This is a genomic window from Metabacillus malikii, from assembly GCF_030813355.1.
In the GTDB taxonomy this organism is placed as follows: domain Bacteria; phylum Bacillota; class Bacilli; order Bacillales; family Bacillaceae; genus Metabacillus; species Metabacillus malikii.
Map to the genome: position 1 here is coordinate 57,672 of NZ_JAUSUD010000010.1, position 57,671 is coordinate 115,342.

At 36.7% G+C, this 57,671-nt stretch carries 43 protein-coding genes and 1 other annotated feature (2 of these 44 cut by a window edge); of the genes, 29 read left to right on the plus strand and 14 right to left on the minus strand.

Annotated features, from left to right (window positions below):
- Nucleotides 1-1,249 carry the 3' portion of a methyl-accepting chemotaxis protein gene (locus J2S19_RS11390; RefSeq protein ID WP_307341597.1) on the plus strand. Its footprint begins 53 nt before the window's first position, so only the last 1,249 of its 1,302 coding nucleotides appear in the window; its start codon lies beyond the left edge, outside the window; the stop codon is at nucleotides 1,247-1,249.
- Nucleotides 1,250-1,293: 44 nt separating this feature from the next.
- Here the strand turns inward: J2S19_RS11390 and J2S19_RS11395 are convergent, their stop codons facing one another.
- The 3 genes from J2S19_RS11395 to J2S19_RS11405 form a co-directional block, all read right to left on the minus strand.
- Nucleotides 1,294-2,436, minus strand: coding sequence for a glycosyltransferase family 4 protein (locus J2S19_RS11395; RefSeq protein ID WP_307341600.1), 1,143 nt, complete (start codon nucleotides 2,434-2,436; stop codon nucleotides 1,294-1,296).
- Nucleotides 2,437-2,517: 81 nt separating this feature from the next.
- Nucleotides 2,518-3,072, minus strand: coding sequence for a phosphatase PAP2 family protein (locus J2S19_RS11400; protein ID WP_307341603.1), 555 nt, complete (start codon nucleotides 3,070-3,072; stop codon nucleotides 2,518-2,520).
- Between the two features lie 699 nt (nucleotides 3,073-3,771).
- Nucleotides 3,772-4,284, minus strand: a complete 513-nt coding sequence (locus tag J2S19_RS11405) for a gamma carbonic anhydrase (RefSeq protein WP_307341606.1) — start codon at nucleotides 4,282-4,284, stop codon at nucleotides 3,772-3,774.
- Between the two features lie 140 nt (nucleotides 4,285-4,424).
- On the opposite strand from J2S19_RS11405, the gene J2S19_RS11410 reads away from it, so the two are divergent.
- Together J2S19_RS11410 and tbcS are read left to right on the plus strand one after the other, a co-directional pair.
- The gene (locus J2S19_RS11410; protein WP_307341608.1) at nucleotides 4,425-5,216 is read left to right on the plus strand and encodes an alpha/beta hydrolase; all 792 of its coding nucleotides are present in this window, start codon (nucleotides 4,425-4,427) and stop codon (nucleotides 5,214-5,216) included.
- A gap of 65 nt (nucleotides 5,217-5,281) precedes the next feature.
- Nucleotides 5,282-6,361, plus strand: coding sequence for a tetraprenyl-beta-curcumene synthase (gene tbcS / locus J2S19_RS11415; protein ID WP_307341611.1), 1,080 nt, complete (start codon nucleotides 5,282-5,284; stop codon nucleotides 6,359-6,361).
- 344 nt (nucleotides 6,362-6,705) lie between these two features.
- Here the strand turns inward: tbcS and mnmM are convergent, their stop codons facing one another.
- Both mnmM and mnmL read right to left on the minus strand, forming a co-directional pair.
- Entirely contained in the window at nucleotides 6,706-7,278 is a 573-nt protein-coding gene (gene mnmM / locus J2S19_RS11420; RefSeq protein ID WP_307341614.1) for a tRNA 5-(aminomethyl)-2-thiouridylate-methyltransferase MnmM, read from the minus strand.
- A complete protein-coding gene (mnmL, locus tag J2S19_RS11425; protein WP_307341617.1) occupies nucleotides 7,275-8,240 on the minus strand; it encodes a tRNA modification radical SAM protein MnmL/YtqA in 966 nt (321 codons plus the stop codon). Before mnmL ends, mnmM begins: the two co-directional genes overlap by 4 nt.
- 179 nt (nucleotides 8,241-8,419) lie before the next feature.
- On the opposite strand from mnmL, the gene J2S19_RS11430 reads away from it, so the two are divergent.
- Together J2S19_RS11430 and J2S19_RS11435 are read left to right on the plus strand one after the other, a co-directional pair.
- The gene (locus J2S19_RS11430) at nucleotides 8,420-8,683 is read left to right on the plus strand and encodes a YtzC family protein (protein WP_307341619.1); all 264 of its coding nucleotides are present in this window, start codon (nucleotides 8,420-8,422) and stop codon (nucleotides 8,681-8,683) included.
- Between the two features lie 11 nt (nucleotides 8,684-8,694).
- A complete protein-coding gene (locus tag J2S19_RS11435; RefSeq protein WP_307341623.1) occupies nucleotides 8,695-8,871 on the plus strand; it encodes a glycogen biosynthesis protein GlgD in 177 nt (58 codons plus the stop codon).
- 122 nt (nucleotides 8,872-8,993) lie between these two features.
- Here J2S19_RS11435 and J2S19_RS11440 read toward each other — a convergent pair whose 3' ends face one another.
- Nucleotides 8,994-10,004, minus strand: coding sequence for a TDT family transporter (locus J2S19_RS11440; RefSeq protein ID WP_307341626.1), 1,011 nt, complete (start codon nucleotides 10,002-10,004; stop codon nucleotides 8,994-8,996).
- 402 nt (nucleotides 10,005-10,406) lie between these two features.
- Between J2S19_RS11440 and J2S19_RS11445 the strand changes: the two genes are divergently transcribed.
- On the plus strand, nucleotides 10,407-12,272 hold the full coding sequence (locus tag J2S19_RS11445) for a dihydroorotate dehydrogenase (protein ID WP_307341629.1): 1,866 nt from the start codon (nucleotides 10,407-10,409) through the stop codon (nucleotides 12,270-12,272).
- Nucleotides 12,273-12,489: 217 nt separating this feature from the next.
- On the opposite strand, the gene J2S19_RS11450 is transcribed toward J2S19_RS11445, so the two are convergent.
- Complete coding sequence (locus J2S19_RS11450) at nucleotides 12,490-12,666, minus strand: DUF4083 family protein (protein WP_307341632.1); 177 nt, start codon at nucleotides 12,664-12,666, stop codon at nucleotides 12,490-12,492.
- 270 nt (nucleotides 12,667-12,936) lie between these two features.
- Between J2S19_RS11450 and J2S19_RS11455 the strand changes: the two genes are divergently transcribed.
- The 8 genes from J2S19_RS11455 to J2S19_RS11490 all read left to right on the plus strand — a co-directional run bounded on the left by J2S19_RS11455 (nucleotide 12,937) and on the right by J2S19_RS11490 (nucleotide 22,369).
- A complete protein-coding gene (locus tag J2S19_RS11455; RefSeq protein WP_307341634.1) occupies nucleotides 12,937-13,356 on the plus strand; it encodes a GntR family transcriptional regulator in 420 nt (139 codons plus the stop codon).
- On the plus strand, nucleotides 13,349-14,047 hold the full coding sequence (locus J2S19_RS11460; RefSeq protein WP_307341637.1) for an ABC transporter ATP-binding protein: 699 nt from the start codon (nucleotides 13,349-13,351) through the stop codon (nucleotides 14,045-14,047). Before J2S19_RS11455 ends, J2S19_RS11460 begins: the two co-directional genes overlap by 8 nt.
- Nucleotides 14,037-15,356: an ABC transporter permease gene (locus J2S19_RS11465; RefSeq protein ID WP_307341640.1), complete on the plus strand. Its 1,320-nt coding sequence runs from the start codon at nucleotides 14,037-14,039 to the stop codon at nucleotides 15,354-15,356. The genes J2S19_RS11460 and J2S19_RS11465 overlap by 11 nt, the downstream gene beginning before the upstream one ends.
- Before the next feature lie 659 nt (nucleotides 15,357-16,015).
- Nucleotides 16,016-16,519, plus strand: a complete 504-nt coding sequence (locus tag J2S19_RS11470; protein WP_307341642.1) for a CarD family transcriptional regulator — start codon at nucleotides 16,016-16,018, stop codon at nucleotides 16,517-16,519.
- Between the two features lie 895 nt (nucleotides 16,520-17,414).
- Nucleotides 17,415-18,611 (plus strand): MDR family MFS transporter, encoded by a 1,197-nt coding sequence (locus tag J2S19_RS11475; RefSeq protein WP_307341645.1) that lies wholly within the window; start codon nucleotides 17,415-17,417, stop codon nucleotides 18,609-18,611.
- A gap of 66 nt (nucleotides 18,612-18,677) precedes the next feature.
- Nucleotides 18,678-18,906, plus strand: a binding site (T-box leader).
- A gap of 140 nt (nucleotides 18,907-19,046) precedes the next feature.
- Entirely contained in the window at nucleotides 19,047-21,461 is a 2,415-nt protein-coding gene (gene leuS, locus J2S19_RS11480; protein ID WP_307341648.1) for a leucine--tRNA ligase, read from the plus strand.
- 232 nt (nucleotides 21,462-21,693) lie between these two features.
- A complete protein-coding gene (locus J2S19_RS11485) occupies nucleotides 21,694-22,008 on the plus strand; it encodes a rhodanese-like domain-containing protein (protein WP_307341651.1) in 315 nt (104 codons plus the stop codon).
- A 175-nt stretch (nucleotides 22,009-22,183) separates the two neighbouring features.
- Nucleotides 22,184-22,369 (plus strand): sporulation protein Cse60, encoded by a 186-nt coding sequence (locus J2S19_RS11490; protein WP_307341655.1) that lies wholly within the window; start codon nucleotides 22,184-22,186, stop codon nucleotides 22,367-22,369.
- A gap of 647 nt (nucleotides 22,370-23,016) precedes the next feature.
- Here J2S19_RS11490 and J2S19_RS11495 read toward each other — a convergent pair.
- Together J2S19_RS11495 and J2S19_RS11500 are read right to left on the minus strand one after the other, a co-directional pair.
- A complete protein-coding gene (locus J2S19_RS11495) occupies nucleotides 23,017-24,570 on the minus strand; it encodes a response regulator (protein ID WP_307341657.1) in 1,554 nt (517 codons plus the stop codon).
- Nucleotides 24,571-24,575: 5 nt separating this feature from the next.
- A complete protein-coding gene (locus J2S19_RS11500) occupies nucleotides 24,576-24,857 on the minus strand; it encodes a hypothetical protein (protein WP_307341659.1) in 282 nt (93 codons plus the stop codon).
- Between the two features lie 488 nt (nucleotides 24,858-25,345).
- Here J2S19_RS11500 and J2S19_RS11505 point away from each other — a divergent pair, with 488 nt between their 5' ends.
- The 9 genes from J2S19_RS11505 to J2S19_RS11545 all read left to right on the plus strand — a co-directional run bounded on the left by J2S19_RS11505 (nucleotide 25,346) and on the right by J2S19_RS11545 (nucleotide 40,439).
- Entirely contained in the window at nucleotides 25,346-28,327 is a 2,982-nt protein-coding gene (locus tag J2S19_RS11505) for a carbohydrate binding domain-containing protein (protein ID WP_307341662.1), read from the plus strand.
- A gap of 389 nt (nucleotides 28,328-28,716) precedes the next feature.
- A complete protein-coding gene (locus tag J2S19_RS11510) occupies nucleotides 28,717-29,355 on the plus strand; it encodes a YesL family protein (RefSeq protein ID WP_307341665.1) in 639 nt (212 codons plus the stop codon).
- A gap of 249 nt (nucleotides 29,356-29,604) precedes the next feature.
- On the plus strand, nucleotides 29,605-31,182 hold the full coding sequence (locus J2S19_RS11515; RefSeq protein WP_307341668.1) for a response regulator transcription factor: 1,578 nt from the start codon (nucleotides 29,605-29,607) through the stop codon (nucleotides 31,180-31,182).
- Nucleotides 31,179-32,942 (plus strand): sensor histidine kinase, encoded by a 1,764-nt coding sequence (locus J2S19_RS11520; RefSeq protein WP_307341670.1) that lies wholly within the window; start codon nucleotides 31,179-31,181, stop codon nucleotides 32,940-32,942. The genes J2S19_RS11515 and J2S19_RS11520 overlap by 4 nt, the downstream gene beginning before the upstream one ends.
- A gap of 1,018 nt (nucleotides 32,943-33,960) precedes the next feature.
- Entirely contained in the window at nucleotides 33,961-35,607 is a 1,647-nt protein-coding gene (locus J2S19_RS11525; protein ID WP_307341673.1) for an extracellular solute-binding protein, read from the plus strand.
- Between the two features lie 230 nt (nucleotides 35,608-35,837).
- Nucleotides 35,838-36,698, plus strand: coding sequence for an ABC transporter permease (locus tag J2S19_RS11530; protein ID WP_307341811.1), 861 nt, complete (start codon nucleotides 35,838-35,840; stop codon nucleotides 36,696-36,698).
- A gap of 10 nt (nucleotides 36,699-36,708) precedes the next feature.
- Nucleotides 36,709-37,623, plus strand: coding sequence for a carbohydrate ABC transporter permease (locus tag J2S19_RS11535; protein ID WP_307341675.1), 915 nt, complete (start codon nucleotides 36,709-36,711; stop codon nucleotides 37,621-37,623).
- A gap of 71 nt (nucleotides 37,624-37,694) precedes the next feature.
- Nucleotides 37,695-38,687 (plus strand): endo-1,4-beta-xylanase, encoded by a 993-nt coding sequence (locus J2S19_RS11540; RefSeq protein ID WP_307341678.1) that lies wholly within the window; start codon nucleotides 37,695-37,697, stop codon nucleotides 38,685-38,687.
- Between the two features lie 168 nt (nucleotides 38,688-38,855).
- Nucleotides 38,856-40,439, plus strand: a complete 1,584-nt coding sequence (locus J2S19_RS11545) for a glycoside hydrolase family 43 protein (protein ID WP_307341681.1) — start codon at nucleotides 38,856-38,858, stop codon at nucleotides 40,437-40,439.
- 516 nt (nucleotides 40,440-40,955) lie between these two features.
- On the opposite strand, the gene J2S19_RS11550 is transcribed toward J2S19_RS11545, so the two are convergent.
- The 5 genes from J2S19_RS11550 to J2S19_RS11570 all read right to left on the minus strand — a co-directional run bounded on the left by J2S19_RS11550 (nucleotide 40,956) and on the right by J2S19_RS11570 (nucleotide 45,817).
- Nucleotides 40,956-41,165 (minus strand): hypothetical protein, encoded by a 210-nt coding sequence (locus tag J2S19_RS11550; protein ID WP_307341684.1) that lies wholly within the window; start codon nucleotides 41,163-41,165, stop codon nucleotides 40,956-40,958.
- 48 nt (nucleotides 41,166-41,213) lie between these two features.
- Nucleotides 41,214-41,393, minus strand: a complete 180-nt coding sequence (locus J2S19_RS11555) for a hypothetical protein (protein WP_307341685.1) — start codon at nucleotides 41,391-41,393, stop codon at nucleotides 41,214-41,216.
- Between the two features lie 93 nt (nucleotides 41,394-41,486).
- Nucleotides 41,487-42,497: a sugar ABC transporter substrate-binding protein gene (locus J2S19_RS11560; protein WP_307341688.1), complete on the minus strand. Its 1,011-nt coding sequence runs from the start codon at nucleotides 42,495-42,497 to the stop codon at nucleotides 41,487-41,489.
- A gap of 25 nt (nucleotides 42,498-42,522) precedes the next feature.
- Nucleotides 42,523-44,073 (minus strand): response regulator, encoded by a 1,551-nt coding sequence (locus J2S19_RS11565; RefSeq protein WP_307341691.1) that lies wholly within the window; start codon nucleotides 44,071-44,073, stop codon nucleotides 42,523-42,525.
- A gap of 4 nt (nucleotides 44,074-44,077) precedes the next feature.
- Nucleotides 44,078-45,817, minus strand: coding sequence for a cache domain-containing sensor histidine kinase (locus J2S19_RS11570; protein ID WP_307341694.1), 1,740 nt, complete (start codon nucleotides 45,815-45,817; stop codon nucleotides 44,078-44,080).
- A 442-nt stretch (nucleotides 45,818-46,259) separates the two neighbouring features.
- Between J2S19_RS11570 and J2S19_RS11575 the strand changes: the two genes are divergently transcribed.
- The 6 genes from J2S19_RS11575 to J2S19_RS11600 form a co-directional block, all read left to right on the plus strand.
- Nucleotides 46,260-47,288, plus strand: coding sequence for an ABC transporter substrate-binding protein (locus J2S19_RS11575; protein WP_307341697.1), 1,029 nt, complete (start codon nucleotides 46,260-46,262; stop codon nucleotides 47,286-47,288).
- A 97-nt stretch (nucleotides 47,289-47,385) separates the two neighbouring features.
- Complete coding sequence (locus tag J2S19_RS11580; RefSeq protein WP_307341700.1) at nucleotides 47,386-48,906, plus strand: sugar ABC transporter ATP-binding protein; 1,521 nt, start codon at nucleotides 47,386-47,388, stop codon at nucleotides 48,904-48,906.
- Nucleotide 48,907: 1 nt separating this feature from the next.
- Nucleotides 48,908-49,945, plus strand: coding sequence for an ABC transporter permease (locus tag J2S19_RS11585; protein WP_307341703.1), 1,038 nt, complete (start codon nucleotides 48,908-48,910; stop codon nucleotides 49,943-49,945).
- On the plus strand, nucleotides 49,942-50,931 hold the full coding sequence (yjfF, locus tag J2S19_RS11590) for a galactofuranose ABC transporter, permease protein YjfF (RefSeq protein WP_307341706.1): 990 nt from the start codon (nucleotides 49,942-49,944) through the stop codon (nucleotides 50,929-50,931). Before J2S19_RS11585 ends, yjfF begins: the two co-directional genes overlap by 4 nt.
- Before the next feature lie 155 nt (nucleotides 50,932-51,086).
- Entirely contained in the window at nucleotides 51,087-57,176 is a 6,090-nt protein-coding gene (locus tag J2S19_RS11595) for an immunoglobulin-like domain-containing protein (protein WP_307341708.1), read from the plus strand.
- Nucleotides 57,177-57,259: 83 nt separating this feature from the next.
- Nucleotides 57,260-57,671, plus strand: partial view of a family 43 glycosylhydrolase gene (locus J2S19_RS11600; RefSeq protein ID WP_307341710.1) — the 5' end (the start) only. Its footprint extends 1,829 nt past the window's final position; only the first 412 of its 2,241 coding nucleotides appear in the window; the start codon lies at nucleotides 57,260-57,262; the stop codon falls past the right edge of the window.

A 57,671-nucleotide genomic window follows, 5' to 3' on the forward strand; every position in this document is an offset into this window, starting at 1 on the left:
CATCATAGTGTTAGTCATCGTCATGATAAGCTCAATAAGCTTATTAAGCTTTATGTTTGCAAATCATGCAATTGAAAGTGGGAATACAAGCTCATTGCTATGGAGTTTACTTGGAACAACGGCATTTATTACGATTGTATGTTTCACAATATTATATTTTTTCATTATGAAAAAACTAAAGGGAATCAAAACGATTGTTTCAACTACAGCGATGTTAGCTGCAGGGAAATTGTATGAAACGCCAATAAAAGAGGGATCTGATGAATTTGGACAAATTGCACACTCCTTAAATAAAATAAATGAAGGTCTACGTGTATTTTTCCGCAACTTGCTCGCATCTGGTAAAACGTTAGAAAGCTCATCTAAAGAGTTATCGTCGTTATCAGAAATAACAAATGCGACTAGTCAGGAAATAGGAACAGCATTAAATGAAATTTCTAGAGGGTCGGTATCACAAGCAGCTGATATTGAATCAACTAGCCAAATGGCAAGTGACTTACAAGATAGCATTGATAATATGTCTAAAGAGAGTCATGTCATCATTCAATTAACAAAAGACTGTGCACAAGCTGTTCAAACAGGTAAAGAAAGTGTAACTGGACTACAGGCATCTAATAAAGAAAATGCAAATATGCTAGACCAAATTAGTATGGGAATTACAACATTATTCCAAAGTGTTGATCAAATCTCAGGAATTGTTACGACAATTGATAATATCTCAAAACAAACAAATTTACTTGCGCTAAATGCAAGTATTGAAGCAGCTAGAGCTGGTGAACATGGTAAAGGATTCGCGGTTGTTGCCGAAGAAGTTCGGAAGCTTGCTGAAGAAACAAATCAAGCAACATCACAAATTCAAACGATGATTCAAGACATTGAAAAGGAAACAGAAAATACAGTACTTGTTATGGCGCAAACTGCAGAGATTTCTAATGGTTTAAATAGTAGTGTGCTTGAGACAGAATCAGAATTTAACGAAATTTCTACATCGATAAACAGAATTATCGAGGGAATTACAACGTTAAACGGTGAAATTGAAAAGGTATCTGCAAACGGAGTGAGAATTGTTGATTCGATACAAAATGTATCTGCAGTAGCAGAGCAAACCGCTGCTTCAACGGAGCAAATTACAGCATCTGTTGATGAGCAAATACATTCAATCCATGCTATTACGAAATCATCTGCGACAGTAAAAGAGATTAGCGCAACAATAAATGATATCGTGATAAATATTGCGGAAAAGTCTTAAATAAAAGGATGTGTTCATCATGAACACATCCTTTTATATAAAATTTATGCATAACGAATATGTTCCATCTCCCGTACGGTATCAACATATTCCTTTAATAGCCCTTCCAAAATATGGTCCCATGATTGAGTGAGGGCATAACTTCGTGCTTCTTTCCCCATATTGACTCGTTGCTCTTCATTAGATAATAATTGAATAATTGCTTGTTTAAATTGGTCAACATTTTTTGGTTCGCATAATATGCCTGTTACATCATGCTTAATAATATTTTTTACACCGCCAGAGTTTGCACAAACGACTGGTGTACCTGCTGCTAGAGCCTCTAATACGACATTGCCAAACGTTTCAGTTGGCGAAGGGAAAATGAATAAATCTGAGTAAGAATACATCTCTGCAAGCTGCTTCCCATTTAGATAACCAGCAAATGTCATGTTTGCAGGAGCGTTTTTCATCATTTCCTCTTTCGAAGGACCATCACCGACAATTACCCATTCAATTTGACTGTTATAAGGTTCGGGTAGCTGACGAGCAAGCTTCATTAATGTCTCAATGTCCTTTTCCGGAGCTAATCTCCCAACATAAGTGAGCGTGAATTTTCGCTGAAGCTGAAACTTCTCACGTGTTGTATGTTTATCGTAATTCGGATGGAATAAAGAACAATCAACACCTCTGCCCCAAATCCTAAGATTGGAAAAGCCTTTTCTTTTTAATTGTTCCATTGTTTCATAAGATGGCACGAAGATTTTTCGTAATGGCCGATGGAACCAATGCATGTACTTCCATAAAAACTTAGATAAAAATTGCAAATCATAATAATCTAAGTATTGGTCGAAATCAGTATGGTAAGAGCCAACGATTGGAATATTTAATTTTTTTGCGTAGTGCAGCCCGCATAATCCAATATTAAAAGGTGTTGCGACATGAATTAAATCAGGTTTAAAACGCAAGAGCTCAGCCTTGACATGGAGCATATTCGGCAGGGCTAAACGACATTCAGGATATAAAAAGAACGGCAGACTAGTAAATCGATGAATGTGACTGGAAAATCGACTTTCACTTGTACTTTCTGGTGCAAAAACTCTATACTCGTAGCCCCTTTTTTCAAAATAATCTGTTAACCGTTTTAATGTGCGTGCTACTCCATTTACATCAGGTGCAAAAGTGTCGGTAAAGATAGCAATTCTCATCGAATTCCCCCAGTAATGAAAATAAGGTACTAGAAAGAGCCTCTCTTCAAAAGGAAACGTCACACTAAATAATAACGAAAGCTAAATGATAGCCTGTAACATATAATTTTCTAACATAAAGGAACTGAAGATTCCAGATGTACAGCCTAACAAACAGCCTACTAGCACATCGGAAGGGTAATGTAATCCTAAGTACATTCTTGATACCGCAACACTAAATGCCAACGGTAAAAGAACTAAAGAAAGCTCTGGTATAAATAAAATGAACGGAATAATAACCGAAAAAATAGCTGTCGTATGACCGGATGGAAAAGAATGGTCCTGTAAAGGATTATCCGTGACCTTTGTTTCCATTAAAGCTATATATGGACGTTTCCGTGGATAAAGCTTTTTCACTAATGCTACAGGCAGGTGACTTATTAAAAGTGATGCAGCGCTTGCGATACTAATAAATTGTACAAGTCCTCTTGTGAAAAAGATGAGCAGCAAACTTATTGAGATTGTTGCAATCGCACCTCCTAAATGGGTAATATGCCGAAAATAAAAGTTAAGCAGCTTTTGATCGTAATGGCGATTTACACTTCTAAACAACCTGCATTCAAAATCATACATGTTTGTAAAAAGTTTAGTTCTCATATTTGAAACGCTCCTTTTAGCTCCTTTACTATTATTGTAAGTGACGAATATAAAGTTAATAATAAGAAATTGTAAATAATTTCAGCAGATAATTTTCAAAAAATTAATGATCTTTAAACAAGGAAATGGATAATGAATGGATAGTAGTAGCGTATGAGGAGTTAATCAAATCGATGAATATTCATGACAAATTTTGAAACATTTAATAAGTCCCCTAGATATATGGTATAGGAATGGTAACATGGATATAAGTACTAAAGTAATTTACAAGCGTGGTATAAATTTAACATATGAATGTCGCCAAGGGAATGTGAGGGGAGAGCTGTCAAAATTATTGTGAGACGAAGTTTGTGTTTATTGCTTCATCACATGCTGTAAAAATAACATGAATGTTTAAAAGGCCAGCCCCCCAGAAACACAGTATAGAAATGACAATGTTTGTTGGAGAAATCAGACCTTTATCATGCATCATTTATTTTGGCTCTATTCTAAAAGATTGGTGCTTTTTGCACTAACCTTTTTAAGGGTTTGTTGGAGCGGAAGTGCGAGACTCCTGCGGGATGCGTGGGAGAGGTGAGACCCCGCAAGCGTTAACGCTGAGGAGGCTCACCACCCACCCCGCGGAAAGCGAGTACTGTAGCGGAGACAAACCCTAAACGACAACTCAGTTAAAAGCAACAATGTTTACGAAAACAGCCTTTATTTTTGAAGCGATTTATAATATTGCCCTTTTTCTACATATTCACGTCTAATCCGTTCCATATCATGCACATCTGCTTCTGTTAATGGACGAATAACTTTTGCAGGTCGGCCGAAAGCAAGTGTATGAGGAGGAATGACTTTACCTTGCGGGACAAGACTACCTGCACCGATAAAAGCACCTTCACCTATTTCGGCACCATCTAATATGATCGAACCCATGCCGATTAATGCCTGTTTACGAATAATTGAACTATGTAAGGTCACTTGATGTCCAACGGTTACATCATCTTCTATTATCAATGGTCGGTTTGGACTTTGATGTAAACAGCATAAATCTTGAATATTTACACGATTACCGATTATTGTTGGGGCGACATCGCCACGGATAACCGTTTGAAACCAAATGCTTGACTCATCACCTATTTTGACATCACCTGTAATTGTAACGTAATCTGCAATGAAAGCAGAATCAGCTATTTCTGGATGGTTTTCTTTATATGGATACATCATGCCTGTTTCTCCTTTCTTATAACAAGAGTGTTTCTAGTTTAGCTATTTAGAATGGGAATAAACAATTTACCATATATTATAACAAAACAAAGACTGTTGGTCGTTTCCTTTTTAGTTTGTACGAAGGGAGTCACATAATAATGTGGAAATGGAAAACAGACGCTGATGACCCAAAAGGTGTAATCATTATCGTCCATGGAGCTGCAGAATATCATGGCAGGTATAAATGGCTCGTTGAAATGTGGAAACTAGCTGGTTATCATGTTGTGATGGGGGATTTACCTGGGCAAGGTACTACAACAAGAAGAAGAGGACATATTCAATCATTCGACGAATATATAATCGAATTAAATGAATGGATAGATGAAGCAGCAAGCTATCATCTTCCAATATTTTTACTCGGTCATAGCATGGGCGGATTAGTTGTTATCCGTGCTTTACAAGAAGAAAAGCACAAAAACATTCAAGCTGTTTTATTATCATCACCGTGTTTAGGTACTTTATATAAACCGAATAAAGCCTTAAATTTAGCCTCTATAGGTTTAAATAAACTCGCACCGTCCTTTAAAGTTGAATCGAATTTATCGATTGAAATGGCGACAAGGAATAAAGAAGTACAGGATGCCGATCAAAATGATTCGTTATATGTGACGAAGGTATCTGTACGCTGGTATCGTGAGCTCCTAAAAGCAATAGAAGAAGCACATAAAAAAGTTGATTCATTTCAAGAGGTTCCGCTGCTTGTGATGCAAGGCGGAGATGATAAAATCGTTGATAAGGCATCAGTAAAGGAGTGGTTTAACAAAGTAGATTTATTAGAAAAGTCGTATAAAGAATGGGTTGGACTTTACCATGAAATTTTTAGTGAACCCGAACGTGAAGACGTATTTGATGTTGCGAAACGCTTTTTCGATGCCCACGTGAGTAATTAATGATAAACTGACATTAGCATAACCTTTATATAATGAAGTTTCATGAAAGTAAGGTGACTTTTCCTTTGACAGTACCAGAGCATCCAATAAAATTAATGACAAAAGTATATAAAGATATTTTCCCGATCGTTCATCATTATGTTAAATATTGGCGCGAGCAAGCTGAGAACATTCCAAATGTCGAGCTTAAAACGCAAGCGCTCGATAGTATAAACCGTAAAGAATTCCACTGTGAAGGTGGTGGGATTTTAGCAATGCTTTCAGGAAAATACAAGCAAAGATGTGTTGAATTTATAGTGGCGTATCAGACAATTAGTGACTATTTGGATAATTTATGTGACAGAAGTACTTCACTTGATCCTGAAGATTTCCGGATGCTTCATCAATCAATGCTCGATGCATTAACTTGTGGAGAGCCTTGTAAAAATTATTATCAATTCCGTGAAGACCAAGACGATGGTGGCTATCTACATAATCTTGTTAAGACTTGCCAAAGTGTCCTTGCTGACTTAAACCATTATCCGATGATTTCACAATATCTCCTTGAGTTATCAAGCTATTATTGTGATCTTCAAGTGCATAAGCACGTGAAAAAAGACGAACGTGTTCCACGTCTAGAAAATTGGTTTAACAATCATAAGCCAAATGTGCCTGAAATGGAATGGTACGAATTTTCGGCATGTACTGGATCAACATTGGGGATTTTTTGTTTAGTTGCATATGCGTTCCACGAAACGTTTGAAGAAAAGCAAGCTAAGCAAATTAGAGACAGTTATTTTCCATATGTACAAGGCTTACATATCCTCCTTGATTATTTAATTGACCAGGAAGAGGATAAGCTTGGTGGAGATTTAAATTTCTGTAGCTATTATGAGTCGGAAGCTGTAATGATGAAGAGGCTAGAACATTTTGTACAAAAGGCTGATTATCATCTATCAGGCATCCCACATGAAAATTTCCATAAGTTAATTAATAGAGGCTTACTAGGTGTTTACTTATCAGATGATAAAGTAGCGACACATAAAGAACTTAATAAAATGGCGAAACGATTAATTAAGCTAGGCGGTAAGACATCGTACTTCTTTTATGTAAATGGAAGAGCCTATCGGACAATACAAAAAATCTCCTGGAGAAAAAGCTCATAAGGAAGCACGGGGACGGTTCTTCCTATTAAGGAAGCAAGAGAACCGTCCGAGACCATTGAAAAAGTATTCTTATTAGAAAAATAGAATTTATCGCACAAAGTTGACGTTCAGTTTGATTTCCGCTGCAGTACTCGCTTTCCGCGGGGTGGGTGCTGAGCCTCCTCAGCGCAAACGCCTGCGGGGTCTCAGCTCTCCCACTCATCCCGCAGGAGTCTCGCACTTCCGCTCCAACCAAACTATACGGAGGATAAGCACATTAAATGTACAATAAATTGTTTAAGAGTTAATACTTATCTGAAATCAGTATACTTTTTCAGTGGCTTCGAACCGTCCCCTTGCGTCTTTTAACATTTTTCAATTGCTACAATGTATGGTGGATTATTATTTTTATTTATAAATTGGTATTGCAGAACGTGTGCTTCACTTGGGTCGATTGATGTTACATAATCCATCACGTGATTTCTCTCGATTTGGCCTTCCTCATGGCCGTGATAAATAACAACAACAATTATTCCTTCAGGCTTCATCATGCTTAGCAGCTGCTTAATCGCTGAAATCGTTGATTCATGGTGTGTGACAATCGCCTTGTCTCCACCAGGCAGATAACCAAGATTAAACATAGCCCCCGAAATCGCACCATGATGATGTTGAGGGATTGTCTCATTTATATACTGATGACCTTTCGTATAAAGGGTAACGCGATTGTCTAACCCGTTTGCAGAGAGTTTGTCCTTCGTTTTAGCCACTGCATCAGACTGTATATCAAACCCATATACATGCCCATCCGCACCGACAAGCTCAGCTAAAAAAACGGTATCATGTCCGTTGCCGATTGTCGCATCAACAGTGATGTCACCTTTTGATACAGCAGTTTCAAGTAATGCTTTCGCAAATGGTAAAATTCGTTGCAGCTTCATTGTAAACTTGCTCCTTTTTGTTCATAAAACTTTCCTTGGTAACTATTCCTTCTCAATAACTCAGCATCTATTGCATTTAACACATTCCACTTATTTACACTCCACATTGGGCCAATCATTAAATCGATAGGTCCATCACCGGTAATACGGTGGACAATCATTTCTGAAGGAATTATTTCTAATTGGTCGCAGACAAGATTGACATAATCATCCTGAGTTAAAAATTCGAGCTGTCCTTTTTCGTATTGTTTCACCATAGGCGTTCCTTTTAATAAATGTAACAAGTGGATTTTAATCCCTTGAACATCTAAGTTCGCAACTGCTTGTGCCGTTTCAAGCATCATTTCACTGCTTTCTTGAGGTAACCCATTAATAATATGTGAACAAACATTTATCCCGTGCTTCCGTAATTTTTCAACACCTGTTACATAGCATTGAAAGTCATGGGCACGATTAATTAATGAAGCAGTCCGCTCATGAACCGTTTGTAAGCCGAGTTCGACCCAAAGGTAGGTACGTTCATTTAACTCAGCCAAATATTCAACAACATCATCAGGTAGACAATCAGGTCTTGTCGCAATCGATAATCCTACGACACCATCTAGTCCAAGCACAGCTTCATATTTTTCCTTTAAAACGTCGAGTGGTGCATGTGTATTCGTATACGCTTGGAAATACGCAATATATTTGCCGTCTTTCCATTTTTCATGCATTTTGGATTTTATATCATAAAATTGTGTGACTAAATCATCGGCTCGATTTCCGGCAAAGTCTCCAGAACCAGCCACACTGCAAAAAGTACAGCCTCCATGTGCGACAGTACCATCACGATTGGGACAGTCAAAGCCGCCATCTAAAGCAACCTTAAATACTTTATGACCGAACGTTTTGCGGAGATGATAGTTCCATGTATGATAACGTTTATTGTCTGATGCGAATAAAAACGGATTCGATTCTTTCATTTATAATTCCTCACTTAATATAAATTACTTATCAAAAAATTTTAACATGATTTATACGATGTTGACAGTAGTCAACCTGCAGTTACCAATAATTTAAGCTCAAGTTTTTCAATTTTTTGCGAACAATAGATCGTGATGAAGCTACAATTGACTTCATACCGTTTGGAGGAGAGACACAGATGGCAACAAGACAATCCGTTGACGAATACATGCAGCGCTGTAACCAAGTTCTGGAATATGCAAGAGAGCAACAAAAACTAGGTGCAGAACAAGGACACCACAATGAAGTAGAATATACGGAAGCATTACAAGGTCTCGAGAATGCTGTAAATGAAATTAATCATCTGTCTCTAAGTGCAAATGATGAACAACAAGACAGAATATATCGCATGAGACTGCAATTACAGCAAATCCAAAATGAAATGATATTAAGAAGACATTAGGAGGGATTACTTTGAAAAAACGTTCAAAGCAAAATAATCCTGAGCAGAAAACAAAAAATGGTGTAAATAGCAATGACCTTGAGCTTGGCCGTGATTATGACCCAGTAAAATTAGTGAAAGCAAAAAATGCTAAAAAGGGTCAGCCAATTAAATCAAAGCAAAGAGATGAATCTCATAAGTATAAATAATATATTAGAGTAATTAGATTAACTTCCGTTTCATGGTTGAGGGTCACAACATTTGGTGTGTTACCCTCTTCCTTTTTGCAAAGTGAAACGTCAGCAGTACCTTGCTTTTTTGTGTGCAAATATCAGCCAGTTATCCCACTTACCTTTGTATGGTTTATTCGATAATTTGTAATCGTTGCTTTTATCCCTAATATAAATTCGACAAGTAGTAATAACAAGATAACCCAAATCCCTGCATCTATAATGATCGATTGTGCGTGTGATAAAAAGCCCTCTTTTGTAGAAAAGCCTTTAAAAGTAAAGGCATAAAACATAGCAAACGTAAATATACGACTCCATTGTGTCACATCATAAACAAATATTCCACTAGTCACTCCGAATCGCTTTACACGTCTAATAAGCCTATAAATTTCAACTAATTCCACAAGGAAAAATACACTAGCTGCAATTATCCAAATAGATGTAATCGTAATTTGAGTGGTGACATTTGAAAGAATGCAAGCAAGTCCTGTAATAGAAACCGCACCATGCAAAATACAATTCGTGTTTTTCCATTCAATCTCAAGCTGTATATTCGAGAAGCCTCTTACATAGCGACTTATAATTAATGAGGCGCAAATGAAATAAAAACAAATGCCTAAAGTAATAAGGGTAATCGTTATGATTAGCGGTACTTCCCCTTTAAAAACCGTATTTAGTAGTAATACGAGAGACTGTGTACTAACAGTAGTTAAAAGGAGGATCCCATGAACATTTTCTCGGAGTTTTAACTTAAATATATCTATGAATGAAACGATGCAAATATAAATGTAGATTAGCCACAAAACGACGTTTAAGCAAGTTGTGAATTTGACAAATAGGAGCCATTCGGGGAAGTTATTGCAAATTAAGATGCTACAAATCGACGTTCCAGCAACCCAAGTACCCATCCCAAATCGATTAATTGTCTGTTCATAATGAATTTTTTTAAACTGTTTATCCCGAAATGCTAAAAGTAATGACACGAAAAAAGCAACCCATAATGAAATATTGAAGATGCTTAAAAGTTTACTATAGTCTTGCATGTTCTCTGTACCAAAATAATTAGATAACACACCATGGACAATAATTCCAATTGCCATCACTACGGCCATTGTAGATGTTCTAATATAAATGTTATTCCATGCCAGAAACGCAATGAAAAGAAAACTCAAGATTAATAATAACAAAAAGTAAAACAAAGTAATTCACCTTAACATAATAGATTTAATTTTATTGTACCATTTGTATGCATTCCTTCATAATTAATTGCAAAATATAGAGCTTCTGTAGGAAAAACTAACTGTATTGTACGTCAATAGACAGGTAGACACTGGTGCTGTAGCACTCACACCTACCCTTCGAAAAGCAAGTTCTGTAGCTGCAACCAACCCAAAGACAACTAAGAAAAAAGCAACAATCTTTTCTTTTTCAAGACAGCTAAATAAAAGGTTAATGAAGGATTGTTAAATATACTATAATAGTTTGTATATTACTCATTATAGAAGGTGTTGCTTATGCCGGATTGGTCCTATCATCCACTTAAGAAAGTTTTACTTAATAAAATCCCCCCAAAAACTAGTAGAGAATTCATACATAAATCTATGAGCATGATTGCAGCAATCCCTGGTGGACGAAGTCTCATTGGGTTTTTAGGACATATGAAACCATCACAAAAAATTCAAAAAACAGTCAACTATACGAACTTTTCATCTCCAATTGGGGTTAGTGGCGATATTGATCCACTATCGTCAGGGACTAATGCTTTCCAACAATTAGGTTTTGGCTTTATAGAGATTGGACCGATCGTCCTAAACGAACCGATAACTCAAATTGAACCTAAAGAGGACAAAAACCATATTCTTTTTTCTACTCAGCAAGAGAAAGTTCCTCTCAAACTAGCCATTCAAAAACTTACTACACTTAATATCCGAGTCCCGATAATGGTTAAAATCGATTCTTATGTAACAAAAAGTGAATTGAGCCTCATTGTGCACCATTTAACGCCATTTGTGGATGCATTCATTGTGACAAGTGAACAATTTACCTCTTACTTAGATAAAAATACGATATTAATGGAGCGTCCCTTTTATGCATCATGCTTCACAAATAAAATGAATAACGAAGTATTAGAAACGTTAACAAATATGCCAAACTTGGCTGGGATTGTGATACATGCACCTCGTCATACGTCGGAAGAATTTTGGCATGAAGCAGGTAATGCAAATGAACATTTGATAGAGAATGTGAAAACAATTAAAGAGCAGTATCCGGAGTTGACCGTCATCACCTCTGGCGGAGTAGAGACGCCAGATGAAGGGTATGCGTTAATCCATGCTGGTGTGGACTTACTTCTTTTAACAGAAGGTTATGTAAATACGGGACCAGGGTTGCCAAAACGAATTCATGAGCGAATATTATATGAAAAAACTCCAAGAGAACACAAAGCAAATTGGTACTTTTCTTTCCTATTTGGGCTTGCGATTCTTATTGGCGGATTCATCGCCTTATATTTTGCAATTACCAGCATTATCCTCCCTTATGATGAATCGTTTATCGGCCTGACAAGGGATGAGTTATTACTAGTGAATCCGCTCATTTTATCGTTTATGTCCCATGACCGGATGGCTCTCGCAGGAACAATGATATCAGCAGGTATTCTTTACATTCAGCTGGCACGACACGGAATAAGAGCAAACTTGCATTGGTCAAAGGTTGCTTTCCACAGTGCAGCTATCATAGGCTTTATTGGGATTTTGCTTTTCATCGGCTACGGTTACTTTGATTATCTTCATGGATTGTTTTGGTTGATCCTGCTCCCAATCTATTATTTTAGTTTCAAGGAAGGGAAAAAAGTTGTAGGGTTCCCGTCTTCGAGTCATGGACAAAATGATAAAGCGTGGCAATATGGAATATATGGTCAGCTCATGTTCGTCATGCTTGGTTTTTTACTCGTCATTGGGGGATTTGTCATTAGTACAATCGGTATCTCTAAAGTTTTTGTGTCAACAGACATAAGTTTTATATGTATGCCACCGCAAATGATAGAGAATATTAGCCAAAATTTAATCCCTGTTATTGCTCATGACCGCGCCGGGTTTGGAAGTGCCCTAGTAAGTGTTGGATTACTAGTCCTGATGATTTCATTATGGGGGTTCCGACAAGGTGAAGGATGGATTTGGAATACGCTTGCGATAGGAGCACTACCTGCATTTATAGCGGGAATCGGAACGCATATTTATATCGGCTACACATCGTTTATCCATTTGCTCCCTGTATACTTATTAGTCATTTTATACTTAATCGGATTAGTGTTATCATATCCTTTTTTAAAAGGGAAGACGAAAGGTAGTTACTCTTCAATAAATGAATTGTCTTTATAAAAAAAGTATATAGTCCGAGAGAGGAACTCAGTATTGGAGCTGAGTTCCTCTCTATATGTTTTTGTTGCCTTTCAAATTACTTTGGTGCTTAATAAGCGTCGCATAATTAGAAGTATGAAGTTTATATAATATATTCAGCTACCCTCTTAAATAAACACATAATTATCCCAAACTTAACACTCTGAGGTTCTCCCACATAAAAGTCCATTTTTGAAGCTCATTCTTTTCGGTCCTTTTCTAACAGCTCTATAATTCTATCAAGCTTTTCCTCGACTCGGCTAGAGTTAACCGGATCTTTTATAACAAGAGAACGAACGAGGAAAAAAACTGCTGCAAATAGACCAAATATTATAATGTACATTAGAAATTGGACAATAAAATCACCAAAGTTCATGAAAAAACCTCACTTTACCATTTATAGAATAATTTTACCAAATATTCTCTCTCTGAGAAGATCTTTTTCGAGACTAATTGCTAGATTGATCATAAAAATAGACACTATGAGAATCTTCCACCAGAATAAGTAGCAATACAATCAATTAAAGTTTGCTATGTTCTAGCAACTCAACCTTTAAGTATACGCATATACGTTAAATATGTATTGTACTAGGTGTATTATGTGATATAATACACCTGGTACAATATCCAGAAAGAGGGAGACACGATGATTCAAATTGATCCAAGAAGTACAACTCCCATTTATGAACAAATCATCCAGCAGATGAAGGAGCTTTGCTATAAAGGTTTGTTAACCTCCGGAGAGAAACTCCCGTCTGTTCGGGAATTGTCAGCGATGATTCACGCAAATCCAAATACAATCAGCAAGGCTTATAAAGAATTAGAGCGGCAAGGGATGATTGAGACACTACGAGGCAGAGGCACATATGTAGCTGAATTATCACGTGAGACATTAGATGAAGGGAAAATCCAAATGATTAAAGAACAATTGAAACCATTAATTATTGATGCATTTTATGCCGGAATTGATTTTAGTCATCTGCATGAATGGATCGACGAAATAAAAAGGGAAGTTGGAGAATCGAAACATGACAAAACGAAACAAGGAGGGGAAATGAATGATTAATGTTAAACAATTAAGTCATTCTTTTAAAGTAGGGAAAAAGGGTGTAGAAAATGAAATCTCTGTATTAAAAAATGTCTCACTTACGATTAATAAAGGTGAGATTGCCTCCATTGTAGGCCGCAGCGGATCAGGTAAATCTACGTTACTTCATTTACTTTCAGGATACATAACGCCGACAGCTGGGGAAATCGAAATTAACGGGACGAGAGTTTCTGCTTTCTCAGAAAAGGAATGGGCCAAGTTTCGTCTAGAGCACTTTGGTTTTATCTTTCAAAACTTTCAACTAATCCCTAGCTTGACGACATTTGAAAATGTAGAGCTTCCATTAACGTTAAAAGGGATTGAACCATCGGAACGGAAAAAACAAGTAATGGAATTGCTGACAAGTGTTGGCTTAAATCAGCATGTTGACCATTATCCGAATGAGCTATCAGGTGGACAACAACAGCGTGTCAGTATTGCAAGAGCATTAATTACGAAACCGGAGATTATCTTAGCGGACGAGCCAACTGGAAGCTTAGATTCCGAAACTGAAAAAGATATATTATCACTTATTAAACAGCTTAATAATGAACAAGGCATTACATTTGTCATTATTACGCATGATGAAGAAGTAGCAAAAATAAGCGATCAAAGATATGAGCTACAAGATGGAGTGTTAACAAAAGGCGGTGATTCTATTGCTGTTTAATGATCAGTGGAAATTCATGCGCAAAAATATGAAGAAAAATCGACTCAGAGTCTTTATGACGATTTTAGCCACAACAATGGCCTGTGCATTTTTAATTGTACTTGCATCTGTAGGTTTCGGTCTCCAAAAAAGCATGGTCGATGGAATAAAGGAACATCAAATTATTACAGAAGTGAGTGTTCACGGTCGAGAAGAAGATGGAAATGTTGTGCAAATAAAGGAAGAGCACTTACAAGATTTCGCAGAGACTGACAATGTGACCGCAGTTGTGCGAAGAAACTTCGTACAAGCATCAGTTGATGTGAATTTTCAAGATCGTAACGGCTATGCATTTCCAATCATTACAAAAATGGAAGAGGAATTAAAAGCAAATCTTTCCTTAGCAAAAGGAGATATTCCAAGTTCAGAAAATGAAGTAATCGTCGGTTACCACTTTGCTAAAAATTTGTGGACGAATGCTGAAAGAGAGAAATATGATAGAGACATGGAAGCCTCAAAAGAGATTATTGAGGAACCAAAAGGGTTTGAAGGTGAATTAGTCGGTCAAGAAATTACAATGACGATAACAAAAGATGTAGATGGTAAACAAGTTGAAAAAGCATACACCTTTAAAATTTCTGGTGTAGCGAAACAACCGTCACGTGATTGGCTATTTGACGAAAACATTTATATTGATGAAAAGTTAAAAACAGAAATTTTAACATTTACTGCTGATGTAGAGGAGTTTGACCCAACAAATATCCCGTATGATGAGGTATTAGTATATACAAAAGACTTACAGACAGTTGCACAAGTCACAGAAGACCTAAAAGAAAAAGACTATCACGTATATTCGGTTACAGAAGATATTGATAATATGAATCTCTATTTTAACTTATTTAAAGCAGGATTAATTTTCGTCGGAACAGTTGCCGTTCTCATTGCATCGATTGGGATATTTAACACGATGACGATGGCCGTAACGGAACGTACACAAGAAATTGGCATTATGAAGGCACTCGGTGCACAGCCAGGGATAATTAGACGTGTATTCCTAATGGAAAGTGCATATATCGGGATTGTTGGATCGGTTATTGGAGTTGCGATTTCGTATGCAATTAGTCTTGCAGCAAACAAATTAATACCGTTGATTTTAAGCACAGCTTCAGATGATATGGGTGAAGTGAATGTTACATTCTCTTATATTCCAATAAGTTTAGTAGTCATTGCTGTTGCGATAAGTTTAGGTGTAGCGATTATATCAGGGGTACGTCCTGCCGTGAAAGCAACGAATATTAATGTGCTATCAGCATTGCGTAGGGAATTATAATTAATAGTTTTAAAGTTTATTAGTACATAATCATGTATAGATAACCTCCTAGATGAAAAGAGGCTGGGACATAACAAAAATAACCTAGTTAAATAGGAACATTGTTTTTAGGGGTTCAATGTTCAAATTCTGTAAAGGTTGATTGGAGCTGATTGCGAGACTCCTGCGGGATGCGTGGGAGAGGTGAGACCCCACAGGAGTTTACTCCGAGGAGAACGAAAAGCGTAGGCGGCTTGCCCATCGACGTACAAACTGGAGGGGCATCGACTGAGATAAAGGAATCACGATGAGTCCTTGGACGAATCGATGATGACTTATCGTAGGGAGGTGACCTGAAGTTTGTTAGTCGATAGCCGCCGAAGCTAGACAGGCTCACCACCCACCCCGCGGAAAGCGAGTACTCGTGCTGCAATCAACCAGAACGTCAACCCTGTAAAACAACACGAAGGTTGTATTGAAATCTCAACTAATAGTTCGTATTTTTCTTGTCTTTAAAACCTTTTGTCTTAGCCTCTTTTAGCTATCGTTAAGAAGCATCAAATCCAATTATCTTAATTTCCGAGGTTTATTAGAGTGTGACGGGTAAAAAAAGAGATAAATATATTGACAGTAAAAATAAAATTATGTTATTATTAAAAATTTGATAAAAAATACAATCTGTGTTATGGTTAAGGAGGTTACCATATGCGGAGGTGGATTATTTGTTTCAAATTGGCGATAACATTGTGTATTCCATGCACGGAGCAGGTATTATTAAAGCTATAGAAGAAAAGGAAATCTTAGGAAAAAAACAACAGTATTACGTCATAAAGATGCTTATCGGTAATATGCAAGTTATGATACCAACAAGCAAAATAATAAATTCAAGTATACGACCTGTTACAGACATAATAGCTCTGAAACATCTCTTATACATTTTTCTACATGGAGAATCAGATAGTATACAGCCTTGGAAACAAAGGTATAAAGTGAACTCGGATAAAATAAAAACAGGAAAGATACAAGAATGTGCTGAAGTTGTTCGTGATTTATTGCGCTTGAAAAAAGAAAAGGCACTTAATACAAGCGAAAAAAAAATGCTAGATAACGCACATGGATTTTTGATTAGTGAACTAGAATTAATAAAAGGTATCACAGAAAATCAAATAAAAAGTTTCAGTTAAAAACTTTCCTTAGAATACTCTCCCTTTTTGTGGAATTGTGTTTATTTTCTAAAAAAAGGTATTCAACTATTTCTACTCACCTTTAGATTATTAACCTCTTTAGTTTTCTCTACAATATAATCAAATCTTATAAATTTCTTTTTCGAACGTCGATTAAACTTTTTACAGTTACTTGATTTTTGCAATCCTGATTCACACTGGCACGGACAAGGAGCCGTAAGGATGAAAGAGAGGTAGGGCTTTCATTGTTTTAGGTATACACTATATATCAATTAAGTTTGGTTTTGAAGAATAAACAACTAAATTCACCTTGTTTATAGATATTTGTTGTATCTATTAGAAGAGTGAATTGTAATTGTTTCACTTCATGAGGTAAAAGAGAAACGAATTAAGAACGCCGTATGGTCAACGACAAAAAGTGGTACTCAAAAGATTCTTACTCCTTCAATAATGACTGGTAAATAGAATGTTGTTCTATTTATTGTGTTTTTAGGATTAATCTTTTTAGTTACCGCTTTTTTATTTACATAAGAGAAAATTTTAGTGATTTATAGAGTAAAGGGTAAAAATATATTAAGTACTTCTATGTTCTTATGTATGAGTTTTTATTACCGGTATAGTTTTAATAAGGATTACCGGTAAGGAAAGAAATATGAAAAAGTCTGGTATTTACAACCAGGCTCTTTTTGTATTTTAATAAAAGATTTTGCATCATTTTTCTGACAACAATAACACACAGAAAAGTCGGTAAATTCCCATTATTACAACATTCTTAGCTACGGCTAATTTTGATTGCAAACCAGGAAAAAAGGGTCTAAAATTCACTGAGGAATATACGAGAAAAAGAAAAAAATCGTTTGTTATTTTTATACTTTTTATAAAGGGGGATGAGAACATGCCACGTTCTCTTTGGTTACTTGTAATAGGAATGCTTATCAACGTCATGGGCTCATCGTTTTTATGGCCTTTAAATACGATTTATATACATGACCATTTAGGGAAATCATTAACGGTAGCGGGTGTTGTCTTAATGGTCAATGCTGCAGCAACGGTGATTGGTAACTTAATAGGTGGTGTTTTATTCGATAAAATCGGTGGTTACAAAACGATTCTAATAGGGATTAGCATTACACTCGTTTCGGTAACGTTGCTAATGTTTTTCCATGGCTGGCCGACCTACACATATTTATTAATTTTTATTGGCTTTGGTTCGGGAATTGTGTTCCCAGCGACATATGCATTAGCAGGAACAGTTTGGCCTGAAGGGGGAAGGAAACCTTTTAACGCCATTTACGTTGCGCAAAACGTCGGTGTTGCAGCAGGTGCATCTTTGGGAGGAATTGTCGCTTCCTTATCATTTACCTATATATTTGTTGCGAATGCCCTATTATATGCAGTCTTTTTCGTCATTGCAGTTGTCGGTTATCGGAATATTGATGATACAAATGTGAGTCAGACATCTTTTATTGAGGAAAAACGTAAAGGAAACAACGGTCCTAAGTTTCAAGCACTTGTTATTTTATGTATTGGATATTTATTATGTTGGGTTGGGTATGTACAATGGTCAACGACGATTTCATCCCATACGCAAAATTTAGATATCTCATTGAGCAAGTATAGTCTTTTATGGACAATTAATGGAGTATTAATCGTTTGTGCTCAGCCGCTTATTTCACAGTTCGTTAAATATGTTGCAAAAACATTAAAACAGCAAATGGTTGTCGGATTTGGTGTTTTCATTGTTTCATATATTGTTGCGATGAATGCTGAACAGTTTACAGGCTTCCTTGTAGCGATGGTGATACTTACATTTGGGGAAATGCTCATCTGGCCTGCGGTTCCTACGATTGCTGATAGCCTTGCACCAAAAGGTAGACAAGGATTTTATCAAGGTTTTGTTAACAGTACGGCTACAGGTGGGAGAATGATCGGGCCACTTCTAGGCGGTGTCATTGTTGACAATTATAATATGAGTCTACTCTTCCTCGTTATAATTGGATTACTCATCTTTGGCGCGATTACAACAGCCATTTATGACAAAAAACTTGTTAGAGACAACCTTTGTTTAATCGGGGGACAGTCCCCGTACTAAAGTCCCTATACTAAGCACTTGCATAACACGACAAATTTATATAAAATAGGCTTAATAATGGATATGAGATGAACGGAGAGAAGGAATAGTAGTTTGCAAAATGTCGTTGTAGAGAGTTAACGGGTGGTGCAAGTTAACCGATGTTTGCGAATGAACTCACCTTTGAGTTACAAATGTGAAAGCCAATAGGTCATGTAATATTTGTCGTTAATCCACGTTACGGATATCAAAGTGGGCATTGTTTGTGATGCCAAAGTTGGGTGGTACCACGGGAACTAAACCTCTCGTCCCTGTTTGGGATGGGGGGTTTTTGCATTTTTTTCGTCACATAGATTCATTAAGTTCCTAAATACTTTGATCCGTTCGAATGGTTCATACTATAAAAAGCGATTGTACATATCTCAACATAATCAATCATTAAAAGGAGGAATTCACATGAGTTTTGATCACCAACAGATTGAAAAGAAGTGGCAAGATTTTTGGCTTCAAAATAAAACGTTTAAAACAACAGAGGATCCGAATAAACCGAAATTTTATGCACTTGATATGTTCCCATACCCATCTGGAGCGGGTCTACATGTCGGTCACCCTGAAGGGTATACGGCAACAGACATTTTATCAAGAATGAAACGAATGCAAGGTTTTAATGTGCTCCATCCAATGGGCTGGGATGCATTCGGTCTTCCTGCTGAGCAATATGCACTTGATACAGGTAATGACCCTGCTGAATTTACAAAACATAATATCGATAACTTTAGAAGACAAATTCAAGCGCTAGGGTTTTCTTATGACTGGGATCGTGAAGTAAACACAACAGACCCTGAATACTACAAATGGACACAATGGATTTTCCTTCAACTATATAAAAAAGGACTCGCATATGTTGACGAGGTTCCTGTAAACTGGTGTCCTGCACTTGGGACAGTTTTAGCAAACGAAGAAGTGATTGACGGGAAAAGTGAACGTGGTGGACATCCAGTTGAACGCCGTCCAATGAAACAATGGATGCTGCGAATTACAGCATACGCTGACCGTCTATTAGAAGATTTAGAAGAAGTAGATTGGCCTGAAAGCATTAAAGATATGCAACGCAATTGGATCGGTCGTTCGGAGGGAGCACATGTTCATTTCCAAATTGATGGTCATGATGAAACATTCACAGTGTTTACAACACGTCCTGATACGTTATTCGGTGCAACTTATGCCGTATTAGCGCCTGAGCATGCGTTTGTAGAAAAAATTACGACAGCAGAACAAAAGGCAGCAGTTGAAGCGTATATAAATGAAATTAAGCATAAAAGTGATTTAGAACGTACTGAGCTTTCAAAAGAAAAAACAGGTGTATTTACAGGTGCTTATGCAATTAACCCTGTTAACAATGAAAAAATGCCGATATGGATTGCTGACTATGTTCTTGCTACATACGGAACTGGGGCAATTATGGCAGTACCAGCACACGATGAGCGTGACTATGAATTCGCACAAAAATTCGACCTGTCTATAAAAGAGGTAGTGAGTGGCGGAGATGTTTCAAAAGAAGCATACACAGGTGACGGAGAGCATGTAAATTCAGAGTTTCTAAATGGTCTTGGCAAACAAGAAGCAATTGAAAAAATGATTATCTGGCTCGAAGAAAATCAAAAAGGTGAAAAGAAAGTAACGTATCGTTTACGTGATTGGCTATTTAGCCGTCAACGCTATTGGGGTGAACCAATCCCGATTATTCATTGGGAAGATGGCACAATGTCAGCTGTACCAGAAGAGGAACTGCCACTAGTATTACCGAAAACAACTGAAATTCGCCCTTCAGGAACAGGTGAATCACCACTTGCGATTATTGAAGATTTTGTAAACGTTGTTGACCCTGAAACAGGCAAAAAAGGTCGTCGTGAAACAAATACGATGCCACAATGGGCAGGTAGCTGCTGGTATTACTTACGTTACATCGATCCGACTAACAGTGATGCATTAGCAGACGATGAAAAATTAAAGCAATGGTTGCCAGTTGATATTTATATCGGCGGTGCAGAGCATGCGGTACTTCATTTGTTATATGCCCGTTTCTGGCATAAGTTTTTATATGATATTGGAGTTGTTCCAACGAAAGAGCCATTCCAAAAATTATTTAACCAAGGCATGATACTTGGGGAAAATAATGAAAAAATGAGTAAATCAAAAGGAAATGTCGTGAATCCTGATGAAATTGTTGAATCACATGGTGCGGATACACTTCGTCTCTATGAAATGTTCATGGGACCATTAGATGCATCAATTGCATGGTCAACAACAGGTTTAGATGGAGCTAGACGCTTCCTAGACAGAATTTGGCGTTTATTTATTGAAGATAACGGTGAACTTAGTCCGAAAATTGTGGATAAATATGATGAAGGCTTAGAACGTGTTTATCATCAAACTGTGAAAAAAGTAACAGAGGATTATGAAGGATTACGCTTTAATACAGCCATTTCTCAATTGATGGTATTTATAAATGAAGCGTATAAAGCAACAGTATTACCGAAGGAATATGTCGAAGGCTTTGTGAAATTAATCGCACCAATCGCTCCACATGTTGCAGAGGAGCTTTGGAGTAAGCTTGGCAATGAAACGACAATTTCTTATGAAGCATGGCCAGCATACGATGAGTCGAAGCTTGTAGAAAATGAAGTTGAAATCGTCGTACAAGTAAATGGTAAAGTTCGTGCAAAACTACAAGTTGCCAAAGACGCAACAAAGGAACAGCTCGAAACAATTGCACTTGAAGATGACCGTGTCAAAGAGCAAATTGACGGAAAAACAATCCGAAAAGTCATTGCCGTTCCAGGCAAATTAGTGAACATTGTTGCAAACTAAATACTAGGATAGAAAAAAGTAAACGCCCAATTATCAAAGTGAATCGCAATTGTTTAAACTAATTGCGAAGTATTTTGATATCGGGCGTTTTTACTTTGTTGCATAACTAGTATGTCAAAGTAAGCATGACTAAGTGAACCTGCCTAGTAAATGACACAACGTGAAAATAGCATCGAGAAACTTGGTTTGATATAATGCACCTATACGCTAGAAATGAAAGGATGACGAAAATATGTTTAAAGAGATTTTTCCTGAAGAATTGCGTCAAAAGTTAGAAAATGGAGAGAAGCTTGAATTAATAGATGTGCGTGAGGAAGATGAAGTTGAGGAAGGGATGATCCCGGAAGCGAAGCATATTCGTATGAGTGAAATTCCTGAAAGATTAGATGAACTTGATAAAGATAAAGAAACGATTTTTATTTGTCGATCAGGCGGTCGCAGCGGTAATGTTTGTGCCTATTTACAAGACAAAGGCTATAATGTTGTTAATATGACAGGTGGTATGCTTGCGTATAACGGGGAAACAAAACCAAAAAGTGCTATTTAGTTAATTTATGTTTTTCGTTAGAATTTATCATTTAACGGTAAGGTTCCCAACTTAAAGGATAGCAAAATTTTACATATACTGTTATGGAAGAGATGAGCATTAAATTGCTCGTCTCTTTTTTTTATCATAACTTGGAAACCTCTTTAATAGAATAGTCTAAAAGAGGGTGGAACTATTGTTACAAGTTGCTATTTTTGATGAAGAACATGAGAAAGATTTAGAAAATGAAATGAATAATTTTCTCGCAAAGCTAGGTGACAATCAAGTCAAATCAATTAAATATAGTGTTGCATTAACAATTGATGAGGATGGCGAGCAAATTTTTTGTTATTCGGCATTAATTTTATATCAAGAAAAATAAACGTAAATGAATTGGTCTAGTTCTTATCTATATGTACAATACAAGAAAGTTCCTTTGATAAGTGTATTTGCTCTGCTATTTTGACTATTCTGTTCTCTGCAGAACATCTCTGATCTCCATCTTATCTGTGTAGTGGTTCTAAAGTGAGACTCCTACATACATTTTACGAAGCCATTGAAAAAGTACTGATTTCAGATAAGTATCTAGTTTTAAGCAATTTATTGTACATTTAATGTGCTTATCCTACGTAAAGTTTGGTTGGAGCTGACCTGAGAGACTCATGCGGGATGCGTGGGAGAGCTGAGACGTGAGCAGGCGTTTACGCTGAGGAATACGAAAGGCGTAGGCGGCTTGCCCCTCGACGTACAAGCTGGGGGGCATCGACTAAGACCAAAGGAATCACGATGAGCCGAATGGCGAATCGATGATGACTTATCGTAGGGAGATGACCTGAAGTTTGCTTGTTCGTGCCGCAAGGAGCTATGAGGCTCAGCACCCACCCCGCGGAAAGCGAGTACTCGTGCTGCAACCAAACTGAACGTCAACTCTGTAAGATATATTCTATTTTTCTATAAACAAGACTTTTTCAGTGGTCTCACATTTTACCTTGTTGAGTCTCACCCTTCCCACTCAATCTTTACCTTAGGTTAATGATAACGTGTACCAAGTTTCTGATTTTTATATTGTTTAGTCGTCATACCGGTAATTTTTTTAAATGTTCTACAAAAATAATGTGAATCACTATAACCAACTTGATTTGCAATTTCATAAGTTTTGTATTGGGTTTTCTCTAACAGTCCTTTCGCTTGTTCAATTCTTGTCTTTGTTAAGTATTCAATAAGGGTCGAGCCTGTTTCTTGACTAAAAAGATGACTGAGATATGACGCACTTACGTTAACTGCTTCTGAAATCGCTTGAAGTGATAGTTGGGAATCAGAATAATGATTATGAATATAGTCAATTGCCAACTGAACAGAATGTGAATAATTTGGTGCTAAGCTATTCCTTGAAGATAATACGAGTGATAACATTTTTTCCATATAGATTATTACATCAGGATAATACCTTATCCAACTTGCCTTCTTCTCTAATTTACTCATTTCCTGCAATATTTCTATATTGTCAATCTCGAGTTCTTTTAAAAAATGAGAGATTGTGATTGTAAAATCCATTAAAAAATAGTAAATAGTGAACTGTGAACTCACATTTTCTGATTTGAGATAAGAAGAATAAGAAAGGGAAAAGCTTTTAATATCATCCCTATTACCATATTTAAGAAAGTCAATTAAATCTTTTCTTTTAAAATGTTGAAGCTCTATTTTTGATTCAATATCCTTTTCGCTTTCCTTTGAACTGTATTTTTGAATGATTTTTGAGTAGTTTTTTTCTTCATCAGCTTCTGAAAATGAAAGAGAGATTCCTTGAATCCTGCTTGCTACTCTACCGATTCCAAAAATCAGTGAATGGTTTTGGGTCTCCGTATATTTACCTAAGTATTTTCTAATACTTTCAGATTCTCGTTCTAGTTCTTGCTTTGATTCACCTAACATAATAAATACAGACTCCCTTGCTTTCCTTTGAAAACGCAAACAAGAATATTTAATTTGAATCCAATCTAGATTTTCTCGTTCATTTGGATATTCAACTATAATGATATAATAATAGCTTGATATAAGTTGTATGTTTAACTCTGTTGCTACATTAATAGCTTCTGAAAAGCTATATAGACCAACACAAAGCTCATAAAGAAATTTATCTCGTGACACGGTTTTGCTTTGCATTGCTTGATTTTTTAAGTCGAGGATCCTTTTTAGAGCCATTTGCTCTTGTTCGATTTGCAAAGAAACCTTCTTAAGGATGTTAAGTAAATCTTGGGAACTAACTGGCTTCAGGCAATACTCAGTAACTTGAATACGCATTGCCTCTCTCGCATAATCAAATTCATCGTGACCGCTAAGAATGATTATCTTTGTTGAAGGCAGTCTATTTCGTAAAATACGGCTGAGTTCTAGTCCATCCATAAATGGCATTTTAATATCGGTAATCACAATATCTGGTTTATGCTTTTCTATTAAGGGAAGTGCAAGTTCACCATCTGAAGCATCACCACAAAAAATATATCCTTCTTTTTCCCAATTAATACTTCTCCCTATCCCATCTCTAATTGCCATCTCGTCATCTACTAAAAATACCTTCTTCAATGCATTCACCTCTCTACCTTGAGATGATCAGAATGCGTACCATTCTCATATAACAATATTCCATAAGCAGCTTCTCTAATTTTGTCTTTTAACATTTGTGTTTGTCTATTATTCATCGAATTTGATAGGGTAACCGTTTTACGTATTTCGTCATATTGTGTTGCATAATCCAAATATAAAGTAATCTGCAAGCGTTTAATTGTTGCAAACCATAGAAGGATTACCAAAAAATCATATAGATGTCTAGTCAGTAATGAATAGTCTGATAGTGTATTCATCAATTTCACTTTATAATCCCTCCATGCATCATATAGTGTGAAAATTCTCTCAAGTTCCCCAAACTTAGTGTTAAGTTCCATGGAAAGTAAGTGGTGTCTATCCTTTTTTTACTACACCTATTCATCAAATGTAAACGTTTTATTTAAAAGAATAGACCAAAATATGAAAAAAGGCTTAATAAAAGTATTCAAGATGAGCTAATCGTATCGTTATATTTATTTGGTATGGAGTAATAAAATCCAGCATTTATCAGTTAAGTGATTTACGATTGTTCATGTCCTGGTAGAAAAGAATCGAAAGAAAGTACAATTTTTTCGAAATTTAGTCTATTCAAACATGAATGTAAGCGTTTTAAGATAGGGATATATCAATTTAGGTAAGGGAGGATTAAACATATGGAAAACTTTGTTGAAAAAAGGTTTTAACACTCGTGTTAGTTTACTTTGTCTATAGAAAATGGCTAATACGTAAAATTAAATGGAGGAGGTTCATCATATTGGAAACACAAAACAAAAATAATGATATGTTAAAAAGAAGATTTAAACATTTGCTCAAGAATACTTTTATCCTTACAGTAATAGTAACAGTTATCTTATCACTTATACCTGGGAAGGCAATATTAGCTGAACAGCAAAATGCTAGTACGGAAGGGAAAGAACTTATAGATAATGGGGATATTGAAAAAGGGAAGGAGCCATGGATAAATTATAGAAATGCTACTGTTGACGTTAGTAATAAGGAATCTAGCAGTGGAACAAATAGTTTACTAGTTACTAATCGACAATCAACAGTTGATGGTCCTCAACAATATATTACTGGAGAAGTAATGGCTGGGGGAACTTATAAGTTCTCTGCACGGATTAAATATACAGAAGGTCCTGATCAAAAAGATTTTAATTTTAATATCCAAAATGGTCCAAGCTGGCAGAATATAGATGTGATGACGACAGCTACAATCAACAGAGGTGAGTGGGGTACAATCGAAGGTACATACACGATACCAGAGGATGCAGATTTAACAGAAACGTTTATTTTCCTAGAGACGTCATATGCTAATCCTGCTGATCCAGAGAATGATTTGATTGATTTTTACGTTGATGATGTATCGTTTCTCGATATTACATCAAATCCTAATTTACTAGAAAATAGTGACTTTGAAAATGGGTTAGACCCATGGACTAACTATGGCGAGGCTTCTGTTAGGATCACTAATCAGGAATCTAGCAGTGGGTCTAATAGTTTAATTGTTACCGATAGGGTATTAACTACAAATGGTCCAAAACAGGATATAACAGGGAAAATTGAAAAGGGAACAACATATAACTTTTCAGCGAAAATTAAATATACCGAGGGACCTGACCAGAAAGTATTTAATTATAATATCCAAAATGGGCCAAGCTGGCAAAATATAGATGTCATGAAATCAAAGGCGATTAATAAGGGTGAATGGGGTACAATTGAAGGCACCTATAAAGTTCCAGAGGATGCTGACTTATCAGAAACGTTTATTTTTATCGAAACCTCGTTTGCAAATCCAGCTGATCCGGAAAATGATTTAATTGACTTTTATATTGATGATGTCTCTTTTGGTAAAGAGTTGAGAGGAGCTCCACCTGTTAAAAATCCGGAAGAAATATATGAAGGCACTGAAGCGGTTGCCAAGACTCCAGGTAATGCGAATCCTCTAATCAGTCATAAATTTGGAGCTGACCCGAATGCAATGGTTTACGGTGATAGAGTATATATTTACTTGACAAATGACCAATATGAATTTGATGAAAATGGTCATGTGAAGAATAATACCTATTCAAATATAAATACGATAACCGTTATATCTTCAGAGGATATGGTTAATTGGACTGATCACGGAGCAATTCCTGTTGCTGGGTCAAAAGGTGCTGCAAAATGGGCCAGCCAGTCATGGGCAGTTGCAGTCGGCCATAAAGAAATAAACGGAAAAGATAAATTTTTCCTTTACTTCTCTAATAATGGATCTGGCATAGGCGTATTAACGGCAGACTCACCAATTGGACCATGGGTAGATCCAATTGGTAAACCACTCATCGACAGAAATACACCTGGTACTGAAGGGGTAGTTTGGACTTTTGACCCGGATGTCTTAATCGATGAGGATGGTGAAGGCTATCTATATTTTGGTGGAGGCTTACCAGGCAGCGATTCAGACCGTACACAGGAGCAATCTGAACATCCAAAAACAGCACGGGTTATAAAATTGGGTGATGATATGGTAAGTACCGAGGGAGAAGCAAAGCTAATCGACGCACCATTTATGTTTGAATCTAATGGTATTCATAAAAATAACGGGAAATATTACTATTCATACAGTACCAATTTTACAGGTATGCGAGATGAAGATGATCCAAAGACTGGGGAAATTGCCTACATGATGAGTGATAGTCCAATGGGACCGTTTACGTATATCGATTCGGTTTTGAAAAATCCTGGTGAATTTTTCGGAGTTGGCGGAAATAACCATCAAGACTTCTTTAAGTTTCAAGACCAATGGTACATTACTTACCATGCTCAAACATTAGGGAAGGCTCTAGATACTGTCCAAGGCTACCGTTCGCCTCATATAAATAAAGTTGAATTTAATGAGGATGGGACTATGAAAGACATTCAAGCCGATTTAAAGGGAGTACCACAACTTGCAAGCTTAAATCCATACGAAAGAACTGAAGCTGAAACATTTGCTTGGAATGCTGGTATTACCACTGAAACATCAGAGGCACCGGGAAGTATGATTGAAAGCTTAAATCTCCATGTAACTGGAATCAACAACGGCAATTGGTTTGCTGTTTCACAAGCTGATTTTGGAAAAAATGGAACTACCACTTTTGAAGCGAATATCGCCTCAACTGTCGGAGGTACAATTGATATTCGAGTAGACAGTAAAGATGGTCCGATAATCGGTACACTTGAAGTTAGTCCTACCGGAGGAGAACAGGAATGGAACTTAATGAAAACGAGTGTAACTAATCTTACAGGAGTTCATGATTTATACTTTGTGTTTTCTGGTGAAAGTGAGGAAAATTTAATCAATATTGATTATTGGAAGTTCACAGAAGTCCAAGGTGGCCTAGACGGAGAAGATGGCCAAGACGGAGAAGATGGTCAAGACGGAGAAGATGGTCAAGACGGAGAAGATGGCCAAGACGGAGAAGATGGCCAAGACGGTGAAAATGGCCAAGGCGGAGAAGACGGCCAAGAAAGAGAAGATAACCAAGATGGAGAAGTTGGTCAAAAAGGTGAAAATAGCAAAGGTGAGGGAGCTAACGTCGATAGGCAAAACAGTGGAACGACTATAGATCGAAACCAATCCAATAACTATCAGTTACCAGAAACGGCGACAAGTCTATTTAACATTCTATTAGTTGGCACGTTACTATTAATCTCAGGTTGCACAGTACTATTTGTTGTAAAAAGAAGGAATCTAGGTAATGAACGGAAAGCGTAAATGCTATTTTTCAATTAGTAACAAGTGTAAATTTATAGTTAAAATAATCTGAATAAAAGAGGGTCAGAACACTGTATGAAGATCATATATCGATTAATTGTCTATTCATTAATTTGTATATGTTGTTTAAGTGGTCTGGCCCTTTTGTTTACCTAACAACAATGTGTTAACTTGTCTGTATGACAAAGTATAACAGTCATTTAGGACAAAGCTTTAATTTAATTTCTATATTTTTTTAAGTAAAGTCTTTAGTTTTTATAGTGTATAAAAATGATAGAAGTAGTAAAATTGTAAACGATTACAATAAATGTGTGTAAATTTTTTTCACTTTAGTAAGTTGTGTAATTTTTAGATTAATAGAAAAGAAGGTTGAAAGTGGGGGAAACATGGTGAAAGGACTTAACAAAAATAGTTTCTACCGTTTATTAGAATGGGTCATGTGGCTCGCTTTTATTAATTTACTATGGTTTGCAGGAACTCTTTTGGGGCTTATTCTTTTCGGAGCCTTCCCTGCGACAGTGGCAATGTTTACAGTCGTACGGCAATTGATTCTTGAAGGTGCAACGGGAAAACAAATAGTAAAAAAATTTATTGTGACCTATAAGAATGAATTTATTAAATCAAATGTTATCGGTCTTATTATGGTCATAACAGGGTATTTACTATATCTTGATTTTATCTATATCCGTAACTTTACAGGAATCACTTATTATATTTTTTATACTGGCTTAGTTTTTGCAAGTATCATTTACATCATTTCCTCAATTTACATTTTTCCAGTATTGGTTCATTATGATTTAAAACTTCTACAGTATTTTAAAAATGCCATAGTTATCGGTATTATAAGTCCAATCTTCACAGTAATAATAGGATTAGGGTTATTTTGCTTATACTACCTGCTCACAGTTATACCTGGTCTTATTCCGTTAATAACAATGAGTACAATTGCGTTAATTATTATGAGTTGTGCGCTAATCATTTTTCGTAGATTAGAGGATAAGCAGCAATCAATACAGAATCATACTTAAGTAGAACTTTATGATAGGCACCTTTAAATGATTTTTATTTGTTGCGGCAACCTAATTAGGGTGATTGGAGCTAAGGATGAGACTTATTACGGATGTGTATACCTAAAAGCGGTACTCTTGCTGAAAGCATCCTAAACGACAGCTATGTAAAAGCAACAATGTTAGCGAAAACAGCCTTATTAGGAAAAGGAAAATAATGAAAACGTTTTACTACGTGTAAAAAATTTTCATGATTGGAGGCAGCTTGCATTGGCTTATAAAGTATTTTTAGTAGACGATGACCGGTATGTACGTAAAGGATTAATTAATTTAATCGATTGGGAAGGTTGTGGCTTTGAAGTATGTGCAGAAGCAGATAATGGAGAAGATGCATTTGAGCACATTGAAAGGCATAATCCAGATTTAGTCATTACAGATATAAAAATGCCAGTATTAGATGGATTGGAATTAATTAAACAGACAGTAGAATCAAAAAAATCAGCACCAAACTTTATTATCATTACTGGGTATAGTGATTTCACATACGCTCAAAGAGCAGTAAAGTATAATGTTCAAGATTTTCTCTTGAAACCGGTCAATAAACAAGAACTGGAAACGACGCTTAAAACGATTGCAAGAAAGCAAGCGAAAAAATTACAATTTGACCAGAATAGAGAAAGCATCCTTGCTACTACAGTGTTGAATGATCTTATTTCAGGTCAGCTTGAAAATGATGATGAACGTATTGATACAAACGTATTGATGAATATTCATAACTCCATCGGTATGTCATACATCATCATTGAAATAAATAACATTTGTATCAACATTAATAAAACCCGGAACATGATTAGCTCAATCATTCATGGTAAACAACAATGCCCAACGTTATTTCGTGAACATGATAATCAGAAAATTGGTGTTCTAATTAGAAGTGAAGACATCGAACATACTTATCAAGATATTTACCACTTTTCTGAGGAACTTAAGGAGCAGCTGACGATTCAGTTAAGGACGAATGTCATGATTTATGTTGGGAAGATTGTTAAGAAACCAATCGATATTAAAGAATCTTATGATACAGCGATAAAATCCTTGCAATTCAAGTATCTGGAAAGTATCGAAAAACCTATCGTTTACGGTCGAACGAAAAACCCGTTTGTTAATTACATTGAACTTGAACAAACTCTTTACCAATCCTTGATGGAGCAGATTGAAGAGAACCAGATCGATAAAATTAAATACACAACAGATAGTATGTTCAAGCAATTCCAGGAAAAAGCATTTGCAAAGGATGCGGTTAGAACTTCGATAAATCGGGTCGTTCATGAGGTGATTAAAATCCTTCAATCAATGGATGGTGATGAGGAGAAATGTAGGTCACTTCATAAAATGCTCAACTTTGATAACCAGCCACATACTTTAGATGCGATTAAAGAGATTTTCTTAGAGTTTATTTTAGAAGCAGCAGCACAGATTAACCAGTTGAATCTACATTGTGTAACAGTCAATATCCGAAGAATTAAGAAGTATATTGATACTCACTACAATGAAGAACTGACATTAAAAAATCTTGCGAATCGTTTTTTTATTAATCCAGCTTATATGGGACAATTATTTAGAAAAACGTATGGAGTATACTTAAAAGACTATTTGCTACAAGTCCGAATCAACGAGGCGAAGAAAAAGCTACGACAAACAGACTTACGTATATACGAGATTGCTGAAGATGTTGGTTTTACTAATTCAAATTATTTTATTACTCAATTTGAGAAAATTACAGGTTATACTCCAACGCAGTATCGGAAAAGTGTAATAGGGAAAAAGCTTGAGATGGAGACGAAATGAAGAAGTATAAATTTAATAATTTAAGCATTCGAAATAAACTATTAATCATCTATATTTGTTCTGTATTTATTCCAATCACTTTGACCCATAGCGTCTTTTATCAAGTCACCTATAACAATGTCCGTACACAAAAGATGAATGATTTCTCCCTATCTATTAAACAAATATCCAATGATTTTCAAGTGGCAATTGATGATGCTGTCGGTATCTCTTCTAAGCTATATACAACTTATGAACTGTATAACCTCCTCGAAGCTAAATATCTATCATCGATTGACTTTATTCATGCCTATTATGATTATTTTGGTGATATTAGTACAGAAGTGTCACTCTACCCTTCTGTCCATTCTATTAAACTTTACACAAATAATGATACGGTTATTTATGCTGGTGGGATAAATAAAATAGATACACTTGTTAAAGAATCTGAATGGTATAAAGAATCGGAGTCAGTTAGAAGCTCTTATCCGGTGTTGACTCGTAGAATAGGAGATTCAGGAAAGTATAATACATTTAGTTTAATAAGGGAGATGGATTATTATTTAACAAAGAATTCTACGCAAAAAATACTTGAGATAGAATTAGAAGCCGGGATTATGAATAGTATTTTCAAAGACGTGACATTCCCAGGTGATCTCTATTTATTGAATGGTGAGGGTACGATTGAATATACGACAAATCCTGAGATAAGCTGGTCAGAAGATAAGTATTCGTTCGAATCAGTTACGTTACCTAAAGACAAAGTAATGTTTCATGAAACATATGACCTGCCTTATTTAAATGACTGGAAGGTAATAGGTGTAACAGAAGAACATGTGTTACTTGAGGATATAAAGGAATCGAGGAATATCATCTTTTATATAGCACTTATAAATTTGTTATTTCCATCTATTTTCATTATCTATATTACAAGCTCGCTGCATCTGAGAATATTACACATCCTCAAACATATGAGAAAAGTAGAGGATCAAAATTTTGAATTAATCGAAGGGATAGACTATCAGGATGAAATTGGTGAATTAACACAAGCATTTAATAGGATGGCATCGAAGATAAAACGGTTAATTAATGAAGTCTATGTTGTCGACATTCAAAAAAAGGATTTAGAATTACAGCGGAAACAAGCACAGTTAAGCGCCTTACAAAGCCAAATCAATCCACACTTCTTATTTAATGTCTTGGAAACAATCCGAATGAGAAGCATTTTGAAGCAAGAAGATGAAACAGCTAAAATTATCGAAAACATAGCAAATATGCTTAGAAAATCATTTATTTGGGGGAAAGATTGGGTTACTGTCGATGAAGAGATTTTTCTAATAAAATGCTTTTTAGAAATTCAACATTACCGTTTTGATGATAAAATGCAATATCAAATTGATATTGACCAAGACGCAGCAAAATGTTTTATACCAAATATGTCGTTAATCCCATTTGTTGAAAACGCTAGCATTCATGGGATTGAGCCTGCTAAAGGAAAAGGGATGATAAACATCTCAATTAAACGAATCGGTGAGTTTCTATTATGTGAAATTAGTGATAATGGTCAAGGTATGGAAAAGGAAGTATACGAACAAGTGATGGAATCATTAGAGAAGGAACAAAACATTGGGGAACATGTCGGGGTGAAAAATGTCTACTATCGCTTAAAACTACACTACTCTAATAAATTTGATTTCAAAATCGAAAGTGAAAAAGGTGTAGGAACAACGATTAGAATCAAGTTACCAATTATAAAGGATAAAATAAATTCAATAAAATAATAAATCTGACAAGCCAGTGTATATGGATACTTGTATTGATATACATTGGTTTTTTTGTTGTTTTTGTAAATTTTCACACTTATGTTTGATGTCCTCGGAAAATCTCAAGTTTTTGGGACCCTCGTCAGAAACTGCATTCATAATAGGTATGAAGATTTAAATGAGTAAAAATTCCGATTCAAAATCGTTTTTATAGAGCGGGATGAAACCAAAAACGAGAGAGCTCTCGTACAGAAATCGTCTTCATAGAAGGGATGAAGCCGAAAACGAGCGAGCTTCCGACGAGAAATCGTCTTCATAAAGGGTATGAAGCCGAAAACGAGCGAGCTTCCGACGAGAAATCGTCTTCATAGAAGGGATGAAGACGAAAACGAGCGAGCTTGGACCAAAAATCGTCTTCATAAAGAGAATGAAGGAGGTTTTGGTTCTTCCTCCGTTGTGAAAAGGGCTTCATGACAGCGATGAAGGAGGTTTTGGTTCTTCCTCCGTTGTGAAAAGGGCTTCATGACAGCGATGAAGGAGATTTGAGTTCTTCTTCCTTTGTGAAAAGGGCTTCATAGAAGGGATGAAGCCGAAAACGAGCGAGCTTCCGACCAGAAATCGTCTTCATAGAAGTGAATGAAGCCGAAAATGAGCGACCTTCTAACAAGATATGTCCTTCAACCATTCTATGGTATACACTGGTAGTTTTAACTTTCACCTATAACTCTTCAAATCTTCAAGAAGATTACATCGTGCGCACATCCTCATCCTCTCTATACATAGAAATTCTTCTTCCCGTGCCACAAAATCACCCATTCTTATATAATACAAGATATACAAGCTTATCTAGACAATCAAATAGCAACAAGTTAAAACAACCACAACTAAAAGAATGATAGTCATATAATATGAGCTCTATAATTTACAAAGTTTTAACTATAGTTTGTGAGGTCAATTAAAACGCAGTGCACGGTATAATGAAAGTGCTTACAAAGTTAAGCGACTTGTATCATTAGATTACAAAGGGGGAGTTAAATTGTTTAGAGGAAAGACGAAATTATTGCTAGTTGGGCTTATCACTATGTTGCTGTTTGTTACGGCCTGTTCGAACAAAGAAAAGGCTAGCTCAGAAAAAGATGGCGATGTGTTCACTTACACATTTTTTAACGCATCATCAACTGGAAAAGATGTGAATACAGCTGATACAAAGATAGGAAAAATGTTCGAGGAAGCGACAGGGGTTAACTTCGACATTGAACATATTGTAGGAGATAGTAATCAAAAGATTGGTACGATGATTGCCAGCGGTGAATACCCTGAGCTACTAAATGCGCAGAATGCGACAAATGATGTTATTGATGCAGGTGGATTTTTACCGTTAAATGATTTAATCGAAGAGCATGCACCAAACCTTCGAAAATTGTATGACCCGATTTGGGAGAAGATGAAAAACGAGGATGGTAACATTTATATCCTTCCATCAGGTGTTTCAAATGGATATGTCAAGCCACCGAATATTGACCAAAATGCATTTTTTATTAGACGTGATGCATTAAAAGAGTTGGGTTATCCACATCCAAAGACTGTAGATGAGTACTTTGAAATCATTGAAGAGTATTCAAAAAAACACCCGACTTTAAATGGAGCAAAAACAATCCCTTATACATTATTACAATATGATTGGCATGTGGGACAATTATTTGACCCTCCAGCATTCTTAGCTGGTGAACAAGAAGGGATTATGGTTGATGATGAGACATTAGAAGTTTCGGTACATCATAATAAAGATATTACGAAAAAATGGTTAGAGAAATTAAATGAGATAAATGCAAAAGGCTTGTTTGACCAAGAATCATTTACACAAAACTATGATGAATACTTAGCAAAAATCTCTTCAGGTCGAGTAGTTGGGTTTTTTGGACCGCGTTGGGAATCAGGTACAGCATTAGATACGCTTGAGCAGGATGATGATCCTTATAATGACTTTATGGGATTCCCAATCGTGTTTGAGGAAGGAATTAAAGATCAATACTTGAATCCTGAATCTTTCGTTACATCTCCTGGTATGGGAATGACAACAGGTACATCTGAAGAAGACCAAGTAAGAATTATTAAATTTTTAGACCATATTGCAAAAATCGATTCACAAAAATTAATTACTTGGGGTATTGAAGGAGAAACATATGAAGTAAATGAGGAAGGCCGCTTCTACCGTACGGAAGAACAAATTGCATTAACTACTAAGGAAGAGTTCCGTGACGAATTCGGATTTAAAGCACTTGGATGGTACTGGCCTATCATGAGCGGTACGTTTAATGATGGAAATGCAGTCGACCCAAATAATCAACCTGAAGTAGCAGAGCTTGCTTATGATGAAGTTGATAAAGAATTTTTAGATGCTTATAAGATTGAAACGTTCACTGATTTATTCACTGAGCCTGACCCTGCACCATGGTTCCCATTCTGGGATGCAGTGATTGAAACAGGATCAGAAGCACAATTGTATGACCAACAATCCCGTGATTTAATCAAACGTTCTTATCCTGACATCATTCTTGCTGACCCAGCTGATTTTGATGACGAGTGGAATAAATTTAAGAAAGAGTTTGAAAAGCTTCCAGTTGAAGCATATGAAAAAGTATTGGAGGATTCGGTAAAAAGGGAAGTTGAGTTAATGAAATAGGTATCGATATTTACAGTATGAAGGCTGAATGATCTTTAGAGTGATTTCAGCTTTCTTATTTCAAATTTTCTCAGGAAAAAGATTTGCTTCCTTAACGACTAATTGGAAGAGGGTGGACTAAATTGCAGACACAAACGAAAACAAATGAACTAATTTCCCCAACTGTGAACGAAACGAGAGGTTTTAAGCTATTTCTAAAAAGATGTCGCAGTCAAAAAGCATTATTATTGATGACGTTGCCATTTGTCATTTGGGTATTTATTTTTAAATATTTTCCTGTATGGGGCTGGACAATGGCTTTTCAAGACTACAAACCTGCCCGTACTTTTTCAGAGCAAGAATGGGTAGGCTTTAAGCATTTTATGTTTTTATTTACGGATGACCGTTTCTTAGGTGTTTTACGGAACACTTTAGCACAAAGTTTAATTAATTTAGTTTTAGGATTTGTTACAGCGATCGGTTTAGCACTACTAATCAATGAATTAACCAATTTTCGATTTAAGAGAATTGTTCAAACGATAAGCTATTTACCACACTTTCTATCATGGGTAGTTGCAGCTGCACTTGTATCATCGATGTTATCAATTGACGGAATTGTTAATGACATCTTGATGGGACTGAACATCATTGATAAAGAAATCCTTTGGTTAGGTGTAGGTGAGTACTTTTGGGGACTATTAGGAGCCGCAGAGGTATGGAAAAATGTCGGGTGGAATACAATCATTTATTTAGCTGCGATTTCAATGATTGACCAAGAGCAGTATGAAGCGGCCAAAATTGATGGTGCTTCGCGGTTACAACGTATGAGGTATATTACACTTCCCGGTATGAAGCAAGTCATCGTTATCCTATTAATTATGAACATTGGCTATATTATCGAGGCAGGATTTGAACCTCAATATTTATTAGGGAATGGGCAAAACGTTGAGTACTCAGAAAATATAGATGTATTTGTTATTAATTACGGAATTTCGATGTTTAACTTTTCACTGGCCACTGCAGCTGGAGTATTCAAAACCGTCATTAGTTTAATCTTTTTAATAGTGGCTAATTCATTCTCGAAAAAAATGGGCCAAGGCGGCTTATATTAGGAGGATTAGAATGAAGAAAGTTAAAAGAGGAAAAAGTTTGATGAGAACAAGAGAAGATGTGATTTTCGATACTTGTAATATTATCTTTATGGTTTTACTCAGTGTGATTATGTTATATCCATTTTTAAATCAGATCGCTTTATCTTTAAATGCTGCTACAGATTCTGTAAAGGGTGGAATCTATTTATGGCCAAGGGAATTTACATGGCGTAATTATGAATATGTTTTCAGCCAAGCATCGATTATACAAGCGGTATTTGTGTCTGTTGCAAGAACAGTTGTAGGTACAGGAATAGGACTATTATGCACTGCGATGGTAGCGTATGCGATCGCGCAAGAAAAATTTATCTTTAAAAAGTCTGTCACGATTATTTTTATCATGACGATGTATTTTAATGGCGGATTAATTCCGACCTATCTCTTAATGAAAGATTTACATTTAATCGGAACATTCTGGGTATATATTATTCCTGGTTTAATAAGTGCATTTAACCTTATTATCATTAGGTCGTTTATTGAAGGACTTCCGAAAAGTCTTTTTGAACAAGCCAGGATTGATGGGGCTGGGGATTTCAGAGTATTCTTTCAAATTGTATTACCTTTGTCCCTGCCGGTATTAGCAACAGTTGCCTTATTCGTTGCTGTTGGTCAATGGAATCAATGGTTTGATGTATTTTTATATAACTCAAGTAATAAGGATTTAACGACATTGCAATATGAGTTAATGAAAATCTTGCAAAATACTGCAACGTCAAATGGTGATTGGAACACAGCTCTAGCAAATGGTCAACATGCTGAAAATACAGTTACGCCTAAGTCGATTCAAGCAACGATGACAATCGTAGCAAGCTTACCAATCATTTGTGTATATCCGTTTTTACAAAAGTATTTCGTAAAAGGTATGACATTAGGAGCAGTTAAGTAATTGTCTATATGATGATTAACTAGCGATATGAGTTGGATTTAATAGAATACTATTTTTAGGAGTGAGATGAAATGAATCGAGACGTTCCTTCATTATATGAAGTGTACCAGCAACATTTCCACATAGGGGCAGCTGTGAATCCAGTAACATTGAAATCCCAAAAGGAATTACTAATCAAACACTTTAATAGTCTTACTGCTGAAAATGAAATGAAATTTGAAAGCTTACAGCCAGAAGAGGGAGTCTTTACTTTTGATAACGCTGATAATCTAATCGCGTTTGCAAAACAACATGAAAAGAACGTGAGAGGACATACACTAGTCTGGCATAATCAAACACCAGATTGGGTGTTTACGAACAAAGATGGTAGTCTAGTCGATCGAGATACACTTTTAGAGCGGATGAAGACACATATCTCAACAGTAATGGAAAGGTATAAAGGAGACATTTATTGTTGGGACGTTGTCAATGAAGTAATTGCTGATAAAGGACAACAACTACTTAGGGATTCAAAATGGACAGAGATTATTGGGGAAGATTTTATTGATAAAGCGTTTGAATTTGCTCATAACGCAGACCCTAATGCAGCGTTGTTTTACAACGATTATAATGAGTCAGACCCATTAAAATGTGAAAAAATCATCACTATGATTAAAGGATTAGTGGATAGAGGTGTACCAATTCACGGCGTAGGTTTGCAAGCACATTGGAATATCTATTCTCCAACCTTGGACAATATTAGAAAGGCGATTGAGCGATATGCGTCGTTAGGACTTCAACTTCATATAACCGAAATGGATGTTTCCGTTTTTGACCATGAGGATAAAAGAACGGATTTAATAGCTCCAACTGAAGAAATGTTGCAGAGACAAACGGAGCGGTACGATAGCATGTTTCAATTATTCAGAGAATACTCTGACGTGATTACATCAGTCACTTTTTGGGGTGGTGCAGATGATTACACATGGCTCAATGATTTTCCAGTTCGCGGAAGAAAAAATTGGCCGTTCTTATTTAACGAAAATCATCAACCGAAGTCATCCTTTTGGAAAGTGATAGATTAATAAATTCATATCGTATCACAATACAAATGAGGGTTTGTTAGTTTTAAAAATAGGGTTCGGATGTCTTTAATGCTGTTAGGCCTCATTCCGTACGCTCAACTAACTGCAGCATTTTTAGCATTTCTTCTTATTATCATGCCAAAAATAAAATAGTGGGAGTTGTATCTAATGAATTTTCTAAATCCTGTTATACCTGGTTTTCACCCTGACCCAAGCATAGTAAAAGTAGGAGAGAATGACTTTTACTTAGTAACAAGTTCGTTCGAATACTTCCCAGCTATCCCAATTTTCCACAGTAAAGATCTTGTGAATTGGGAACAAATCGGTAGTGTCTTAACTAGAGAAAGTCAAGTTAACTTGAGGAATAGCAAGAGTTCGGGTGGTTTATATGCACCGACATTAAGATATCACGATGGTACTTTTTATATGATTTCAACAGATGTATCAGGTACCGGCAATTTTTATGTCACTGCGGAAAATCCTAAAGGACCATGGTCAGACCCTATAAAAATACCATACGGGAATATTGACCCTTCATTGATGTTTGATGATGATGGGAAAGTGTATGTAACAGTCCAAAATGGTGCTGGTTATGAATCACACATTATTCAATATGAAATAAACATCAATACAGGAGAGGCACTAACAGAACCAATCGCAATTTTCCATGGTGATGGGGGCCAATGGACGGAAGCACCACATCTTTATAAAATAAACGGAACTTATTATTTACTATGTGCCTGTGGTGGGACAGGTGAAGAGCATAGGTCAATTATTGCTAAAAGTACAATGCCATACGGACCGTTTGAGATGCTAGATAGACCAATTTTAACGCATAATCAACTTAGTCACCATCCGATTCAAAATGTAGGCCATGCAGATTTTGTTGAAGACGAAAATGGAAATTGGTGGGCAGTATTTTTAGGGACTCGGCCAGTAAACCAGCAATTTACGCTATTAGGAAGAGAAACCTTTTTAGCGCCTATAAATTGGACGGAAGATGGCTGGCCTTTGATTGATAATAATGAAGGCACTGTTAATGAAATGACTGAAGCAGCATGCTTATTAGGGGAATCAAATATAAAAGATAAATATATTCGTAATGATGATTTCAATGATGAAAAGTTACATCCAGAGTGGTTTTATTTAAGAGTAAAGGAAGAGAACAACTATTCATTAACTGAACGAAAAGGCTGGTTACGTCTAAATGGTGGTGCAGATAATATAAGTACTGTAAATGGAGTTCCGACATTTATATGTAAACCTCAAGAGCATGTCGTGATGGAGTTTAAAACATTAATAGAATTTGCTCCAAATCAGGATGGAGAAGAAGCAGGTTTGTCTGTAAGGTTAAGTGAGTCCTCGCACTTTGAGATAGCGATTAAACAAGTAGATGGTGAAAAAAGAGTAATCGCAACTAAGACAATTCAAGGAGTAACGGAAGAAATCGGTCATTGTATTATACATAAAGAAAAAATTAAACTAAGCATTAGTTCGGACCGTGAGAACTATTACTTTAAATTTGCTGAAGAATATGGCGAGTGGAACAAGATTGGGGACGCTTCATTGTGCCATCTTTCTAGTGAAAAAAATGGAGGGTTTGGAGGCACATTTACAGGTGTCTGTATAGGCCTATATGCAACCGGGAATGGCATCGAATGCAGAGAACCTGCTTACTTTGATTGGGTACATTATGTAGGAGAAAATTCACTTAATGTGACAGAGGTTTCTGTAAATAATTTAGAACAATAATTTAGAAGGAATCGTTTTGTACGATGGGGTGGTTCCTTCCATGTTATATTTGGCGGGAAGCTTCAATTTCTTTTGGTAAAGAGAGTTGGGGCTTTTTGTTTTACGGGTAAAATGTAATTTGTAGTAGCTTACTTACCGGTAGAAGGTTTATGAAGACGAAAATTTATTGGAGACCAAAAAGAATGCTGAAGCAGAAAGAAATGACTCTTCATTAGATTGATGAAGCCTATTTTGAATCATCATGTGAAAGGAAGGTCCTCATAAGTTCGATGAAGCCCATTTTGAATTTTCAAGCGAAGAGAATGTTCTTCATAAATTCGATGAAGCCCATTTTGAATCATCATGCGAAGGAAATGTTCTTCATAATCCAGATGAAGCCTATTTTGAATTTTCAAGCGAAGAGAAATGTTCTTCATAAGTTCGATGAAGAACATTTTGAATTATCAAGCGAAGAGAAATGTTCTTCATAAGCCCGATGAAGCCCATTTTGAATTATCAAGCGAAGGGAAATGTTCTTCATAAGCCCGATGAAGCCCATTTTGAATTTTCAAGCGAAGAGAAATGTTCTTCATAAATTCGATGAAGCCCATTTTGAATCATCATGTGAAGGAAGTGTTCTTCATAAGCCCATGAAGCCCATTTTGAATTTTCAAGCGAAGAGAAATGTTCTTCATGAATTCGATGAAGCCCATTTTGAATTTTCAAGCGAAGAGAAATGTTCTTCATAAGCCCGATGAAGCCCATTTTGAATTTTCAAGCGAAGGGAAATGTTCTTCATAAGCCCGATGAAGAACATTTTGAATTTTCATGTGAAGGGAAATGGTCTTCATAAATTTGATGAAGCCCATTTTGAATTATCAAGCAAAGAGAAATGTTCTTCATAAGTTCAATGAAGCAGTCAAGTCCATATGTCAGTTTTGCAAATTCTCCAATAGAGTATTTTTTTTGGGTCATTTAATCACTCCTCCCATTTTGAACTATAGCCATTGACGTTACGTCAATGGCATGTGCATGTTCATTTTTTAATCTTAATAAATTGCAAATACTTTAGTTATACATGTTCAATTTTTGCTTATAATTTTCAATGTTATCCTCGTTAATTTCTATCGTTTCAGTATATATCGTCTGGTCGATTTGTGTACTTTTGTTTGCGTCAAACAGTTTCTCAATGATTAATTTCCCCCATGTATATTGACTTTGAGAGATCGTGCTTGTCACCTGTTTATTAGAAATTCCGTCCAAGATGATGTCTAAGTCATCGAAGGTTATGAGCTTTTTGCTTAAGCCTTTTGCTTTCCATGCTGTAATCGCAGCAGGACCTGATAGTGAATCAATGCCGACTAGTGCATCGAAATGAGGGTACTTTTCAATAAGTTCTTCAATGTTCATTAACGTTTTAGCGGGAATCCCGTCGCTCGATTTTTGTGCGAGTATTTCGATATTAGGGTATTTTTCTAACGTTTGTTTTACTCCGTCAATCCGAGCTGATAGGTTTTGCATCGAGGAAATCCCGGTACTTATGACAATGTTCCCTTGATAGTTCAACTCTCTCGCAACAACCTCACCTAAATGGTGACCGGCTGCTAAGTTATCAGTTCCAATGAAGGATAATCGTTTACTTTCCGGTGCGTCTGTATCAAAACAAATGACATCAATGCCAGCATCGATTGCTTTATTAATGAACGGGGTTAATGCTGTCGGGTCTGTCGGGCCGATTGCGATTCCGTCAACCTCTCTTTTAATCATGTTCTCGAGTATTTGAATTTGATGGTTAATGTTTGACGCGTCAGGTGCTTGAATGATGACATCGACACCTAATTGCTCAGCTGTTTCCTTTGCGCTAACTGTCACACTTTCAAAAAAGGGGTGGGCGACAGGATAAATAATAGCAAAAGTTAGGTTTTTTTCGGGTCCCTTTTTCTCATGTTTAAGCTTTGAGTTATGTTCAAGTCCATTTTTAGATTGGATATTTAGTGGATGATTAGAGCCTTGCAAACTACAAGAGGAAAGAATCATAATTGAAAGTAGATAGAAGGCTAAAATAAATCTCCTTTTCATTTGTATATTTCCTCTCCTTTATGAATTAGAATGATAAAGTTTGCTCACTTGCTTTATAGGCTCTTGTCGTCATACCAGTTACTTTTTTGAAAATATTACAAAAATAATGTGCATCACTGTAACCAACTTCATGGGCAATTTCATATGTTTTAGCATTTGTCGTTTTCAGCAAGTCTTTCGCTTTTTCAATACGAACCATTGTGATGTACTCAATTAATGTTTGCCCCGTCTCTTGGCTAAATATATGACTAAAATAAGAGGGGCTCACATTTACAGCCTGTGCTACTTTTTGTAACGAAAGTTGTGAATCAACATAATGCTTTTGAATAAATTCCTTAGCATTCATAATAATCGGATTAACAGTATTAGTAGTTGGGTTCTTTTGATGAACGATAAGCTTAAGTAATTTTTTCATATAAACAACAACTTCATCATAGTCTCTAATCCAGCTCGCTGTCATTTCTAATTGCTGAATTTTATCTAGAATGGTTGTGTTATTAGCGGCCATTTCTTTTATATAATGTTTAATTGTCATGGTAAAATCCATTAAAAAATAATAAACAAAAAATGGTGTGCTCACGTTGTTTTCTTGTAAATATGCTGAATAGCTTTTTGCAAACTCATCGATTTTAACCGAATCTCCAAAGCGTAGGAATTGAATTAATTCTGTTCGATTGAAGACATGAATTCCGCCATCAGAAAGTATTTCGCCTTTTTCGTTTGTTTGTCGGTACCTATGTAAAATTCGATAATAGCTTTTTTCTTCCTCGGCTTTTGTAAAGGATGTTGCTATGCCTTGAATACGGGATTCGATTTGTCCAAAGCCGAAAATAATTGATTTGTCACTTTTAGCGATTTGCAGTAACTGTTTCTTCAAATCGGTAATGGATTGTTCTAGCGTGCTCTTTTCATCTCCTTTTAGAATGAATACACATTCCTTTGCATTCCTTTTAAAAGAAAGACATGGATAGTCGTTAGCTAATGATTGAATTGTCGTCATACTACTAGGAGCCGTTTCTATCGTCACCAGACAGTAATACTGTGAAACAAGATTAATTTCTAATTCTGATGCTTGCTTAATTGCTTCTGAAGCTGTATAGTCTCCTTCACATAGCTGATTTAAAAAATAATCCTTTGTCATCGTTTCATTTTGAATGACCTGATTTTCTAATTCATTCAAGCGTTGTTTTTCTAATGCTTCTTTATCAATTTGCCTTGCTACTTTATGCAATGTTTCTAGTAGTTCTGGCGCACTTATTGGCTTAAGACAATATTCAGTGATTTGAATGCGCATCGCCTCACGTGCATATTCAAATTCATCGTGACCACTAAGAATGATAATTTTGACAGAAGGCATTTTCTTGCGAAGAATGCGACTGACTTCTAAACCATCCATAAAAGGCATTTTAATATCGGTGATGACAATATCCGGTTGATGCTTTTCAATTAATGGTAGTGCGATTTCTCCATCTGGAGCATCCCCACAATAGATAAAGCCTTCCTTATCCCATTCGATACATCTTTGAATTCCTTCTCGAACTTGAACTTCGTCATCAAGTAAGAATATTTTTTTCATACTATCACCTCATTGCTGGAATCGTTAATCGAATATAAGTCCCTATCTGATAAGAGCTTTCAATCGTCAGACCATATTGACTTCCATAATATAGCTGAATTCGTTTTTGAACATTAAACATGCCAAAGCCGCCACTCGTTTTCTTACCCTTTGTACCTGTGCGCAATTGGTGCTGAATCTTTGTCAGTTGCTCTTCTTTAATTCCGATTCCATTATCTATTACCTCGATGCATATATCCCCATCTTCTGTGAAGTCTCCTCTAATTGAAACGAGACCTTTTCCGCGTTTATTTTTTATCCCATGGTAAATCGCATTTTCAACAAGTGGTTGAAGGGTTATTTTTAAAATAGAATAATCGACAATTTCATCATTAAAATCAAAAGTTACTTCAAGAATGTCCCGATATCTGATTTTTTGAATGATTAAGTAGTTACGGACATGGTCAATTTCTTGTGCCAATTTAATGACATCCTCGCCATTACTTAAGGAAATCCGGAAAAAATGTGATAAAGCCTTTGTCATATCGATGACTTCACTGCTTTTCTTTGCCTCAGCCATCCAAATAATATTATCCAATGTGTTATATAAAAAGTGGGGATTGATTTGACTTTGTAAAGCTTTAAATTCTGCAAGTGTAAGTTGTTTTTGCTCATCAATGCTTTTTAGTAACAATGATTTTATTTTCTTGATCATCACATTAAAGCTATTTGCCAAATCAGCAATTTCATCGGAACTCTCATTTACAACTTTAACGTCAAGATTGCCTTGTGAGGCGAGCTTCATGTTTTCCTTCAAGTTTCGAATCGGACGAATGAGCTTAGATGAGATAAAAAAGTAAAGTGTAATGGTAAAGATGATACTAAAACCAACACTAATCATAATTAAACTTCGGATTTCATTCGCATCCTTCATTAACTCCTGTAGCGGTGCTTGGCCAATGACTTTCCATCCAGTAGATTCAACAGTATCAAATACAGTGAATGTTGATTGTGAATTATTCGTCATATAACCTGAATCTTTCTCACGTATCGTACGCCAATTTGAGATTAGATGCCGACCTGCTTGATTACCAGATAGATAGAGTGATTCTCCTGCAGCTGTTTCCACATAAAAGCTACCGGTTTCACCTAGTGTTGCATTGCCGAGAATTTCCTCAATGACCGTTGCATCGATAAGGATGTTAATAAAGCCGATTACTTCACCAGTAATTTCTAATATGACAGTATCGGTAATTGAAATCATCGGTTGATTGTTTACTTCAGTTTGCTGAATAAGTGTATCAGTTGGATTTTTTAATAACTGTGTATATTCGGGGTTCTCTCTAGGGGAGGTATCTAATTGATGAACACCCTTGTCTTCACTAATGATTTTGCCATCAAGATTAAAAATAGAAATAGACTGGATGTTATCACTTGATTGATAGATTTCTCGATAAAAGCTAAATAGGTTCAAAATATTTTTCGCATCTTCATAAGTATTTTCATCATTTGTTAGAAAGTGTATCGTACTATCAAGTTTGCTGATTTCGGTAAACCGTTTCGTATCTTGAAAAATAACATCGATGTCTTGGCTAACTTGACTTGCTTGAAGCTGTGTAAACGTGTGGGTATTTTTTGAGATAATATTAATTGATTTTACATAAGAAACGACACCAACAAAAATGAGTGGAATTGCCGTTAAAATAACAAACATGATTAAAAGTTTCGTTCGTAAACTTGAGAGCATCAATTTTTTGAAATTCATGATCATTTCCCTTTGGACTCGTAATAGCAAGCTTTTATAAAAGTTGTAAGATTTCTATATTTCTAGATTATATCACAAATGTAAGCGATTTCTAGATGGTGTGAAGCGTCTTTTAAACATCAGGACGTATAAAAAGAACAACTTTTTACCTAGAAAATCTAACTAACGTCTGTTTTAGTAGAACAATTGAACGAGAAGCTTTTTTCGTAATTAGCCCTTTTCCTATCTTTCTACCTAATTTATTCGTAAACAAGTAAAACATTCAAACTTCATAAAAATTTCTAGGAATCAAAAATTTTTCTACTTTTCGATGATTTTTATAAAAAAATCCAAAATATTTTGTAACTTAATCAAAAATCATTCTATTCAATCAGGTATGAAAGCGTTTTATAATCAGGATACGCTAGAAGAGTTCAATAGCGAAACATAAGGGGGAATTACATTGAAGAAACGAAACAAGTTACAACTGCTTTTGTTCGTATTCATGTCAGTCATGCTTGTATTAGCAGCATGTAGCTCATCAGGCAGTAGTGGCGGTGGTGGCAGTGAGTCAGGTCAAAAAGAAGGTGGAGCTGAAGATAAGGGTGCGGGAGGTAAACTCGTAATCGGGTTTTCTCAAGTTGGTGCTGAAAGTGAATGGCGAACTGCAAATACAGAGTCAGTGAAAAAGGCAATTACAGATGCAGGTCATGAGCTTAAATTCTCGGATGCACAACAAAAACAGGAAAATCAAATTAAAGCGATCCGTTCATTTATTGCACAAAAAGTAGATGCAATTGTATTTTCACCGGTTGTTGAGACTGGATTTGAAACAGTACTAAAAGAAGCAAAAGATGCAGGTATCCCAGTATTTTTAGCAGACCGTGCTGTAGATATTGAAGATGATTCTTTATGGGTGACATTTTTAGGATCTGACTTTATTGAGGAAGGAAGAAAGGCAGCAAATTGGTTAGTGGAAGAAATGGGTGACGAAGAGGAAGTCAATATCGTAGAGCTACAAGGTACAGTAGGCTCGGCCCCTGCAATTGACCGTAAAGAAGGGTTTGAAGAAGTACTAGCGGATCATCCGAACTTTAAAATCACAAAATCACAAACAGGTGATTTCACACGTGCAAAAGGTAAAGAGGTAATGGAAGCTTTCTTAAAGTCAGATGGAGATAACATTGATGTTCTTTATTCACATAATGATGATATGGCGATTGGTGCGATTCAAGCGATTGAAGAGTATGGGTTAAAGCCAGGCGAAGATATTAAAATCATTGGCGTAGATGCAGTTAAAGGTGCGTTTGAAGCGATGGCTGCTGGGAAAATGAACGTAACAGTTGAGTGTAACCCGTTATTTGGTCCTCAGCTAGTTGAATTAATTGAAAAGCATATTGCAGGCGAAGAGTTAGAAAAACGAATTGCTGTTGAAGAAAGCATCTATACAATGGATCAAGCGGAAGAGCTTTTACCAACACGTCAATATTAACAATGTTTACAAAGGGTCTGTCTCCATCTTTAAGGGGAGACCCTTTTACACCTTTTTTTAGGTTATCGATTGTTAGAGAAGAAGGAGGGGAAACACAATGAATCAGCAAACTCCGACGCTTGAAATGACTGGAATTACGAAAGAATTTCCAGGAGTTAAAGCATTATCAAATGTACATTTTCGTTTGTTTCCAGGCGAAGTTCATGCGATTATGGGCGAAAACGGCGCTGGTAAATCTACATTAATTAAAGTGTTAACTGGGGTCTACTCATGTGATGAAGGCAGCGTGACTATGGATAATCAGCAAATTATCATCACAAATCCGCTTGAAGCACAGGAACATGGCATTAGTACTGTTTATCAAGAGGTTAATTTATGTGCGAATTTGTCTGTCGTTGAGAACATTTTTATTGGAAGAGAAATCATGAAAAATGGCCGAATTCATTGGAAGGAAATGAATCGCAGGGCTGAAGAGTTATTGGCAAGATTAAATTTAAAGCTTGATGTTTCAAAAACACTATCATCCTACTCAGTTGCGATTCAACAAATGATCGCGATCGTACGGGCATTAAATGTTTCTGCGAAGGTACTTATTTTGGATGAGCCAACTTCAAGCCTTGATTTAAATGAAGTAAATCAGCTTTTTAAAGTGATTCGAAAGCTTAAAAGTGAAGGAATGGCAATTGTCTTCGTCAGTCATTTCCTTGACCAAATCTATGAAATTACCGATCGAATTACAGTGCTCCGCAACGGAGAATGGATTGGCGAGTATATGACGAAGGAACTGCCAAGATTAGAATTGGTCTCAAAAATGATTGGAAAAGAAATCTCTGAATTAGGTTCATTTTCTTCAACGAAAACGGATACTTTGAAACGTGAAGAAAATGAGTCAATTCTAGAGGCAAAACAATTATCGAAAAAGGGAAATATTGCGCCATTTGATTTAACAATGCATAAAGGAGAAATCATCGGTTTAGCCGGACTATTAGGTTCGGGCAGGTCGGAATTAGCAAGACTTCTCTTTGGTGCAGATAAAGCTGACGGAGGGGAGCTTTATGTTAAAGGTCGAAAAATACAGCTGCAATCACCTAAACAAGCGATTGCGAATGGAATTGCCTTTTCCTCTGAAAATCGCAAAACAGAAGGAATTATTGCTGATTTAACGATAAGGGAAAATATGATTCTTGCGATACAAGGGATCCATGGCTGGTTTCACTATATCCCACGGAAAAGACAAGATGAAATCGTGGAGGAATATATCAAGCTATTAAATATTAATCCGCCAAATCCAGATCAATTAATAAAAAATCTAAGTGGCGGCAATCAGCAAAAAGTTCTGTTAGCAAGGTGGTTAGTGACAAACCCTGAGTTATTAATCCTTGATGAGCCAACAAGAGGGATTGATATTGGTGCAAAGACAGAAATTCAAAAGCTGATGCTTTCATTAAGTGAAAAAGGGATGTCGATTTTGTTTATCTCATCAGAGCTTGAAGAAGTGATTCGGACGTGCAGCAGGATTGCAGTTTTACGTGACCACGAAAAGGTAACGGAAATCGAAAATAATCAGCACATTACCCATCAAGACATAATGAAAGAAATAGCTGGAGGAATGGGATAACATGATGAAATTCAAACTGTTTTGGCCATTACTAGTATTGTTGTTAATCCTATCTGTCAATCTATTTTTTGACCCGAAGTTTTTCATTATCGAGGTGAAAAATGGACATCTAACAGGTAGTATCATAGACATTTTGAACCGTGGTGCACCATTAATGCTTATTTCTTTAGGGATGACACTAGTCATTGCTACGAAAGGGATTGACCTTGGTGTCGGTTCTGTTGTGGCAATGTCGGGAGCAATTGCCGCAATGACGGTTAGTCAATCTACAGGTATCTCAGGTGATAGCTTAGTTCCATTATTTACTGCGATTGCATTTGCACTTGGACTATCTTTACTTGCAGGACTATGGAACGGAATACTTGTCTCAAGGATCGGGATTCAACCGATTGTTGCGACATTGATTTTAATGGTGGCTGGGCGTGGGATTGCTCAGTTAATAACTAATGGACAAATTACAACGATTTATTATGAGCCTTATTCATTTATAGGTGGAGGCTATTTGTTCATGCTTCCTTTTTCGATTTTTATCGTGGTCGCTGTCTTATGTCTGGCTCTCTTTTTAACGAGACGTACGTCGATTGGCTTATTTATTGAATCTGTCGGTTCGAATCCTGAAGCAAGCCGTTTAGCAGGGATAAACTCAAAAAATATCATTTTAATGGTCTATTTATTCTCCGGATTTTGTGCTGGAATTGGCGGTTTAATTTTAAGCTCAAATGTAGCGAGTGCAGACGGAAATAATGCCGGACTTTGGTATGAACTTGATGCAATTTTAGCCGTTGTTATTGGAGGAACCTCACTTATGGGGGGAAGGTTTTTCTTAATGGGTACAGTCGTGGGAGCATTGATTATTCAAAGCTTGACGACAACAATTTACTCAATTGGAATCCCTCCTGAAACAAATTTAGTTGTAAAGGCAATCGTCGTATTAATCGTTTGTTTACTTCAATCACCAGATTTTCGCAAGAAAGTATTAGGGAGAATGAAACGCACGAAACAACTGTCAAAGAATGATAAAGGAGTGACATTATCATGAAGAAGCTGTCTTTCAATAGTAAACATTACCCTGTATTTGTCACTCTTGGACTTTTTCTTGTCATGTATTTATTCGGTTCAGCAAAATACACTGGTTTTTCTTCACCACAAGTATTTTTTAACCTATTCATTGATAATGCATTTTTAATTATTGTTGCCGTTGGCATGACATTTGTCATTTTATCAGGTGGCATTGATTTGTCTGTTGGATCAGTCATTGCATTAACTAGTATGGTGACAGCAAGTCTTATTGAGAATGCTCAACTATCACCATGGATCGTCCTGCCAATCGCATTACTGATTGGTACAACATTAGGCTTGATAATGGGTTGCTTAATTCACTTTTACAATCTTCAGCCATTCATCGTCACACTAGCAGGAATGTTTTTGGCTAGAGGATTAAGCTACTTAATTAGTGTTGAAACAATTGCGATTACGAATCCGTTCTTTCAGTATGTTGCAAGCACGAAGCTTTACTTCGGTGAGTTTTTCATTTCAATAAGTGTGATTATCGCAATTATTGTCATCCTAGCAGCTGTTTTTATCGCACATTATACAAAGTTTGGTCGGACGATTTATGCAATTGGCGGGAGTGAACAGTCAGCACTATTAATGGGTTTACCAGTTGGTCGAACAAAAATATTAATCTATACGATGAGCGGATTTTGCTCCTCATTAGCAGGGATTGTCTTCACATTTTATATGCTCTCAGGCTATGGCTTACATGCAAATGGACTTGAATTAGATGCGATTGCTGCCGTTGTTATCGGAGGCACACTGCTTACCGGAGGTGTTGGTTACGTCGCGGGTAGTGTTGTAGGTGTTCTCATACTCGGCATTATTCAAACGTTAATCGTATTCGAAGGTACGTTAAGCTCATGGTGGACGAAAATTGCGATTGGTGTCCTTCTACTTCTGTTCATTGTTTTCCAAAGAGTGAGTGTACTTAGAACTGAAAACAAAAAAGTCACAATATCACAGCATTAACAATGACAAAAAAGCACTGCAAACAGAATGGATAATCCTATCTGTTAGCAGTGGCTTATGAATGAGTTGGACAAGAAGTAGAAAGCTAGCTAGATAGGTTTACATAAGAGTTAGATTAATTTAATAGACTATACCAGTTAATAGGAGAGTGCAATATGAAACATAGGAAAAAGCTTTCCATCGTTGTATTAACAGTTCTGTTTTTACAAACGATTATAGGTGTTTATCCACAGTCACTATTTGCTGAAGAAATCCCTGAGAAAAACCCTAGTCTATTACTCCATTACGATATGAAAACAACAAATCAAAATGGTGGACAACTTATAATGAAGGACGTGTCACCACAGGCAATGTTTGATGGAAAAGTGGTTAATCAGGAAAATGGTCAAATTCTAAACAACAATGAGGTTGGTTACATCTCATTTAATGGAGGGAACTCAAACTCCAAAAGTGCATACGTCGAAATTCCGAAGGCGAATGATGGCACCGATTTATTAGCCGGCTTAGAAGATGTTACGATCTCGACTCTTTTTAATTGGGAAAATGATGGCCAAAATCGGTGGTTATTTGGTTTAGGGACTGTAACTGATGATGCAGAAAATGGCAATAAATATTTCTTTGTTACCCCACGCCATGGATCTGGGGATGTTGTAGCAACAGGCATATCAAAAGCAGGCTGGCGGAATGAATCACTTGTCAAAGGTACTGCAGCAATCTCTGCAAATGAATGGCAAGTCGCAACAGTTGTGTACTCAGGAACGACAGATACGATTACTTTATATGTAAATGGCAAGAAGGCAGCAACCGGTTCAGCCGGTGGAAAGAAGTTAGCTGAAATTATTGATTCGAATTCGGGTTATTCTGGCTTTATCGGAAAGTCCATTTTTAAAAATGACCCATTTCTACAAGGGATGGTCGGTGATTTTAAAGTGTTTAATGGTGCGCTAACGGATAAACAAGTAGAAGCAGTCTATCAAGAAACAGCCTCGAAAATAAATAAACTTAATCAACTTACATTAGAAGATGCGGTCACATCATTAGAACTCTCAAGCTATGTCTCAAAAAATGACGAAGTATCTAGTATTACTGGAGATGTTGCACTGCCGCAAAAAGGAAAGCATGGAGTAGAGATAAGCTGGTTATCAAGTAATCAGGAAGTAATCTCAAATGAAGGAAAAGTAACAAGACCACTTGAAAAAGATGCAAAGGTTGAACTGACAGCTACAGTTACTTATAAAGAGCTAACAGCAACAAAAACATTTAAAGCAACTGTAAAACGAGAGTCTTCAAATAAGGAAAAGGTGAAGCAAGATGCAAAAAGACTCACCATTCCAAATCAAAATCAAATAAAGGGAAATATCCATCTCCCAACAACGGGAGAACATGGTTCAACCATTCAATGGACATCATCACATCCGGAGATTATTCAAGGCTCTGCACAGTCTGAAACTGATGACAAGAAGCTAGGCTGGGTTTCTAGGCCGGAAAAAGATACAAAAGTTACCTTAACAGCAACGGTCACAAATGGTGATGAAGTCGCCGAAAAGAAAATCAAGGTAACAGTCGTGAAGAAACCTGGTAAAAAAGAGTATGATGCCTATTTCTTTTCATATTTCACAGGAGAATATGAAGGAGGCGAGGAAATTTCTTTTGCAATTGCAGAGGACCCATTGAAATGGCGTGCTTTGAATAATGGACAATCAATTCTGCAATCCTCTATGGGTGAAAAGGGACTGCGTGATCCGTTTATTATCCGCTCACCTGAGGGTGATAAATTTTATATGCTTGCAACAGATTTGAAAATGGGTGAGAGTACAAATTTTGACCAAGCGCAAATAACTGGAAGCCACTCGTTAATGATTTGGGAATCAGATGATTTAGTAAATTGGAGTGAGCAACGAATGGTGGAAGTTGCACCAAAAACAGGTGGAAACACTTGGGCACCAGAAGCAATTTACAATGAGAAGACAGGTGAATATGTTGTCTTTTGGGCATCATCAATGAAAAATTCCGAAACGTATGGCAATTATCCAAATGGTAGACCACAAGGACAATATAATGTCATGTACTACGCGACAACAAGAGATTTTCATACCTTCTCGGAACCGAAAGTCTTTATTGATGAAGGCTTCCCAACGATTGACACAAGCTTTGTTCAGCATGACGATACATTTTATCGCTTCACTAAATCAGAGGTCAATTACAAAGTTTACTATGAGAAAGCCTCAGACATTTTTTATGACGCAGATGGTATCGAAGAAAACGGCTTCCAATTTGACGAAATTGCCGGAACAAAATCTGGAAACACTGGATTAATTGGACATCAAGGTAATAATGAAGGACAAACTGTTTTTAAAGATATTCATGAAGACAAATGGTATATGTTCCTCGATTCATGGCCATATCATGTTAGATGGTCAACTGATCTTGAGGATGGGGAGCAATTTGTGAAAAATCTTCTTCCAGAATCAGAATACGCACTACCACCAGGACCACGTCATGGAACTGTTATCCCGATCACAAAGGACGAACTGAACGCACTCGAAGCTAAATACGGTGTGAAAGGCCCTGAGCAATCAGATACACCAGTCGTCCATTACACATTTGATGAAGACGATGTAGAAGGAACAGTTGTAAAGGATGTTTCTGAAAATGGCTATGATGCTAAGTTAGTAGGTGGGTCGGTAATCGATCAAACGAATACTGTCGGTAAATCTAGTGGTGCTGTCAAACTTGATGGAAAGACTGGTTATGTCGAATTACCGGAAAATCTTATTAAACAATTAAACTTAGAAAAAATGACCATGTCTACATGGGTACAGATTGGTCAAGACCAACCGAATCAACGAATCTTTGATTTTTCATCAAATACAGGTCGTACCGTCAACCGTAACACGATGTACTTAAGTACAAAGGGAGACCAAGGGAATCTTGAATTCGCCATTGTCACACCATTTACAGAAAAATTTGCGAATCAAAACTCCCTACTAAACAGCAATTATAAATATGCTGTTAGAGCACCACAGCTGACTACATCAACATGGCACCATGTGGCCATGACGATTGAGGATTACGATGCGGTTTTATACGTTGATGGAAAAGAAGTCTCTAGAAGCTCAACATTCAATGTTGAACCAAGAATGTTACTTGAAACAACAATGAACTATTTAGGAAAATCAAGTAAGGATGGACATCCATTTTTTAATGGTTCATTTGATGATTTCCGCATTTATAACCGTGCCCTGCCAGCAGATGAGATTGCTAGTTTAGCAGATGCGGAAGTTCCAACAACTCCACCAGAAGAGGAGCCTGAGGCTGTTTCATTAATCGTTGACTATGATATGACGAACATTGATGGCACAGTTGTAAAGGACAATACAGGAACGTTTGACGGGAAATTAATTAATCCTAATCAAGCTGATGTTATGAAAGGAAATGATGCAGGTGCTCTTCATTTCAAAGGTGGTAGTACAGCATCATACATCGAATTGCCAGAAGGTATTTTAGATAATCTTGACAGTGTGACCATTTCTTCTTTAGTGAATTGGAAAGGTCAGCAAGAAGCAGAGTGGATTTTTGCTTTAGGTCAAGACCAGAACAAATATTTATTTACAACACCGAGCAGGAATTCAGGCGATCGTTCTGCACGTGTAGGCTTAGGAGTGACAAGCTGGAATAACGAGGCAGGAGCAAATGCTACGTCAGGTCCGGTAAAGGCAGATGAATGGAAGCTCGTAACAGCAGTTATGGATGGAAAAGAAGAGACGCTAACATTATACATTGACGGACATGAGGTTGGGAAAGGCCCAACGAATGGATATACATTAGATGCGATAAAAAATCAGGATGGCGTTAGCGGCTTCATCGGAAAATCATTTTACTCAGCTGACCCGTATTTTGGTGGGATGATTGCAGATTTTAAAATCTATGACGGTGCATTATCGCAAGCAGAGATTAGTAGCTTACAAGCTGAGGCAAAGACGAAAATTGAGAAAATGGATGGAATTCTCTTGCAGCATCATGCAAAACAGCTAAACTATGATGATTTTTTAGGGGAAAACATAAGTAAGGATGAAGTGACAACAAATCTAGATTTTTCAAACAAAGGTGAGAACGGGATTACAATCACATGGGATTCACAATATCAAGATTACATTTCAAATGAAGGTATCGTAAAAAGACCAACATTTGAATTAGGCAACAAATCAGTTGTCATTACCGCAACGTTATCAGATGGCAAACAAACGATTAAGCGGGAATTTCCTGTAACTGTCGTAAAGAAACCAAGTGATGAGGAAGCAGTTAAAAATGATGCACGCCAACTGATTGTCCATAATATTGATGATGTACGAGGAAACATTACTTTACCAACATCAGGTTCTGAAGGCTCAACAATTTCTTGGAAATCAAGTCATCCAGAGGTTATTACCTCAACAGGTGAAGTAACCCGTCCAGCTAAAGGTGATCAGGCGGTCAAACTGACAGCAACGATAACGTTGAATGGAGCTGTCGTAACAAAAGGCTTCATCGCAAATGTAAAGGAGCATCCTAAGCAAGAAAAGTATGAAGGCTATGTGTTTAGCTATTTTACCGGTGAAGGCTACGAAAACGGTGAACAAATTTACTTTGCATTAAGTGAAGGCAATAACCCGCTTAAATGGCAAGAGCTTAACAAAGGGGAACCGGCCTTAACGTCTGATTTAGGTGAAAAGGGATTACGTGACCCATTTATCATTCGCTCACCAGAGGGAGACAAATTTTATCTAATAGCAACAGACTTAAAAATTTATGGAAACGGCAATTGGGATCGCGCCCAAAGACAAGGAAGCCGTTCCATTATGGTTTGGGAATCAACCGACTTAATCAATTGGTCTGAACAACGAATGGTTGAGGTTTCTCCGGAGGAAGCGGGCAATACATGGGCGCCGGAAATTTTTTATGATGATTCGACAGGTGAATATATTGTGTTCTGGGCTTCTAAATTATATGAGAATGACCAGCATACCGGTGATAGCTATCAACGGATGATGTATAGCAAAACGCGAGATTTTTATACATTTACAGAACCACAAGTATACATGGATACGGGCTATTCAGTCATCGATACAACGATGATCGAGGATCAAGGTAACATCTATCGCTTCACAAAAGATGAACGCGGGAACTCAACAGAATCACCGAACGGCAAATTTATATTTCAAGAGGTAGGCAAATCCGTACTAGACCCAGATTTTACGATGATAAAAGAAGGCATCGGTAAAGGAGCTATTGCTAGAGGGGAAGGTCCAACGATTTTTAAATCCAATATAGAGGAAAAATGGTACATGTTTATTGATGAATTCGGTGGAAGAGGCTATGTACCGTTTGAAACGACAGATTTACAATCAGGTGAATGGACAGTACCTAGCGATTATCAACTGCCAAAACGTCCACGCCACGGCACAGTCATTCCTGTCACAAAAACTGAACATGAAGCATTACAACAAAATGTCCCAACGGTTAAAAAACCAAATCCTGAAAAGGAAGTGGAAGAAATTTCATTGGAACAGTCAACTATACAGCTAATTGCTGGAGAAAAGCTGAAATTATCTGTAAACATCTCTCCAATAGACGTCTCGAATAAGGGCATGGTTTGGACTAGCAGCAATGAAGATGTCGTAACAGTTGACGACAACGGGACCATAACAGCACTTAAAGAAGGTGAAGCCACTATATCGGTAGCTTCAACGAGTGGAAATGCGGTTGCATTTACAGATGTCATGGTAAAACGGAAAACAACTGATGAAGAAGAACCGCCTGTACCAGGGGAAGGTGAAGAGCCGCCTGTACCAGGGGAAGGTGAAGAGCCACCTGTATCAGGGGAAGGTGAAGAACCGCCTGTACCAGGGGAAGGTGAAGAGCCGTCTGTACCAGGGGAAGGTGAAAATCCTCCAGCATCAGGAGAAGAGGAAGACCCGCCTACACAAGGAGAAGGAGAGCTGCCGGCATCGGAAGACGGGGACCCAACAACAGGAGGAGATGGTGGTGCAACTCCCAACATTGAAAATAATGAAGAGCATGTAATGTCAAATGACAAATCTGATACATCAGTACAAGAAGGGACGAGACAATCATCATCGATAAACAAAAATAAATTCTTCAACAAGCTCCCAAGTACAGCGACAAACGTATATAACCTGATGATGATTGGCCTCGCTATTGTAGCAATAGGGTTTTATTTAAAAAGAAGAATACAAAAACAATAGAGTAATATAGGATGCTAGCTTCTAAGATATTGCTTGGAAGCTAGTAAATTTCTACTAATAACAATCTGTAAAGGAGGAAAATCATGAAGAAACTATTATTAATAGTAATTTTATTTGTATCCGCTTATCTTTCGTTCTCAGCCATTTCACATGCGGATAATCCTGTCATTAAAGATAACTTTAGTGCAGACCCAGCAGCACTTGTCCACGACGGGAAAGCTTATTTATACGTCGGGCATGACGAAGCAAGTCCGAATGGGAATTTTTTTGTGTTAAAGAAATGGAGTATTTATTCTTCGTCGGATATGGAAAATTGGGAATTGGAGGGGTCACTCCCACGTACAGCTTTTGAATGGGCAAAAAATGATTCAGCATGGGCATCACAAGCAATTGAAAGAGATGGCAAGTTTTATTGGTATGTTACTGTCCTTAATGGTGACAGTGACGACCCTGGCTATTCTATTGGTGTCGCTGTTTCGGACCATCCAGTTAATG

What these genes read in the sequence shown, in the direction of transcription:
- J2S19_RS11395 (WP_307341600.1), bottom strand. Translation starts at nt 2,436, where the DNA reads ATGAGAATTGCTATCTTTACCGACACTTTTGCACCTGATGTAAATGGA.
- J2S19_RS11400 (WP_307341603.1), bottom strand. Translation starts at nt 3,072, where the DNA reads ATGAGAACTAAACTTTTTACAAACATGTATGATTTTGAATGCAGGTTG.
- J2S19_RS11405 (WP_307341606.1), bottom strand. Translation starts at nt 4,284, where the DNA reads ATGATGTATCCATATAAAGAAAACCATCCAGAAATAGCTGATTCTGCT.
- J2S19_RS11410 (WP_307341608.1), top strand. Translation starts at nt 4,425, where the DNA reads ATGTGGAAATGGAAAACAGACGCTGATGACCCAAAAGGTGTAATCATT.
- mnmM (WP_307341614.1), bottom strand. Translation starts at nt 7,278, where the DNA reads ATGAAGCTGCAACGAATTTTACCATTTGCGAAAGCATTACTTGAAACT.
- mnmL (WP_307341617.1), bottom strand. Translation starts at nt 8,240, where the DNA reads ATGAAAGAATCGAATCCGTTTTTATTCGCATCAGACAATAAACGTTAT.
- J2S19_RS11430 (WP_307341619.1), top strand. Translation starts at nt 8,420, where the DNA reads ATGGCAACAAGACAATCCGTTGACGAATACATGCAGCGCTGTAACCAA.
- J2S19_RS11440 (WP_307341626.1), bottom strand. Translation starts at nt 10,004, where the DNA reads ATGGCCGTAGTGATGGCAATTGGAATTATTGTCCATGGTGTGTTATCT.
- J2S19_RS11445 (WP_307341629.1), top strand. Translation starts at nt 10,407, where the DNA reads ATGCCGGATTGGTCCTATCATCCACTTAAGAAAGTTTTACTTAATAAA.
- J2S19_RS11450 (WP_307341632.1), bottom strand. Translation starts at nt 12,666, where the DNA reads ATGAACTTTGGTGATTTTATTGTCCAATTTCTAATGTACATTATAATA.
- J2S19_RS11455 (WP_307341634.1), top strand. Translation starts at nt 12,937, where the DNA reads ATGATTCAAATTGATCCAAGAAGTACAACTCCCATTTATGAACAAATC.
- J2S19_RS11460 (WP_307341637.1), top strand. Translation starts at nt 13,349, where the DNA reads ATGATTAATGTTAAACAATTAAGTCATTCTTTTAAAGTAGGGAAAAAG.
- J2S19_RS11475 (WP_307341645.1), top strand. Translation starts at nt 17,415, where the DNA reads ATGCCACGTTCTCTTTGGTTACTTGTAATAGGAATGCTTATCAACGTC.
- leuS (WP_307341648.1), top strand. Translation starts at nt 19,047, where the DNA reads ATGAGTTTTGATCACCAACAGATTGAAAAGAAGTGGCAAGATTTTTGG.
- J2S19_RS11485 (WP_307341651.1), top strand. Translation starts at nt 21,694, where the DNA reads ATGTTTAAAGAGATTTTTCCTGAAGAATTGCGTCAAAAGTTAGAAAAT.
- J2S19_RS11520 (WP_307341670.1), top strand. Translation starts at nt 31,179, where the DNA reads ATGAAGAAGTATAAATTTAATAATTTAAGCATTCGAAATAAACTATTA.
- J2S19_RS11530 (WP_307341811.1), top strand. Translation starts at nt 35,838, where the DNA reads ATGACGTTGCCATTTGTCATTTGGGTATTTATTTTTAAATATTTTCCT.
- J2S19_RS11535 (WP_307341675.1), top strand. Translation starts at nt 36,709, where the DNA reads ATGAAGAAAGTTAAAAGAGGAAAAAGTTTGATGAGAACAAGAGAAGAT.
- J2S19_RS11540 (WP_307341678.1), top strand. Translation starts at nt 37,695, where the DNA reads ATGAATCGAGACGTTCCTTCATTATATGAAGTGTACCAGCAACATTTC.
- J2S19_RS11545 (WP_307341681.1), top strand. Translation starts at nt 38,856, where the DNA reads ATGAATTTTCTAAATCCTGTTATACCTGGTTTTCACCCTGACCCAAGC.
- J2S19_RS11550 (WP_307341684.1), bottom strand. Translation starts at nt 41,165, where the DNA reads ATGAAGAACATTTCTCTTCGCTTGAAAATTCAAAATGGGCTTCATCGA.
- J2S19_RS11555 (WP_307341685.1), bottom strand. Translation starts at nt 41,393, where the DNA reads ATGACCCAAAAAAAATACTCTATTGGAGAATTTGCAAAACTGACATAT.
- J2S19_RS11560 (WP_307341688.1), bottom strand. Translation starts at nt 42,497, where the DNA reads ATGAAAAGGAGATTTATTTTAGCCTTCTATCTACTTTCAATTATGATT.
- J2S19_RS11565 (WP_307341691.1), bottom strand. Translation starts at nt 44,073, where the DNA reads ATGAAAAAAATATTCTTACTTGATGACGAAGTTCAAGTTCGAGAAGGA.
- J2S19_RS11570 (WP_307341694.1), bottom strand. Translation starts at nt 45,817, where the DNA reads ATGAATTTCAAAAAATTGATGCTCTCAAGTTTACGAACGAAACTTTTA.
- J2S19_RS11580 (WP_307341700.1), top strand. Translation starts at nt 47,386, where the DNA reads ATGAATCAGCAAACTCCGACGCTTGAAATGACTGGAATTACGAAAGAA.
- J2S19_RS11585 (WP_307341703.1), top strand. Translation starts at nt 48,908, where the DNA reads ATGATGAAATTCAAACTGTTTTGGCCATTACTAGTATTGTTGTTAATC.
- yjfF (WP_307341706.1), top strand. Translation starts at nt 49,942, where the DNA reads ATGAAGAAGCTGTCTTTCAATAGTAAACATTACCCTGTATTTGTCACT.
- J2S19_RS11595 (WP_307341708.1), top strand. Translation starts at nt 51,087, where the DNA reads ATGAAACATAGGAAAAAGCTTTCCATCGTTGTATTAACAGTTCTGTTT.